Below are 48,908 nucleotides of genomic sequence, written 5' to 3' on the forward strand. Positions count from 1 at the left end.
TCCCCGATAGCTCAGTTGGTAGAGCAAATGACTGTTAATCATTGGGTCACAGGTTCGAGTCCTGTTCGGGGAGCCAATGCCGTCTGGCCCTGCATCGCCTGCTCCTAGACGTCTCTCTGCTTTCCTATCGTTTTTTCGCTGTCCCCGCGTCCTTCGATCGTGGCTGCTCGTGTCGTGGTGCCCCGCGTCTGCGCTGCCCGGTTCATGCCGGGGTTGCCCTGAGCCTGCCCCTTTCGGCATGGGTCTGGCGCCGTCGCGATCGCGGGGCAGCCCTGGACGTCAAGACGCCGGACCCTGGGGTCCGGCGTCGTCGTCATGGGCGAGCGGGTGAGTCCGCGCCTCAGTTGGGCTCTCAGTTAAGTTCCGCGTAGTGCCAGCCGTCCTCCAGCTGGCGATAGTCCAGCAGGATCTGGGCAGTTTCGAGGATCTGGGCGCGGTCGATCGGCTGCTCGTCGGTCTCGTCGCTCGCGGTCTCGTCCTCGTCGCGGGCGTCGGTCCAGTCCTCCAGCGGTTCCAGGCCCAGGGCGCGGCGCCGCTCGTTCTCCAGGGCCAGCTGCTCCGCTTCCTGTGCCTCGACCTCACGCTGTCGCTGTTCACGGTTGAGGCTGACGCTGGTGTGCTGCGCGCGAAGCTGGCGGGCGAGCTCGGAGCGCCGCTCGAGGTAGTGGAAGTTCGGCTGCTGCTCGGCGCGCTCGAGGTGGCGGGCGCGCAGCGTCTCCAGGTGCCGACGGGGCTCGCCGTAGGTGCGGTACTGCACCTCGCGCACCGTGTCCCAGGGCAGGGCGTTGTCGAGGCTGCTCTCGCCGATCAGCTCGGGGTCGATCAGGCTCGGGAAGTCGATGTCCGGTTCTACGCCGCGGTGCTGGGTGCTCTCGCCGGAGATGCGGTAGAACTTGGCGCGGGTCAGCTTGATCTCGCCGTGGCTGAGCTCGTTGAGGGTCTGTACCGTGCCCTTGCCGAAGGTGTCGGTGCCGACCACCAGGCCGCGGCCATAGTCCTGAATGGCGCCGGCGAAGATCTCCGAGGCCGAGGCCGAGAGGCGGTTGACCAGCACGGCCAGGGGGCCATCGTAGAGGGCGCCGCTCTCGGTATCGCCGTAGAGGCTGATGCGTCCGCGGGCGTCGCGGACCTGCACGGTGGGGCCGCGATCGATGAAGAGACCGATCAGCGAATTGGCCTCCTGCAGGGCGCCGCCGCCGTTGTTACGCAGGTCGAGCACGATCCCCTCGACACCCTCGGCCTGGAGGCGCTCGACCTCACGGGCCACGTCGCGGGTGGTGCTGCGGAAGTCTTCCTCGCCGGCCTGCCAGGCATCGAAGTCGACGTAGAAGGTCGGCACCTCGATCACGCCGAGACGATGCGTGCCATCCTGGCGCTCGACCTCGATCACTTCGCCCTGGGCGGCCTGATCCTCGAGGTCCACGGTGTCGCGGGTGATGTCGATCACCGTGGAGCGGGTCATGTCGACGGCCTGGGCGGGCACCACGTCGAGGCGCACCACCGAGCCCTTGGGGCCGCGGATCAGGTCGACCACGTCGTCGAGGCGCATGCCGACCACGTTGACGATCTCGCCGTCTTCCTGGCCCACGCCGATGATGCGGTCGGCGGGCTGGAGGGCGCCGTCGCGCTCGGCCGGGCCGCCGGCCACCAGGCTCGAGACCTTGATGAACTCGCCGTCGGCCTGCAGCAGGGCGCCGATGCCCTCCAGCGAGAGGCGCATCTGGATGTCGAAGGACTCGCCCTGTCGTGGCGACAGGTACTCGCTGTGCGGGTCGACGCTGCCGGTCACCGCGGCCATGAAGAGTCCGAAGACGTCGGCCGCATTGGTCTGGCGCAGGCGCGAGAGCTGTCCCTCGTAGCGCTGGCGCAGGGTGCTCGTTACCTGCTCGGGTTCCTGGTCGCTGATCGTCAGGCTGAGGGCGGCGTTGTTGAGGCGCTTCATCCACAGCTCGTCCAGGGCCGTCTCACTGGTGGCCCAAGGGCTGTCCTCGCGCTCCAGCTCCAGGCGCTGGTCGCTGTCGAAGCCGAAGTCGAGGCCCTCGTCGAGCCTCGCCAGCAGCCACTCGAGGCGCTGTTCGGCGCGCTCGTGGTAGCGCTGGTAGAGGTCAAAGGGGCGGGCCAGCTCGGCGTCGAGCAGCGCCTCGTCCATGCCGGTTCGAAGGTCGCTGAAGGCGGCCACGTCACGGTCGAGCAGGTAGGCACGCTGGCCATCGAGGACGTCCAGCAGGCGCTCGAAGGCCCGCCGCGACCAGGCGTCGTCGAGGCTCACGTCGGCGTAGTGGCCGTAGCGCAGCGACTCGGCCACTTCCGTGGCCGCCTGGCGCTGATCATCGCTCGGCTCGAAGCTGGCCAGGGCCGGCGGCGTGGCCAGCAGCAAGCCCAGCACCGCGGCTCGCCCAAGGGTGACTAACAGGCTCATCGATGAAGCACTCCCCGATTCGTGTACACTCACTCTTCATCCAGACCCCGACCCGGCCGTCGAGTTGCATGGACAGACGCGCCATTGTAGCAGCTTGGCCGTGTCGTCAAGACCCCCGAAACGCCCCGCGATAGAGGAATTCCATGTCCGAAGATGCCCGCCTCGAGCGTCTGCTCGACTTCCTGCATCGATCCCCCACGCCCTGGCACGCCACGGCCAACATGGCCGCGCGTCTCGAGGCCGCCGGCTTCCGGCGCCTCAATGAGACCGCCACCTGGCAGCTGTCGCCCGGCGAGCGGGTCTACGTGACCCGCAACGACTCCTCGATCATCGCCCTGCAGCTGCCTCACGAGCGGCTCGCGGCCCTGCGCCTGATCGGCGCCCATACCGACAGCCCCGGCCTGCGCCTCAAGCCCAACGCCGCCCAGTGTGCGGCGGGCTGGCTGCAGCTGGGCGTCGAGGTCTACGGCGGGGCGCTGCTGGCCCCCTGGTTCGACCGCGACCTGGGGCTCGCCGGGCGGGTCCATGTGCGCCATGGCGACGGCCGCATCGAGGGCGTACTACTCGACGTCGAGCGCGCGGTGGCGATCATCCCGAGCCTTGCCATCCACCTGGATCGCGAGGCCAACAGCGGCCGGGTCGTCAATGCCCAGACCGAGATGGCTCCGGTGTTGCTGCAGGATGGCGGCCGGCCCGACCTCGAGCGGCTGCTCGCGCAGTGGCTCGAGGAGCAGCACGGCCTGGCCGAGTTCGAGGTGCTCGACTTCGAGCTGGCGTTTCGCGACATGCAGGCACCGGCGCGGGTCGGCATCGAGGGCGAGCTGGTGGCGAGCGCCCGGCTCGACAACCTGTTCTCCTGCTTCGCCGGCTTGGAGGCGTTGCTTGAAAGCGATGGCCGCCAGGGCGCGGTGCTGGTGGCCAATGATCACGAGGAGGTCGGCAGCGCCAGCGCCTGCGGCGCCCAGGGGCCCTTCCTCGGTGACGTGCTGCGCCGGGTCAACGCCCAGCTCGGCGAGGCGGGGGAGGAGGGCTTCATCCGCCTGATTCAGGCCTCGCGACTGATCTCCTGCGACAACGCCCACGCCCTGCATCCCAACTTCCAGGACAAGCACGACGCCGCCCATGGCCCGGCGCTCAACGGCGGCCCGGTGATCAAGGTCAACGCCAGCCAGCGCTACGCCACCAACAGCGCGACCGCCGCGCTGTTCCGGGACCTGTGCCGCGAGGTCGACGTGCCGGTGCAGACCTTCGTGACCCGGGCCGACATGGGGTGCGGCAGCACCATCGGCCCGATCACCGCCACCGAGCTCGGGGTGCCGACCCTCGACGTGGGGGCGCCCCAGTGGGCCATGCACTCGATCCGCGAGACCGCCGGCGCCCGGGACGTGGCGTACCTGGTGCGGGCGCTGACCGCCTTCGTCAATCGCGCCGAGTTGCCCTGAAGGCTGGCGGGGCCGCTTCAGCGCGGTCTTGCCGACAATGACGGCGTCGGTGTCGCAGCGCATCCAACGAAAAAGCCCGCCTGGTGAGCCAGGCGGGCTTTTCGGTGTCTGTCTGGTGGCTACGCCCTGATTCGAACAGGGGACCCCATCATTATGAGTGATGTGCTCTAACCAGCTGAGCTACGTAGCCGAACAACGGGGGCGAAGTCTACGCTCCTGCCTCGCCCTCGTCAAGCCTCGGCGGCCCCATGAGCGCCCTTAAGGCGTTTGGGCGGCTCAGACGTTGAAGCGGAAGTGGATGACGTCGCCATCCTTGACGATGTACTCCTTGCCCTCCAGGCGCCACTTGCCGGCGTCCTTGGCGCCCTGCTCACCGCCCAGGGCGACGAAGTCGTCGTAGGCAATGACCTCGGCGCGGATGAAGCCCTTCTGGAAGTCGGTGTGGATCACGCCGGCCGCCTCCGGGGCGGTGGCGCCCACCTTCACCGTCCAGGCGCGGACCTCCTTCACCCCGGCGGTGAAGTAGGTCTGCAGGCCCAGCAGCCCATAGCCGGCGCGGATCACCCGATCGAGCCCCGGTTCTTCCATGCCCAGCTCGTCGAGGAACATGGCGCGCTCCTCGTCCTCGAGCTCGGCGATCTCGGCTTCGATCTGGTTGCAGACCGGCACCACCACGGCGTCCTCGGCGGCGGCGATCTCGCACACCTTGTCGAGGTAGGGGTTGTCCTCGAAGCCGTCGTCATTGACGTTGGCGATGTACATGGTGGGCTTGAGCGTCAGGAAGCCGAAGCCCTTGAGCTGCTGCTTGTCGTCATCGTCGAGACCGAAGCTTCTCAGCGGCTGGCCCTCGGCCAGGTGGGGCTGGATGCGCTCGAGGATCGCCTTGGTGGCGATGGCCTCCTTGTCACCGCCCTTGGCCACGCGGACCAGGCGTTGGATGGCGCGCTCGACGGTGTCGAGGTCGGCCAGCGCCAGCTCCATGTTGATGATCTCGATGTCCGCCTCGGGATCGACCTGGTTGGCCACGTGGATGACGTTGTCGTTGTCGAAGCAGCGCACCACGTGGGCGATGGCCTCGGTCTCGCGGATGTTGGCGAGGAACTTGTTGCCCAGGCCCTCGCCCTTGGAGGCACCGGCCACCAGGCCCGCGATGTCGACGAACTCCATGGTGGTGGGCAGCACCTTCTGAGGCTTGACGATCTCGGCCAGCTTGTCGAGGCGCGGGTCCGGCATCGGCACGATGCCGACGTTGGGCTCGATGGTGCAGAACGGGAAGTTCTCGGCGTCGATGCCCGACTTGGTCAGGGCATTGAAGAGGGTGGACTTGCCGACGTTGGGCAGGCCGACGATACCGCAGTTGAAACCCATGGGAGTGTCCTGGAAAGCGTGTTCGCGATTGGAAAGTGGCGAGTATTCTACGGAAGCGCGGAGCGCCAAGCTACAAGCGCCGAGCGGCCGAGCGGCCGAGCGGCCGAGCGGCCAAGCCGCCAAACGACGGGTCTTCGACGATGCGGGTCGGATTCGGCCCCGGGCAGTGTCGTTCCGGGCATGACTGCCCGTCGTCGGCCCCCTTGTAGCTCGGCGCTTTCAGCTCGGCGCTGTAAAACGGTGCAGCCGATTCATGGCCTTCGCCCAGTCGCCGTCGACGGCCTGGGGCAGGGTGGTCAGGCACTCGTCGATGGCGGCGTCGATGGCGCCACGCTCCGCCTTGCCGGGGCGCCCCAGCACGTAGTTCGTCACCTGGCGAGCCTCGCCGGGGTGGCCGATGCCGATGCGCAGGCGGTGGAAGGACTTGTCGTTGCCCAGGGCGCGGATGATGTCGCGCAGGCCGTTGTGACCGCCGTGGCCACCGCCGGTCTTGTAGCGCGCCGTGCCCGGCGGCATGTCGAGCTCGTCGTGAGCGACCAGCAGCTCATCGGGGGTGAGCTTGAAGAACTGGCAGAGCGCCGCCACGGACCCGCCGCTGCGGTTCATGAAGGTGGTGGGCTCGAGCAGGTGCAGCTCCCGGCCGTCGAGCCGGACCCGCGCATGTCGGCCCAGGAACTTGCGCTCGGGGCGCAGCTCGGCGCCCGCCGCTCTCGCCACGGCGTGCACCAGCCAGGCGCCGGCGTTGTGGCGGGTGGCCTCGTAGTCGGCGCCGGGGTTGCCCAGACCGATGATCGCTTTCAACTGGCTCATGCCGGTCTCCTCGCGTGCGGCGTGATGGCAAAAAAAATCAAGCGCCGGGGCGCTTGATTCCTGACGACGAGGCGGGCAAGTCGAGGATCCGACATGCCCGCCGGCCACGACCGATTACTCGGTGTCGCCTTCGCCCGCGGCTGCTTCGCCACCGGTCTCTTCTTCGCCTTCTTCCTCTGCGCCACCACGGACCTTGGCCTTGGTGATGCTCAGGACCGCGTTGTCATGGTCCTCGCCGTGGGTCAGGGCGACCAGGGTCACGCCGGCCGGCACCGTGAGGTCGGACAGGTGCAGGGTGGAGCCCAGCTCGACCGCGCTGATGTCGACTTCCAGGTACTCCGGCAGGTCCTTCGGCAGGCAGCTGATCTCGACCTCGGAGGCGAGCTGGTGCAGTTCGCCGTCCTTGTCCTTGATCGCCGCGCAGGCGTCTTCACCGATCACGTGCAGCGGCACGTTCAGGGTCAGCTCGTGGGTCGCATCGACGCGCAGGAAGTCGGCATGCGTCACCAGCGGCTTGAAGGGGTGGCGCTGCAGGTCACGCACCACGACCTGCTGGGCCTTGCCGTCCACCTGCAGGTTGATGATGGAGGAGAAGAACGCCTCATCTTCCAGCGCCTTGTAGAAGCTGGTCTTGTCGACGGCGATCGGCTGCGGCGCCTGCTCACCACCATAGATGATGGCCGGCACCTGGGCGTTGGCACGACGCAGGCGGCGGCTCGCACCTTTCCCCAGGTCGTTGCGAACGCTGGCATTGAGTGTGTAATCGGACATGAAATTGCCTCTTTCTGAAGGTAAGGAAAGCGCCGTGGCCCGCGACCAGACCGCGGCGTTTCCGGGAGCCCCGTGGGGCGCTGCTCCGACGCCTCGTTCCGCCGGGCCGTCCGCCGAGCACTGCTCGGCGACACGGTCTCAGTGGAACATGGCGCTGACGGATTCTTCGTTGCTGACCCGGCGGATCGCCTCGGCGATCAGCCCGGCCACGCTGAGCTGGCGGATGTTGCCGCTGCGACGCGCGGCCTCGCCGAGGGGGATGGTGTCGGTCACCACCACCTCGTCGAGCACCGAGCCTGAGATGTTGTCGACGGCGGGGCCGGACAGGATCGGGTGGGTGGCGTAGGCCACCACGCGACGGGCGCCGCGCTCCTTGAGGGCCTCGCCGGCCTTGCACAGGGTGCCGGCGGTATCGATCATGTCGTCCACCACCACGCAGGTGCGGTTCTCGATCTCGCCGATGATGTGCATCACCTGGGCCTGGTTGGCCGAGGGGCGGCGCTTGTCGATGATCGCCAGGTCGGCATTGAGCTGCTTGGCGATGGCGCGAGCGCGGACCACGCCGCCGACGTCGGGCGAGACGACGACGAGATCATCGTAGTTCTGGCGTTCGATGTCGTCGAGCAGGATCGGCGAGCCGTAGACGTTGTCCACCGGCACGTCGAAGAAACCCTGGATCTGATCGGCGTGCAGGTCCATGGTCATGACCCGGTCGACGCCGGCCTTGACCATCATGTCGGCGACGATCTTGGCGGAGATCGGTACGCGAGCGGAGCGCACGCGGCGGTCCTGACGGGCGTAGCCGAAGTAAGGAACCACGGCGGTGATCCGGGTGGCGGAGGCGCGGCGCAGCGCATCTACCATCAGGATCAGTTCCATCAGGTTGTCGTTGGTCGGTGCACAGGTGGGCTGCAGGACGAAGACATCCTTGCCGCGCACGTTCTCGTTGATCTCGACCGCGACTTCGCCGTCGCTGAACTGTCCCACCGTGGCGTTGCCCATGCGGGTATCCAGGCTCTCGGCGACTTTACGGGCGAGATCGGGATTGGCATTCCCGGCGAAAACCATCAATTTTGACACGCGCAGCCACCTTTGCTGTGTTGGGTCTTCAGGGGTTGGGGTCGACGGGGTCCGGTCGGAATGGCTGGGGCAGCAGGATTCGAACCTGCGCATGGCGATACCAAAAACCGCTGCCTTACCGCTTGGCTATGCCCCAGGATCAGCTCCGCGCCGGCATGTCGGACATGTCTCGACGCCCGGGGGCGGCGAGGGGCATCGACCCAGCGCAGCATGAAGAGGTGAGCGGTTCAGGCCGCGCGCCTTGATGGCGTGCCAGCCCTCGGGAACCTCGGCCAGGAGACGATCTGCCTGTGACTCGGTCTCGAGACGGGCAAAGACGCAGGCGCCGGTGCCGGTCAGCATGGCCGGTGCCCGGTGGGCCAGCCAGTCGAGTGCACGCGCCACCTCGGGATAGTGTCTCCGGACGGTGTCCTGGCAGTCATTGCGCCAGCTCGCCGCTCCCCCCTGCAGTGCGCGCGCCATGGTAATCGGGGGGGTATGGCGTGTCAATTCGGGCGCCCCGAACACGGCCGGGGTGGAGACCGTCACGCCGGGGTGGATGACCAGAAACCAGGGGGTGTCGAGGGTCACCGGCGTCAGGCGTTCACCGATGCCCTCGGCCCAAGCGGCGTGGCCGTGCACGAACACCGGGACGTCGGCGCCGAGGGCGAGACCCAGGCGGGCCAGCTCGGTGAGCTCGAGGCCAAGCCCCCAGAGGGCGTCGAGGCCGAGCAGGGCGGTGGCGGCATCCGAGCTGCCGCCGCCGAGCCCTCCGCCCATGGGCAGTCGCTTGTCGAGGTGGATGTCGGCGCCCAGGCGACGACCGGTCTCGGCCTGCAGCAGGCGCGCGGCGCGAAGGATCAGATTGTCCTCGGAAGCGACTCCGTCGAGACTCGGAGAAAGATGCAGCTCGCCGTCCGTGCGGCGGCGCAGGGTGAGGGTATCGCCGGCGTCGAGGAACTGGAACAGTGTCTGCAGCTCGTGGTAGCCGTCCGGCCGACGGCCGGTGATGTGCAGCAGGCGATTCAGCTTGGCCGGCGCGGGCAGCACCAGCGGCTCGGCCTGGGGCGCACAACAGGGCGCAGAGAGGGGCGAGGTGCGGGGCATGGCGTCACTCATCGAGGGTGGGGCGCCAGTCGGTGACCACCAGGGTCGCGCGCAGCGTGTCGTAGGTCATCACCATCCGCCGCGGCAGCCACAGACCGTCGACGCGTGTCCAGTCACGGTAGACGATCTCCCAGCCGTCCTGCTCGAGCCGTTGCGGAAAGCCCAGGGCGTCACGCTCCAGCCGATGGGCGCTCTGCGGGGAGGGCAGGCCGCGCACCCAGTCGGAGAGCGCGCTGACCGGCAGCGACCAGCCCAGCTGCTGGGTCATCAGCGCCTCTGGCGTCTCGGCCTCGAAGCGCCCCTCGGCGGTGGTCAGCGAGAAGCGCCCCTCGCGTCCTTCCAGGGTGCTGCGGCCGCTGCCGAAGGGGCCGCTGATCAGCAGGCGGTAGTAGTGGGGGTGTTGGCTCCAGTCCAGGTTGGCGCTGGTGGAGTCCTCCGGGGTGCGCAGGCCGACCTTGCCGGCCAGTAGCCAGGTGTCGAGCTCTTTGATGCGCTCTCGCTGCGCCGCCCACTGCCCGGCGGCGCGCTCGCCTTCGGGCGGCGCGGGGCGGGTGGCACAGCCGGCCAGCAGGGCGAGCATCAGCAGGGGGATCAGCAGTCGCGTGAGGTGCGTCATGGGGCGTTCCGTGATGGGAAATGACGTGGAAGTGGGAAGCCGCATGGTGGAGCGTTCGACGATGGTGGTCGGGCGCTCTGCCATGGGAAGCCGTTCCTCAGGGCGCGGCGTCCAGTTCGGGCCGGCGCCGCAGCAGGTCATCGATCAGCGGGCGCGTCTCGAAGCGCTCGCGGGCCTCCTCCAGCAGGACACGGGCCTGGGCCTTCTCGCCCAGCGCCCAGAGCACCTCGATCAGGTGGGCGGCGATCTCCTGGTCCTGCATCGCCGTCCAGGCGCGCCTGAGCCAGGGCAGGGCGCGGGCGGGCTCGCCTTGGCGATAGTGCACCCAGCCCAGGCTGTCGAGGATGGCCGGGTTGTCCGGCGCGAGTTCATAGGCGCGCTCGATCAGCGCCCGCGCCTCGCCCAAGCGGCCCTCGATATCGGCATCGGCGAGGGTATAGCCCAGCGCGTTGAGGGCGGTGGCGTTGTCCGGGTCATGGTCGATGATATGGCGCAGGTCGGCCTCCATGGCGGCCAGGTCGCCATCGGCGAAGGCGCGCATGGCGCGCTGGTAGCGCAGCCGCTCATCGTCGGGACGCTGCGCGAGTTCGCTGTCGAGCAGGGCGTCGGCCTGGTCCTCGAGGCCCGCCTCGTCGAGCAGCTCGACCTCCACGGCGGCCAGTTCACTCTGGTAGGCCTCGTGTCGCAGGCGCTCCAGGCGCAGGAAGCTCCGCGCATCGAGGCGTCGATCGGCCTCCATCAGCATCGTGGCCGCGTTCACTCTCGCCGGCAGGAACTGCTCGCCCTCCGGCACCTGACGGTAATAGAGGAGGGCGTTGCCGATCTCGCCGCGCTCCTCGGCGATGGCGCCGAGCAGCAGTAAGGCCATCGGCGGCACCTCATCGTCGCCGACCAGCGGCAGCAGCAGGCGGCGCGCCGGTGCCAGGTGCTCGCGGTCGAGAAACAGTCGTGCCAGGCCCAGGCGCAGCGAGGGATCGTCGCCGTGTTCGGCGAGGAGCGCCTCGATGGCGTCCTCGGCGGCCTCGACGCTACCGAGGGCGAGCTCGGCCCGGGCCAGCAGCAGCATCAGCCGGGGATCGCCGGGTGACACCGCAAGGCCCCGGTGGGCGTGCTCGCGCGCCGCGGTGTAGGCGTCGGCCTCGAGCGCGAGGCGCGCCCGCAGGCTCCACAGCTCGGGCCGTTCGGAGGCCTCCCGGGCGAGCCGTGTCAGGCGTCGATCGGCCGCCGCCGGCCGCCCCGCGGCCGCCTCCAGCAGGGCGGTGGCGAGCTCGGCGTCGACGCGCTTCGCGGCCGGCGCCGAGGCGCGCGCCAGGTGTGACCGCAGACGGTCGAGCAGCGGGGCCGGCTCGGCCCCGGCCTCGAGGGCGCCCTCCACGAGCCCGAGCAGCGCGTTGCTCGCGCCCTGCTCGCCGGCGTCCTGTTCGGCCACGGCTTGCTCGATCGCATCCAGGCGGTGCCCCAGGGCGGCGGCCCAGTCGCCGCGCTGGAGGGCGAGGCTCGCCAGTAGCCGCGAGGGGGCGTCGCTGCCCGGCGCCAGGCCCTGCCAGCGTTGCGCCGCCTCCTCGAGCAGCGCGGGATCCTCGCTGAAGCGGGCGGCCAGGGTGGCGCGCTCGGCGAGGGCGACGGAGTCGTAACGCTCGGCGGCCTCGAGGAAGCCCCGGGCGGCGCGGGTGTAGTCGCTGCGTTGGCCGGCAAGCTCCGCCTGCAGCAGGCCGGCGAGACCCGCGGCGTCCAGGCCGCGGGTGATCGGGGGCGCCCCGGTCAGCGGGTCGCGCATGGGGGCGGCGGCCGACGAGGCCCCCGGCAGCCCCTGGCAGCCGGCAAGCAGCAGGGCCAGCGTCAGGGGGGCCAGGGGGGCGTGGCGACAGAGTCGGAGGAGGGGTCCGCGGGGCATGCGCGTCTCGTGCTGAAGGCCGAGCCGCCAGCATAACGGCTCGACCCGCCCGGGCAAAGCGTGATCCCCGTCACGGCATGTCGGGGCGCCTCCGGCGGCAGGCCTGTGCTAGAATGCGGCGCTTCGAGGATGGGCGGTCCGCGCCGCCGGATATCACCATGTCGCCCTTGCCGGAACCACGACTCGCGAAGATGCCGAACGCATGACGCTTCTTGCCCTGGGAATCAACCACCGGACCGCCACCGTCGAGGTGCGCGAGCAGGTCGCCTTCTCGCCCGCTCAGCTGGAGTCGGCGCTGGCCGAACTGCGTGCCCTGCCGGAGGTGCGCGAGGCGGCGGTACTGTCCACCTGCAACCGCACCGAGCTCTATTGTGCCACCGGTTCCGGGGGCGAAGGCGAGATCCTCGACTGGCTGGGACGCTTCCACGGCCTCAAAGTAGAGGATCTCACCCGCTGCGCCTATCACTACCGCGAGAACGAGGCGGCGCGCCACCTGATGCGCGTGGCCGTGGGGCTGGACTCCATGGTGCTCGGCGAGCCGCAGATCCTGGGTCAGCTCAAGGACGCTTACCAGTCGGCCCGTCAGGCGCGCAGCCTGGGCGGCGAGCTCGAGTGCCTGTTCCAGAACGCCTTCGCCGTGGCCAAGCAGGTGCGCACCGAGACCGGCATCGGCCGCAACCCGGTGTCGGTGGCCTACGCGGCCGTGAACCTGGCCAGCCGTATCTTCGGCGACTTCAGCCGCTCCCGGGCGCTGCTGATCGGCGCCGGCGAGACCATCGAGCTGGTGGCGCGCCACCTCCATGAGGCCGGCGTGCGCCAGCTCACCGTGGCCAACCGTACCCGCGAGCGGGCCGAGCTGGTCTCCGGACCGCTGGGTGGCCAGGGGATCACCCTCGATGCGATCCCCGACGCCCTGGTCGAGGCCGACATCGTGATCTCCTCCACCGCCGCGCCGCTGCCGATCCTCGGCAAGGGCATGGTCGAGCGGGCGCTCAAGCAGCGTCGTCACCGCCCGGTCTTCATGGTCGACATCGCCGTGCCCCGGGACATCGAGCCGGAGGTGGGGGAGCTCAGCGACGTCTTCCTCTATACCGTCGACGACCTGCAGGAGGTCATCGAGGAGAATCGCCGCCATCGCCAAGTGGCGGCCGACCAGGCCGAGTCGCTGATCGAGCACGGCGTGGGCACCTGGCAGCACGAGCGCCGCATCCGCAGCGGCGGCGAGCTGATTCGCGACGTGCGCGCCCGCGGCCAGACCCTGCGCGAGCTCTCCGAGCAGCAGGCGCTGGCGCGCCTGGCCCGCGGCGAGGACCCCGAGGCGGTGATCCGCCGGCTGGCCCACCAGCTCACCAACCGCCTGCTGCACCGCCCCACCGTGGCGATGCGCGACGCAGCCTCCGAGGAGCAGCACGACCTGCTCCAGGCCGCCACGACCCTGCTGCTGGATGAATCCACCGACCACTCCCGATAGGATGCGCCGATGAAAGCCACCCTGCGCCAGCGCCTCGATGCCTTCATCGAGCGCTTCGAGGAGCTTGCCGCCCTGCTGGCCGAGCCCGAGGTGATCAGCGACCAGACCCGCTTTCGCGACTACTCGCGGGAATACGCCGAGCTCGAACCCCTGGTCGAGGCCTGGGGCGAGTACCTCGGCGTCGAGGCCGATATCGCCTCCGCCGAGCAGCTGCTCGGCGACGCCGACGCCGAGATGCGCGAGCTGGCCGAGCTCGAGCGTGACGAGGGGCGCGAGCGGCTCGAGGCCCTCGAGGTGCGGCTCAAGCAGCTGCTGGTGCCCAAGGACCCCGACGATCGCCGCAACGTCTTCCTCGAGATTCGTGCCGGCACCGGCGGCGACGAGGCGGCGCTGTTCGCCGGCGATCTCTTCCGCATGTACGCCCGCTACGCCGAGCAGCACGGCTGGAAGGTCGAGGTGGTCAGCGCCAGCCACGGTGAGCAGGGCGGCTACAAGGAGATCATCTCCCGGGTCAAGGGCGAGGGCGTCTATGCGCGCCTCAAGTTCGAGTCCGGCGCCCACCGGGTGCAGCGCGTGCCGGCCACCGAGTCCCAGGGCCGTATCCATACCTCGGCCTGCACCGTGGCGGTGATGCCGGAGGCCGACGAGGTCGGCGACATCGACATCGACCCCGGCGACCTGCGGGTGGATACCTTCCGCTCCAGCGGCGCCGGCGGCCAGCACGTCAACACCACCGACTCCGCCATCCGCATCACCCACCTGCCCAGCGGCGTGGTGGTGGAGTGCCAGGAGGAGCGCAGCCAGCACAAGAACCGGGCCAAGGCGATGTCGCTGCTGGCCGCCCGGCTGAAGCAGTCGGCCGTGGCCAGCCAGCGCCAGCAGCAGGCCGACGCGCGGCGCTCCCTGGTCGGCTCCGGCGATCGCAGCGAACGTATCCGCACCTACAACTTCCCCCAGGGCCGGGTCACCGACCACCGCATCAACCTGACGCTCTACAAGCTCAACGAGGTGGTCAGCGGCGGGCAGCTCGACGACGTGGTCGAGCCGCTGATCCACGAGTACCAGGCCGAGCAGCTGGCGGCCCTGCAGCAGGACGCCGGATGATCCTCGATCACCTGCTGGCGCGGGCCGCCGCCCGGCTCGCCGCCGCTGGGTCGCCGAGCGCGCGCCTCGACGCCGAGGTGCTGCTCTGCCACGCGCTGGGGGTGGATCGCACCTGGCTCTATACCTGGGGCGACCGCGAGGCGCCGACCGTCGAGCGCGCGCGCTTCGAGGCGCTGGTGGCGGCCCGCGCCCAGGGCCAGCCGATCGCCTACCTGACCGGCGAGCGGGAGTTCTGGGGCCTGGCGCTTGCCACCTCGCCGCATACGCTGATCCCCCGGCCGGACACCGAGTGCCTGGTGGAGGCGGCCCTGGCCCGTGCCGCGCGGACCGAGGGGCGCCTGCTGGATCTCGGCACTGGCACCGGCGCCATCGCCCTGGCCTTCGCCAGCGAGCGGCCCGGCTGGTCGGTGCTCGGGGTCGACATCCGCCCCGAGGCCGTGGACCTGGCGCGACACAACGCCGCGCGGCACGGTATCGCCAACGCCGCCTTTGGCGAGAGCGACTGGTTCGCCGTCCTGGTCGACGGTCAACGCTTCGACCTGATCGTCTCCAACCCGCCCTACATCGCCGCGGACGATCCGCACCTGGCCTGGGGCGACGTGCGCTTCGAGCCGCACAGCGCCCTGGTGGCGGCCGACGGCGGACTTTCCGACCTCTGCCACCTGGTGCGCGAGGCCGGACGCTACCTGCTTCCCGGCGGCTGGCTGATGCTCGAGCACGGCCGTGAGCAGGCCGAGAAGGTGCGCGGAGTGCTCGAAGCCGCGGGCTATGTCGAGGTCGACAGTCGCGTCGACCTGGGCGGTCATCCGCGAGTCAGCCAGGGGCGGCGAGTTGATGACGGGACTGGAGGCAAACGGCCGTGATGTGGTACATCTTTCAGCAGAAAAAAACGCCACGTCTCGTCGCCTTTGCATGCGTGAAGCCCACCGAGGCCCCCAAGGTGGGGTGTTTTTCAGGTGATCGTACTGTCGCGACGGCGTGAAAGCCCCATCCAGACCGGCCTGCCAACGACAATGAAAGCCAAGACCCGTTCGCTCGACCGCATCGACCTCAAGATCCTGCGCTGCCTGCAGGACAACGCCCGCATCTCCTACGTCGACCTGGCCTCCCAGGTCGGGCTCTCGACCACGCCCTGCCTGGAGCGCGTCAAGCGCCTGGAGCGCGCCGGTATCATTCGCGGCTACAAGGCGCTGCTCGATCCGCGAGCGCTCAAGGCCAACCTGCTGGTGTTCGTCGAGATCAGCCTGGAGACCCAGTCGCCGGCGGTGTTCGACGAGTTTCGCCGCGCCGTGGCCAAGCTGCCGCAGATCCAGGAGTGCCACCTGGTCTCGGGGCAGTTCGACTACATTCTCAAGTGCCGGATTCCGGAGATGTCCGCCTACCGCCAGCTGCTCGGCGACGTGGTGCTGACACTGCCCGGGGTGAAGGAGTCCAAGAGCTACGTGGTGATGGAGGAGGTCAAGGAGAGCTTCAGCCTCCATGTGCCCGACATCGAGGAGTTCGAGGAAAAGTGAGGCCCGCCATGGATGATCAATCCCTGCTGCGCTACAGCCGGCAGATCATGCTCGAACAGGTCGATATCGACGGCCAGGAGCGCCTACTGGCCGGTCACGCCCTGGTGATCGGCGCCGGCGGGCTAGGCTCGCCGGTGGCCCTCTACCTGGTGGCCGCGGGCCTGGGGAGGTTGACCCTGGCCGACGCCGATGCGGTGGAACTCTCCAACCTGCAGCGCCAGATCGCCCATGCCACCGCGGACATCGGGCGCAACAAGGCCGAGTCGGCCCGCGAGGCGGCGCTCGCCCTCAATCCCGGCTGCGTGGTCCAGGCGATCGACGACCATCTGGAGGGCGAGGCCCTGGCCCGGGCGGCCGCCGAGGCGGACGTGGTGCTCGACTGCACCGACCGCTTCTCCAGCCGCTACGCCATCAACGCCGCCTGCCGGGCGGCCGGCGTGCCGCTGGTATCGGGGGCGGCGATCCGCTTCTCCGGCCAGCTCGCGGTCTTCGACCCGCGCGACCCGGACGCCCCCTGCTATGCCTGCCTCTACCCGCCGGGCGTGGAGGGCGACGAGGAACTGCGCTGCGCCGAGAACGGCGTGATCGCGCCGCTGGTGGGGGTGATCGGCAGCTTCCAGGCGCTGGAGGCGCTCAAGCTCGTCAGCGGCGCCGGTACGCCCCATCGCGGTCTCTCCACCTTCGACGGCCTCACCGGCCAGTGGCGCAACTTCGGGGTGCCGCGCGATCCCGCCTGCCCGGTCTGCGCCGGGCGCTGAGCGCCACCGCCCGTGGTCCTCGCCATGGGCGATATGGTTCGAGTGGTGGTGATTACTTGACGTCACGCGCGCGTCGCCTCGCGCCTTTCCTCCGCGACTCCCGCGCTGAATCCTGCCTATTTTTCTATAAAAAACAGCTTTTTGTATTTTTATTGCGAGTCGTCTCGTTGGTCTTGCGTTAAATATCCTCGCTTTCAAGGTGTCAAATACTTGACAGCTATCGTGGTGCTGGTGCCACACTGGGCCTGCCGGGGCGATCCCTCCATGGATCGCCTCCACCAACAATAATTAGCGCACCGCGCACAACAGATAGGTTCTCGTATGACGATCCCGCCCCGGCCGGAGCATCCGGCGTCCTGGTATCGCGCCTCCATCGCCGTCGAGCTCGGCGACTGCCCTCTGCTTCATGGCGAACGACGCGCGGATGTCTGCGTGATCGGCGGCGGCATCACCGGCTGCTCGGCGGCCCTGCACCTGGCCGAGCGCGGCTACTCGGTGGTGCTGCTCGAGGCCGGGGCGATCGGACATGGTGCCTCCGGGCGCAGCGGCGGCCAGATCCTGCCGGGCCTGGGCACCGACATCGCCACCGTCGAGAAGGCCCTGGGCCGAGAGCGCGCCCGGGAGATCTGGGAGATGAGCCGCGAGGCGGTGCGCCTGACGGCCGCCCTGATCGAGCGTCACGACATTCCCTGCGAGCTGGCCTGGGGCTACCTGCACGCCGCGGTGAAGCCACGTCATGTCCATGAGCTCGAGGCCTTCCGCGAGCGCATGACTCGCGACTATGACTATTCGGCTCTCAGCCTCCTCGAGGGCGATGCCCTGCGCGAGCATGTGGTGAGCGATGCCTATCCGGCCGCCCTCTTCGACGCCGAGGGTGGCCACCTCCACCCGCTCAACTACACCCTGGGACTGGCCCGGGCGGCGCGCCTCGCCGGCGTGGCCATCCATGAGCACAGCGCCGCCGTCGAGATTCGCCGCGGCGAGCCGGCCACCGTCGTCACCGCCCAGGGGCGGGTGGTCGCCGACAGTGTGGTGCTCGGCACCAATGCCTACCAGGCGGGCCTGGTGCCGGAGCTCTCCGGGCGCATCATGCGCGCCGCCAACTACATGATCGCCACCGCGCCGCTCAGCGAGGCTCAGGCGGCCCGGGTGCTGCCGAAGAACGACGCCCTCTCGGACGCCAACTTCGTGCTCGACTACTACCGGCTCTCCGCCGATCGCCGCCTGATCTTCGGCGGCGAGGTCAGCTACGACGGCCGGGAGCCGCGCAACCTCACGACCCGCATGGATGACAAGATCGCGCGCATCTTCCCGGTGCTCGAGGGCGTGCCCATCGAGTATCGCTGGGGCGGTGACGTGGCGATCACCCTGGACCGGGCGCCGGACTTCGGCCGACTGGGCCGCAACGTCTACTACGCCCAGGGCTACTCCGGCCACGGCATGGCGCTGGCTGGGCTCGCCGGCCAGCTGCTGGCCGAGGCCATCGCCGGGCAGCGCGAGCGCTTCGACGCCTTCGCGGCCATGCCCCATCGCCGCTTTCCCGGGGGCCGCCTGCTGCGCAAGCCGCTGCTGGTGCTGGCCACCCACTACTATCAACTGCGGGACCGGCTGTAACCGGGCCATTGAGAACCGAGAGGGCACCCCATGAACGAGACCATCACGGCGGACGCCATCGCCTCCTCCCATCCCCGCACGGCCGAAGCGGCGGCAGAGGGCGAAGCGTCACGCCAGGCGTCGGCCATCGAGATGCAGGGCCTGCACAAGCGCTTCGGGCGCGCCACGGTGGCGCTGGACGGCGTCGACCTGACCATCGAAGCTGGCGAGTTCTTCACGCTGCTCGGCCCCTCGGGCTGCGGCAAGACCACGCTGCTGCGCATCCTCGCCGGCCTCGAGGAGGCCGACGATGGCCGCCTGGCCATCGGCGGCCGCGACATCACCGAGGTGCCGCCCCATCGGCGCAGCGTCAATACCGTCTTCCAGTCCTACGCGCTCTTCCCGCACCTCTCGGTTCGCGACAACCTGGCCTTCGGCCTGAAGATGCGCGGCATGGCCGCCGCGGCGCGCCATGCCAAGGTCGATGAGATCGCCGACTTCATCAAGCTCGGCGACCTCGTCGACCGGCGGGTGGACCAACTCTCCGGCGGCCAGCGCCAGCGCATCGCCCTGGCCCGTGCCCTGGTCTGCGAGCCCGACGTGCTGCTGCTCGACGAGCCGCTCTCGGCGCTCGATGCGGGGCTCAGGAGTCAGCTTCAGGTGGAGCTGCTGCGGGTCCAGAAGCGCCTCGGCATGACCTTCGTCTTCGTCACCCACGACCAGGACGAGGCCATGGTGATGTCGGATCGCATCGCCGTGCTCAACGGCGGCGTGATCCAGCAGGTCGGGCCGCCCCGCGAGGTCTACGAGCATCCGGCCAACGCCTTCGTGGCGCGCTTCATGGGCCATGACAATCTCTACCCGGTCACCGGCCGGCAGGGCAGCCGGCTCGCCACGGCGCTGGGGGAGCTCACCACCGCCGAGGCGGGGGAGGGCGAGCTGCTGCTGATCCGCCCCGAAACCCTGGACCTGCTGCCCGGCGAGGTGGCGGGCGACAACCACCTGCCGGCCGTGGTCGTCGAGCGCCTCTACCGCGGCAGTCATGCCGAGTATCGCCTGGAGGTCGGCGACACCACCCTGCAGGCGACCCTCAACAATCGCGGTCGGCATCTGCCCGAGGTGGGCGATCGGGTCACCATCACGGTGGCGCCGGACGACCTGATCACCCTGAGTGAGTGAGGAGACGAGCATGGCCTATACCGGCGTAATGCCGTCCGCCCGCAGCCGCGCCATGGTGCGCGAGGCGCGCCACCTGCTGTTTACCGTGGCCCCCGGGGCGGTCTGGATCGTGATCTTCCTGGTGCTGCCCGGCGCCTACCTGATGGGCGTGGCCTTCATGACCAACGGCCCCTACGGGCTGCCGGAGATGCCGCTGTCGCTGGAGTCGTTCAAGCGCCTGGCGGGCTTCGGTTTCCTGGGCTGGAGCCCCGGCAACCTCTATACCCTGCTGCGCTCGCTGTGGCAGACGGCCGTCTCCACGGGCCTCGTGGTGCTGGTGGCCTACCCGATCGCCTACTACATCACCACCTGTCGTGAGAAGTGGCGGCCGATCATGCTGCTGCTGGTGGTGGTGCCGAGCTGGACCAATCAGGTGATCCGCACCTTCGGCTGGATGAACCTGCTGGCCCCCGGCACGCCGCTCTCCGGCCTGGCCGAGGGCCTGGGCCTGATCGCTCCCAACATGGGGCTCTATCCGTCGAGCTTCGCGGTCACCCTGGGCCTGGTCTACAACTTCCTGCCCTTCATGGTGCTGCCGCTCTACGCCGCTTTCGAGAAACTCGATACCGCCCAGGTGGAGGCCGCCCAGGACCTCTTCGCCTCGCCGGTGCGCGCCTTCTGGCATGCGGTCTTCCCGCAGACCCTGCCGGGGCTCCTGGCCGGCATCGTGCTGGTGGCGATTCCCGCCTTCGGCATGTACGTGATCCCCGAGCTGCTGGGCGGGGGCAAGGGCATGATGCTTGGCAACCTGGTGGCCACCCAGTTCTCGGGTGGTGCCAACTGGCCGCTCGGCGCGGCCGGCGCGATCCTGATGCTGATCGCCACCTTCATCGGGCTGTTCGCCATGCGTCGCATCGGCAAGCGCCTGGGTGGCGGCGAGGAGGTGGTAATATGAGAAAGCGAACCTTGCAGCGTGGCCTGACCGCCTTCTGGTGGTTCACCCTGGCGTTTCTCTACCTGCCGCTGGCGGTGGTGGTGCTGTTCTCCTTCAATGCCGCCAACAGCGCCGCCAGCTTCACCGGCGTCTCGCTGCGCTGGTATCACCAGCTGATGGGCAACGAAGAGATCCTCTCGGCCTTCGCCAACAGCCTGGTGCTGGCGATCACCTCCTCGGTGATGGCGCTCGGCATCGGCTGTCTGATCGGCTACGGCATGTATCGCCATCGTCACCGCAAGCTCGGCTGGCTGATCGTGCTGATCTACTTGCCCATCGTGCTGCCCGACATCGTCTTCGGCATCTCCGAGATGGCCTTCTTCGTGCAGATCCATCGCCTCACCGGGCTGCTGCAACCCGGGCTCGGCACGATGATCATCGCTCACGTGACCTTCCAGATCCCGTTCGTGGCGTTGATCGTCTACTCACGCTTCGTGGGCCTCGACCCGACGCTCTTCGAGGCCGCCAAGGACCTCTACGCCTCGCCGTTGAAGCGGGTCGTCCACTTCATGCTGCCGACCATAAAGCCTGCGTTGATCTCGGCGTTCTTCCTCTCCTTTACGCTGTCGGTGGATGACTTCGTGATCAGTTTCTTCACCGCCGGCCCCGAGAGCGCGACCCTGCCGATCTACATCTGGGGCGCCATCAAGAAGGGGGTATCTCCCGAGATCAACGCCATCGCCACGCTGATGATCGGTGCGGTGGCCATCGCCGCCATCATGAGCCTGCTGTTCAGCCGCCGCCGGCCCGCCTGAGCCGGCGCACCTTCCCGCGGGAAACGAGGAGAGTCGACATGACCAACAACAAGAACATCCTGGCCCTATCCCTGGGCGGCCTGCTGCTCGCCGGCAGCGTCCAGGCCCAGGAGAACAAGCTCTATCTGTTCAACTGGACCGAGTACATGGACCCCGAGATCATCGCAGCCTTCGAGGAGCGCTACGACGTCGAGGTGGTGCAGAACTACTTCAACTCGCTGCCCGAGATGTTCGCCAAGCTCAACGCCGGCGGGGTCTCCCAGTACGACATCATCGTGCCCTCCAACTACTACGTGCCGCGGCTGATCCAGACCGGCCTGGTGCAGAAGCTCGATACCTCGAAGCTCGACAACCTCGACAACGTCATGGAGCAGTTCCAGGACCCGGCCTATGGCCCCGGCGCCGAGTACACGGCCCCCTACCAGTGGGGGACCACCGGGCTCGTCTACAACACCGAGACCTTCCCGGACGCGCCCAAGAGCTGGTCGCTGATGTTCGACCCCGAGGTCAATCCCGAGCATCCCTTCGCGCTGATGGGCGACGGCCAGGTCAGCATGGGCGGCGCCTGCGCCTACCTGGGCCACGGCTACGACTGCACCGACATGAACGCCTGGAAGGAGGCGGCGCGGCTGCTCATCGAGACCAAGGGCCGGGAGACCTTCAGCGGCTTCACCGACGGCACCCCCGCCCTGCAGCAGCTGGCGCGCGGCGTGACCCACGTCGGGCTCTCCTACAACGGCGACTATCTGTTCTTCAAGGAGGAGGACCCCGACACCTTCGCCACCCTCGACTTCATGATTCCCGACGAGGGCGCCGAGATGTGGGTGGACTCGATGCTCATCCCCGCCGAGGCGCCCAACCCGGACATGGCGCACAAGTTCATCGACTTCATCCTCGAGGCCGAGGTCGGTGCCCAGCTCTCCAACTACAACTACTACGCCAGCCCCAATGCCGCCGCCACGCCCTATCTCGACGAGGTGCTGACGAAGCCCCCCGTCCAGCCGAGCGAGGCCGACATGGAGCGACTGCGTTTCACCCCGAGCCTCGAGGGCGATGCCCTGCAGACCTTCCAGCAGCTGTGGTCCGAGGTCCAGTCGCGCTGAGCGAAGGGTCCCCGGCATCGGGCCGGGGGCTCGCCATCCTGAGCAAGGAAGATCCCATGAGTAACCGACAGGAGCAGCCGCTCCTCAACGACTGGTTCCAGAACCACGGTATCACCGAGGTCGAGTGCCTTGTCTCCGACCTGACGGGCATCCTCAAGGGCAAGATCATGCCCGCCGCCAAGTACTTGAAGGGCGGTCGCCCGCGGCTGCCCGACTCGATCTTCATCCAGACCGTCACCGGCGGCTATCCCGATGACGAGGACATCCGCTTCTGGAACCCCGCCGAGCGCGACATGGAGCTGGTGCCCGATCCGAGCGCCATCTACCCGGTGCCCTGGGCCGAGGATCCCACCGCGCAGATCATCCACGACTGCTTCTACCTGACCGGCGAGCCGGTGGAGCTGGCGCCGCGCTACGTGCTCAAGCGCGTGCTGGATCTCTACGCGGCCCGCGGCTGGACGCCGGTGGTGGCGCCGGAGGTGGAGTTCTACCTGGTCAAGACCAACACCGACTCCGATTATCCCCTGGAGCCGCCGATCGGCCGCACCGGGCGCCAGGAGAGCAGCCGCCAGTCGTTCTCCATCGACGCGGTCAACGAGTTCGACCCGCTGTTCGAGGAGATGTATGACTACTGCGACGCCATGAACCTCGACCTGGATACACTGATCCACGAGGAGGGCGCCGGCCAGATGGAGGTCAACTTCCAGCACGGCGATCCGCTCGCCCTGGCCGACCAGGTGGTGATGTTCAAGCGCACCCTGCGCGAGACGGCGCTGCGCCACGGCATGTACGCCACCTTCATGGCCAAGCCCATGGCGGGTGAGCCGGGCAGCTCGATGCATATCCACCAGAGCCTGCTCGACAGCAAGGAGGGTCACAACGTCTTTGCCGACGAGGACGGGCAGCCCAGCCGCCTCTTCCACGCCTTCATCGGCGGTCAGCAACGCTACCTGCCCTCGGTGATGCCGCTGCTGGCCCCTAACGTCAACTCCTATCGCCGGTTGATGCGCACCGAGTCCAGCGGCTCGGCGCCGATCAACGTCGAGTGGGGCATGGACAACCGCACCGTGGGGCTGCGCGTACCGGTCTCCCCCCCCGAGGCGACCCGGGTGGAGAACCGCCTGGCCGGAGCCGATGCCAATCCCTACCTGGTGATGGCGGCTTCGCTGGCCTGCGGCTATCTGGGCATGCTGGGCCGGCTCGAGCCGCGGCCGCCGATGATCGGCTCCGCCTGGTCCGGCGGCAACAAGCTGCCCGACGACATCGGCCCGGCGCTGGACCTGCTCCACGATTGCCAGCCGCTAGCCGACATCCTCGGCGAGCGTTTCGTCAACAGTTACCTGGCGGTCAAGCGCGCCGAGCACCGCGCCTACTTCCAGGTCATCAGCTCCTGGGAACGCGAGCACCTGCTGCTGCGGGTCTAGGCGAGAGCACTCTGAGCAGATTCGCCGAGAACGCCGGGGCTTCCCCGGCGTTCTCGTGTGTTGATTATTTAATACCATAAAAATTGCCATTGCGGCTTTTATGCTCGTATCATGGCCAAAATGGTTGAATAAAACATCCACTCTGGAGGCTTTCATGAGCGACTCTCCCGCCACCGATCACGTGGCATCCTGGTACGCCGCCTCGGCCAATCCCGCCCCGGCGCGTCCGGCCCTCGAGGGTGAGATCGCGTGCGACGTGTGCGTGGTGGGCGCCGGCTTCACCGGTATCTCCGCGGCCCTGCACCTGGCCGAGCAGGGCCATCGGGTGGTGGTGCTGGAGGCGGCCCGAGTCGGCTTCGGCGCCTCCGGGCGTAACGGCGGCCAGATCGTCAACAGCTACAGCCGCGACATGGACGTGATCGAGGCGAAGTATGGCGAACAGACCGCGCGGGCGCTGGGCGACATGGCCTTCGAGGGCAACCGCATCATTCGCGAGCGCATCGCGCGCTACGGCATCGACTGCGACCTGCGCGACGGCAACCTCTTCGCCGCCTGCAACCAGAAGCAGCTCAAGGGGCTTGTCGAGCACAAGGCGCTCTGGGAGCGCTACGGCCACCGCGAGCTCGAGCTGCTGGAAGGGGAGGCGGTCAAGCGCGAGGTGACCTCCGAGCGCTACGTGGGTGCGCTGGTCGACCACTCCGGCGGCCACCTGCATCCGCTCAACCTGGTGCTGGGCCAGGCCGCCGCGGTGGAGTCCCTGGGCGGCGTGATCTATGAGCACACCCCGGTGACGGCCGTCGAGCACGGCCAGCCGGTACGCCTCTCTACGCCCCGCGGCGCGGTGCGTGCCGAGCGGGTGGTCATGGCCGGCAACGCTTACCATCAGGGCATTATGCCGGCGCTGGAGGGCAAGTCGATGCCCTGCGGCACCCAGATCATCACCACCGAGCCACTGGGCGAGGCGCGGGCCCGGGCGCTGCTGCCCAACGACCTCGCCGTCGAGGACTGCAACTACCTGCTCGACTACTACCGGCTGACCGCCGACCATCGCCTGATCTATGGCGGGGGCGTCAACTACGGCGGCCAGGATCCGGCCGACATCGAGGCGGTGATCCGTCCCAAGATGGAGAAGACCTTCCCGGGCCTCTCGGACGTGCGGGTCGACTATGCCTGGAGCGGCACCTTCCTGATGACGCTCAACCGGCTGCCGCAGTTCGGGGTGCTCAACGACAACGTCTACTACGCCCAGGGCTATTCCGGCCATGGCGTGACCTGCACCCACCTGGCCGGGCGCCTGATCGCCGAGGCGATGACCGGTCGCGAGGCACGCTTCGATGCCTTCGCCGACCTGCCGCACCTGCCGTTCCCCGGCGGGCGGATGCTGCGGGTGCCGCTCTCCGCCGTCGGTGCCTGGTACTACCAGGTGCGTGATCGCCTAGGCGTCTGAGCCGGGGCTGATCGAGAGGCATCGACGGCGCCGAGGGGCGCCGCTCACCGATCGACGTCGGCTGAGCGGGCGAGGCCGCTCAGGTGAACTTGCGAAAGAAATGGGTCATGTCGAACAGCTCGTCCAGGCGCTCGTAGCGCTCCCGCGCCTCGGGCCAGCGCTCCTCCTGGACGGCGGCGATCATGGTCTCCAGCAGCATCATGGTCGAGACGTTGGAATCCCATCCCGAGGGAATCTCGACCCAGCAGTGGAAGGTGAAGTCGGCCAGCGACGAGATCGGCGAGCCCCACTGATCGGTGAACAGCACGATGGCCACCCCGCGCTGCTTCACCATCTCCGCCAGGCGCAGCAGGTTGGTCTCGTAGCGCCGTATATCGAAGATCAGCAGGGTGTCGCCCGGTTGCATGTCGAGCACGTAGTGCGGCCAGGTGCCCGAGGACGAGGTCAGGTGGGTGACGCCGGGGCGCACCGCCTGGAAGTGCGTGAAGGCATAGTCGCCCAGCGCCTGGGTGATGCGCCCGCCGACGATGTAGAGGCGCCGCTCGGCATCGGCCAGCAGGCGGGTCGCCCCATCGAACCTCGCCGTCTCGATATGCGAGAAGGTCAGCTGCAGGTTGGTGGTGACCGCCTGGGCGAAACGGTTCAGCAGGTGGGTCTCCGGCGCCTCGGCCGACCAGTTGTCGCGTCGCTGCGTGGGCCCGACGCCCTTCGCCTCCAGCTCGCCCAACAGCGCCTTGTGAAACTCCGGATAGCCCTTGAATCCCAGCTTCTTGACCATCCGTGCCACGGTGGGAGAGGAGACCCCCGCATTGCTCGCCACGATGGTGATCGAGGCCAGCCCCGCCGCGGGATAGTTGTCGAGCAGCGCATCGGCGAACTTGCGCTCCGACGGCGTCAGCGCCGGATAGTGCTGGCGGATCAGTGCGCGCACGCTGGCGCTGGAATCGAGGTTCGTCAAGGCGCTTCCTTCCCGGTATGCCCTGCGGTTGCGCCTGCCACCAGGCAACGATGCGCGTGGCGAAGCAGCGTTGACACGGGCTCTGAAGAAATATTGACACACTGACTTTCACGCGTCTATATCTTTACAGGAGCGTGGAGGAGCCCAGATGTCAAGCGCAAGCGAAGCGTCCTACCCAAGCGTCGAGATCCACCATCGGCACGGCCAAGGCGCCGTGGTCATCCTGTGCGAGCATGCCTCGCATCACATCCCCGCCTGCTATCGGGCCCTCGGCCTCGCCCCCGCGCATCGGCGCAGTCACGCCGCCTGGGACCCCGGCGCCCGCGGCGTGGCCGTGTCGCTCTCCAAGCGGCTGGATGCCCCGCTGGTGGCGAGTCGCATCTCGCGGCTGGTCTATGACTGCAATCGTCCCCCCGAGGCGGAAAGCGCCATGCCGGCGCGCGTGGAGGTGATCGACGTGCCGGGCAATCGCGGCCTCGACGCGGCGCAGCGCGCCGCCCGGGTCGAGTCCGTCTACCGCCCCTTCTGCGACGCCGTGACGGAGGTGCTGGCCGAGCGGCGGGCGCGCGCCATTCCCACCGTGCTGATCACCATCCACAGCTTCACGCCGCGCTTTCACGGCGAGCGCCGCGAGGTCGAGATCGGCATCCTCCACGATGCCGACCGACGCCTGGCCGATGCGATGCTGGCCCAGGCACATCGCCTGGGCCAGCGGTGCATTCGGCGCAACGATCCCTACGGGCCCGAGGACGGCGTCACCCACTCCCTCGAGCTTCACGGCATCGGCCAGGGCCTTGCCAACGTGATGATCGAGGTGCGTAACGACCTGCTGACCACCCCCGAGGATCAGCGGGGTATCGCCGAGGAACTCTGTCGGCTGATCCATCCTGCGCTGGCCACCCTCGGTGTCGCATCGAGCCCCGGGGAGGGCGCGGCCGATGCCTAAGATCCTCCTGCGCTATATCGGCGCCATCGATGCCATGAACCGTGCCATCGGGCGCATGGCGATGTACCTGATCTTCGTGTTGATCGGCGTGCTGCTGTGGTCGTCGGCCTCCAAGGTGTTCCTGACGCCCTCGATGTGGACCCTGGAGACCGCGCAGTTCGTTATGGTGGCCTATTTCGTGCTGGGCGGCCCCTACTCGATCCAGCTGGGCTCCAACGTGCGCATGGATCTCTTCTACGGCGAGTGGAGCCCGAGGACCAAGGCCTGGGTCGATGCCATCACGGTGTTCTTCCTGCTCTTCTATCTCGGCGTGCTGCTCTATGGCGGGCTGGTATCGACGGCCTACTCCTTCGGCTACTTCGGCGATGAACCCTTTCGTTTCTTCCTCGACCTCATTGGCACCTTCGTGACCCAGGGGCCGTCGGCGGCGGGCGAGACGCTGGGCTTCCTGGAGCGCAGCCCGACGGCGTGGCGGCCGTGGCTGTGGCCGATCAAGTCCATTCTGTGCCTCGGGGTCTTCCTGATGATCCTTCAAGCCCTTGCCGAGTTCTTCCGGGATATCGGTCGCCTGCGCGGGGTGATCGACTGATGCCCTATGAGATGATCGCCATCGTGATGTTCGGCTCGATGATGCTGATGCTGTTCACCGGCCAGCGCGTGTTCGGCGCGATCGGCTTCGTCGGTGCCCTGGCGGGGGTGCTGCTGTGGGGCACCGGCGGGGTCGACATCCCGTTCTCCTCGGCGATGAAGCTGATGAAGTGGTACCCCCTGCTGACCCTGCCGATGTTCATCTTCATGGGCTACGTGCTCTCGGAGAGCCGCATCGCCGACGACCTCTACCGGATGTTCCACGTCTGGATGGGGCCGGTGCGGGGCGGGCTCGCCATCGGCACGATCGGGCTGATGGTGCTGATCTCGGCCATGAACGGGCTGTCGGTGGCCGGCATGGCCATCGGCGCCACCATCGCCCTGCCCGAGCTGCTGCGTCGCGGCTACGACAAGATCATGGTCACCGGCGTCATCCAGGCGGGGTCGAGCCTGGGGATCCTGGTGCCGCCCTCGGTGGTGCTGGTGCTCTACGCGATGATCGCCCGCCAGCCGGTGGGGCAGCTGTGGCTGGCCGGCGTGCTGCCGGGGCTGATGATGGCGATGCTCTTCATCATCTACATCTACGTGCGCTGTCGCCTGCAGCCGTCCCTGGGGCCCGCGCTGCCCGAGGCGGAGCGCGACGTCTCCTGGACCGAGAAGCTGCGCCTGCTGCGGGCGGGGCTGCTGCCGCTGGTGATCTTCGCGGTGATGATGGTGCCCTTCGTCAAGGGCTGGACCTCGCTGGTCGAGAGCTCGGCCGTCGGAGCGATGACCGCGCTGCTGGCCGCCACCCTCAAGGGGCGCATGACGCGTCGGGTGTTCGAGGTCTCGGTGCGACAGACCCTGGCCATCTCCTGCATGTTCATGTGGATCATCCTGGCGGCGCTGGCCTTCGGCGCCATCTTCGATGGCCTGGGCGCGGTCAAGGCCATCGAGGACCTGTTCACCGAGCGCCTGGGGCTCTCACCCTGGATGATCCTGATCCTGATGCAGCTCAGCTTCATCGTCATGGGCACCTTCCTCGACGACACCGCCATGCTGGTGATCGTGGCGCCGCTCTACGTGCCGCTGGTCGAGGCGATGGGCTTCGACCTGATCTGGTACGGCGTGCTCTACACCATCACCACCCAGATCGCCTACATGACGCCGCCGTTCGGCTACAACCTCTTCCTGATGCGCGCCATGGCACCGCCCCAGATCGGGCTGCGCGACATCTACCGGTCGATCCTGCCCTTCGTGCTGGTGATGACCTTCGCCCTCAGCCTGGTGATGCTCTTTCCGCAGATCGCCCTCTGGCTTCCGGGCTACATTTATGGGCACTGAGGCAGGGAAAGCGACGGCCGCCGTCGGCGACCCCAACGCCAGCCACAACAACAAGAGCCTCGACAGGGGCCGCATCCACGCACCATCCGGTATCACCACCAGGAGAGCGACACAATGACAACAAGACGCAAGTTTCTGATCACTGCCGCGGCCGGTGCGGCCATCGCACCACTGGCATCAAGGGTCATGGCCCAGTCGTCGTCCGAGCCCACCATCAAGTGGCGCATGCAGACCTATGCCGGCGCGGCCCTGGCCGAACACGTCGCCAAGCCGGCCATCGACCTGTTCAACCGCATCGCCGGGGATCGCATGCAGATCGAGCTCTACTATGCCGATCAGCTGGTACCGACGGGCGAGCTCTTCCGGGCGATGCAGCGGGGCACCATCGATGCCGTGCAGTCGGACGACGACTCCATGGCCTCGCCCACCGAGGTCACCGTCTTCGGCGGCTACTTCCCCTTCGGCTCGCGCTATAGCCTCGACGTGCCGGTGCTCTTCCACCAGTACGGGCTCAAGGAGATCTGGGAGGAGGAGTACGCCAAGGTCGGCGTCAAGCACGTCAGCGCCGGGGCCTGGGATCCGTGCCACTTCGTCACCAAGGAGCCGATCCGCAGCCTCCAGGACCTCGAGGGCAAGCGCATCTTCACCTTCCCCACCGCGGGGCGCTTCCTATCGCAGTTCGGTGTGGTGCCGGTGACCCTGCCCTGGGAGGACATCGAGGTGGCCGTGCAGACCGGTGAGCTCGACGGCATCGCCTGGTCGGGCATCACCGAGGACTACACGGTGGGCTGGGCCGACGTCACCAACTACTTCCTGACCAACAACATCTCGGGCGCCTGGATCGGCCACTTCTTCGTCAACATGGAGCGCTGGAACGAGCTGCCGGAGGACCTCAAACTGCTGTTCGAGGTGTGCTGCGAACAGTCCCACTACTATCGCCAGCACTGGTACTGGGGCGGCGAGGCCCGGCTGCGCGTGCACGGCGAGAAGCTCGAGCTGACCACGATCCCCGATGCCGAGTGGGACCAAGTGGAGGAGGCGGCCCAGGAGTTCTGGGACGAGATCGCCGCGCAATCCGAGACCAAGGCTCGGGTGGTCGAGATCTTCAAGCAGTACAACGCCGACATGCGCAAGGCCGGCCGCCCCTATCGCTACGGCGAGGCGTGAGTCGCTCCCATGCTCCGGCCGCGGTCGGGGCATGCCATTCAGGGAGGGGGCCCGACCGAGCGCGGGCCCTGTGGTGGTGATCAGTGAGGAAGTTCGGACATGACCAATGCGCAGGCTATGGACGCCCTCGAGGCCCTGAGGGGCCAGGTGGAGAGTGGCGAGGTCGACACTGTGCTCGTGTGCATCGTCGACATGCAGGGAAGGCTGATGGGCAAGCGGCTCCACGCGCGTCACTTCGTGGAGCACGGCTGGGAGGAGACGCACTGCTGCAACTACCTGCTGGCCACCGACCTCGAGATGGAAACCCCCGACGGCTACGCCAGCACCTCCTGGCGGGCGGGGTACGGCGACTACATCATGAAACCGGACCTGGCCACGCTGCGGCCCGTGCCCTGGCTCGAGGGCACGGTCATGACGCTCTGCGACGTGCTGGACCATCATACCCATGAGCCGGTGGCTCACGCGCCGCGCGCCATCCTCAAACATCAACTCGAGCGGCTCGAGCGGATGGGGTTCGAGGCGATCATGGCCACCGAACTGGAGTTCTTCCTGTTCGAGAAGCCCCTCGACGAGATCCGCAAGGAGGGGTTTCGCGACCTGCAGCCGATCAGCGGCTACAACGAGGACTACCACCTCTTCCAGACCACCAAGGAAGAGCACGTGCTGCGTCCGCTGCGCAATCACCTCTATGCGGCGGGGATCCCCGTAGAGGGCACCAAGGGGGAGGCCGGGTCGGGACAGGAGGAGCTCAACATCCGCTACGCCGAGGCCCTCGATACCGCGGATTACCACACCATCGCCAAGCACGCGACCAAGGAGATCGCCTGGCAGCAGGGGCGCGCAGTGACCTTCCTGCCGAAGTGGCACCACGACCATTCCGGCAGCTCCACCCATATTCACCAGTCGCTGTGGCAGCAGGGCGTGCCTGCTTTCTTCGACGACGGCGCGGCGCGGGGCATGTCGGCGCTGATGCAGCACTACCTGGCCGGGCTGTTGAAGTACGCGCCCGACTTCACCTACTTCCTGGCGCCCTACATCAACAGCTACAAGCGCTTCCAGAAGGGCTCCTTCGCTCCCACGCGCACGGTCTGGTCGGTGGACAATCGCACCGCAGGCTTTCGCCTCTGCGCGGAGGGCTCCCGGGCGGTGCGCATCGAGTGTCGCATCGGCGGCTCGGATCTCAATCCCTACCTCGCCATGGCCGGACAGCTGGCCGCCGGCATCAAGGGTATCGAGGAGCGACTGCCGCTGCCCCCGCCCGCCGAGGGCGATACCTACGAGGGGGAATCGGGGTTGATTCCGCAGACCCTGCGCGATGCCCGGGACGCCCTCGCCGCGTCGACCATGCTGCGTGAGGCCATGGGCGACGAGGTGATCGATCACTATGCCCGGGCCGCCGAGGTGGAGCTGGAAGACTTCGCCCGCGTGGTCACCGACTACGAGGTGGCGCGCGGCTTCGAGCGCTCATGATGCGGCGGCGAGCAGGTACCAACAGGAGAGGACGATGGGTCATACGCTGAGATGTATCTCGCCGATCGACGGGTCGGTATTTGCCGAGCGCGACGCGCTCTCGAGCGAGGCCGCCCGAGAGGCGGCCGACCGGGCGCGCGCGGCGCAGCCCGACTGGGCCGCTAGGCCCCTCAAGGAGCGCATCGACCTGGTGCGGGCCGGCATCGCCGCGCTGGGGGCGATGAACGACGAGGTGGTGCCGGAGCTGGCGCGGATGATGGGCCGCCCGGTGCGCTACGGCGGCGAGTTCGGCGGCGTCGAGGAGCGCGGTGGCCACATGGCGGCCATCGCCGAAGAGGCGCTGGCCGATATCGCGGTCGGCGAGGACGCCGCGGTCAAGCGCTACATCAAGCGCCTTCCCCACGGCGTGGTGCTGGTGGTAGCGCCCTGGAACTACCCCTACATGACAGCGATCAACAGCGTGGCGCCGGCGCTGATCGCCGGCAACAGCGTGCTGCTCAAGCACGCCACCCAGACCCTGCTGGTCGGCGAGCGCATGGCGCGCGCCTTCGCCTCGGCCGGCGTGCCCGAGGCGGTGTTCCAGAACGTCTTCCTGGACCATGACACCACCTCACGGCTGATCGCCGAGCGCGCCTTCGACTTCGTCAACTTCACCGGCTCCGTGGGCGGCGGGCGTGCCATGGAGCAGGCGGCGGCCGGCACCTTCACCGGGCTGGGCCTGGAGCTTGGCGGCAAGGATCCGGGCTATGTCATGGAGGATGCCGACCTCGAGGCCGCCGTCGCGACCCTGATCGATGCCGCGATGTTCAACTCTGGGCAGTGCTGCTGTGGTATCGAGCGGATCTACGTGCACGAGCGCCTTTATGACGCCTTCGTCGCGCGGGCCGTGGCGATGGTCGAGGCCTACACTCTGGGCGATCCGCTGGACGCCACGACGGATATCGGGCCGATGGCCAACATCCGCGTCGCCCGGGAGGTGCGGGCCCAGATCGACGAGGCCCTGGCCGCCGGGGCGAGGGCCCATATCGCTCGCAAGCCCGCCGACGACGGCGGCGCCTACCTGACCCCGCAGATCCTCACCGAGGTGACCCACGACATGCGCGTGATGCGCGATGAGAGCTTCGGTCCGGTGGTCGGCATCATGCGGGTGAGCGGCGACGAGGAGGCGATCCGGCTGATGAACGACAGCCGCTTCGGCCTGACGGCGAGCCTCTGGACCGCCGATATCGAGCGTGCCCAGCGCGTCGGCGACCGAATCGAGACCGGCACCGTGTTCATGAATCGCGCCGACTATCTAGACCCGGGCCTGTGCTGGAACGGCTGCAAGGAGACGGGGCGCGGCGGCAGCCTCTCGGTGATCGGCTATCACAACCTCACGCGGCCCAAGTCCTACTATTTAAAGAAAACAACAAGTTAAAGAAAACAACAAGTTAAAGAAAACAACAACCTGCTGAAGAAGGTGACGACATGACGCTGACCGGCAACTGGACCTATCCCACCGCCATCCGCTTCGGCGCGGGGCGGCTCAAGGAGCTGCCCGAGGCCTGTGCCGAGGCGGGCATCTCGCGGCCGCTGCTGGTGACCGATCGGGGCCTGGCCGACCTGCCGATCACCGCCGCCGCGCTCGACATCCTCGAGGCCGCGGGCCTGGGCCGGGGGCTTTTCGCCGAGGTCGACCCCAACCCGAACGAGCAGAACCTGGCGGCGGGTGTCGCGGCCTTCCGGGCGGGCGGCCATGACGGGGTGATCGCCTTCGGCGGCGGTTCGGGGCTGGATCTCGGCAAGATGGTGGCCTTCATGTCCGGCCAGACGCGCCCGGTGTGGGACTTCGAGGATATCAGCGACTGGTGGACCCGGGCCGATGCCGAGGCGATCGCCCCAATCGTGGCGGTGCCCACCACCGCCGGGACCGGCTCGGAGGTGGGGCGGGCCAGCGTCATCACCAACTCCGACACCCACGAGAAGAAGATCATCTTCCACCCCCGGGTGCTGCCCAGGGTAGTGCTCTGCGATCCCGAGCTGACGGCGGGCATGCCCCGGGCGATCACCGCCGGTACCGGGCTCGATGCCTTCGCCCACTGCGTCGAGGCCTTCTCGAGCCCGCACTACCATCCGATGAGCCAGGGCATCGCCCTGGAGGGCATGCGGCTGGTCAAGGAGTACCTGCCGCGCGCCTACGCCGACGGTGCCGACCTCGAGGCGCGTGCGCACATGATGAGCGCGGCGATGATGGGCTCCACCGCCTTCCAGAAGGGGCTGGGGGCCATCCATGCGATGAGTCACCCCATCGGGGCGGTGTTCAACGCCCATCACGGCACCACCAACGCAATCTGCATGCCGGCGGTGCTCGCCTTCAACGCCGAGGCGATCCGCGAGCGTTTCGACAGCGCGGCCGCCTACCTGGGCATCGAGGGGGGCTTCGAGGGGTTCCGGGCCTTCGTGCAGGAACTCAACGACCGCATGGGCATCCCGCGCACCCTCGCCGAGATCGGCGCCACCCCCGAGCGCATCGACGAGCTGGCCGAGATGGCCATCCAGGATCCCAGCTGCGGTGGCAACCCGGTGGCGCTGACCGTCGAGGACCTCAGGTCGCTGTTCCACCGCTGTATGTGATCACCGGGAGGCGGGCGTCCGCCTCCCGGTTCTGTGCCCGGAACAGCCGCTCGGCACGGCCGCTCAGATCCGTCGCTCAGAACAGCCCGGTGATCTCGCCGTGGTCATCGATGTCGAGGTGCGCGGCGGCCGGGTCGCGGCCGAGGCCCGGCATGGTGCGCATGTCGCCGCACAGCGCATAGACGAAGCCCGCGCCGGCGGAGAGGCGCACCTCGCGCACCGGCAGGGTCCAGCCGGTGGGGGCGCCGCGCAGGGTCGGGTCCGACGACAGCGACAGGTGAGTCTTGGCGATGCACACCGGCAGATGGCCCTGGGCCTGCTGCTGGTAGAGGTCGAGCTGGCGGCGGGCCTCGGGGCTGAAGGTGACATCGGCGGCGCCGTAGAGGCGGGTGGCGATGCGCTCGATCTTGGCGTCCAGGGGCATCTCGTCGGGATAGAGCAGGCGAAAGTCGCTGCCCTGTTCGGCGGCCTCCTCCACGGCCTGGGCCAGCTCCAGCGCGCCGATGCCCCCGTCGCGCACGTGGGTCGAGACGGCGGCCCGCACCCCGGCGGCCTCGGCGATGTCGCGAATCGCGGCGTGCTCGCTGGCATGGTCGGAGGGGAAGGCGTTGATCGCCACCACCGGGGTGACGCCGTGGGCGCGCAGGTTGTCGATCTGCTTGACGAGGTTGGCGCCGCCCGCATGCACGTCCTCGGGGCTCTCCGCCAGCATCGCCGTGGGCAGCGGCCGGCCGGGCGTCACGGCGTAGCGCCCGGAGTGGAACTTCAGGGCCCGCACCGTGACTACCAGCACCGCGGCATCCGGCGTCATGCCCGAGGCCCGGCACTTGATGTTGAAGAAGCGCTCCGCCCCCATGTCGGCCCCGAAGCCCGCCTCGGTGACGAGATAGTCGCCGCCGTGCAGGCCGATGCGATCGGCGACGATCGAGGAGTTGCCATGGGCGATGTTGCCGAACGGGCCGGCATGGATCAGCGCCGGCGCATGCTCGAGGGTCTGTAGCAGGTTGGGCTTGATCGCCTCCTTGAGCAGCGCGGTCATGGCCCCCGCCGCGCCGATCGCCTCGGCCGTGACCGGCTCCCCGTCGTAAGTCGTGCCGACCCGGATCCGCCCCAGGCGGCGCCTCAGGTCCTGGAGCGATGTCGCCAGGGCGAGTATCGCCATGACCTCGGAGGCCGCGGTGATTTCGAAGCCGCCCTGGCGGGGGATGCCGTCGGCGGGCGGGCCGAGTCCGGTGACGATATGGCGCAGCGCGCGGTCGTTGATGTCCATCACCCGCGGCCAGGTGACGGTCTGTGGGTTCAGGTCGCTGCCCAGGCGATGATAGAGATGGTTGTCGATCATCGCCGCCAGCAGGTTGTGGGCGGCGGAGACCGCGTGGATGTCGCCGGTCAGGTGCAGGTTGATGCGCTCCATGGGCACCACCTGGCTGTAGCCCCCGCCGGCGGCGCCGCCCTTGATGCCAAGCGTGGGACCCAGCGAGGGCTGGCGCAGGGTGACGGTGGCGCCGTGGCCGAGCTGCTGGAGGCCCTGGACGAGGCCGATGGCGGTGGTGGTCTTGCCCTCGCCGAGGGGCGTGGGAGTGATCGCCGAGACCACCACATAGCGTGCCCGGGGGCGCTCGGCCAGCGCGTCGGCGGCGGCGAGGTCCAGCTTGGCGATGCCCCGCCCATAGGGCTCCACCGCCTCGCCGGGCACGCCGAGGCGGTGGGCGATCTCCTCGATGGGCCACAGTCGGGCGTCCCGGGCGATCGCCAGGTTGCTGGGAGGGCAGGCTCGCGCCTGGCCGAGGTCGTGCGGTTGGCTCGTCATCGCCGCGTCTCCTGGGTCATCCACCTGGGTCATCCACCGGGGCGTCGATAGCCTCAGTCGTCGATAGCCACAGTATTCGCGCCCGCCCGGTCATGGGCTTGCCCGTCGGCGCCGGTGGGCTTGGTCGCAGCGACACGCCGAGGCCGGGTCAGGGGCCTCGCCGGGCGGGGCGCGGCGTCGCGAGCAAAGGGCGGGTCGCCGATGAGCAAGTCGCGGCGCTGTTGCGCGGACGAGAATCTGACTAGAGTCCAGGTAGGCGGCCACGGTGAGGAGGGCGAGCGATGGATCCCATCTATGCTCCGAACAAGGAGCACTACGACATCGGCTTCGTCCTGCTGCCAGGGTTCTCCTTGATCGCCTTCTCCTCGGCGCTGGAGCCCCTGCGCATGGCCAACCACCTCGCCGACCGGCAGCTCTATACCTGGCACCTGGTGAGTCGCGATGGCTGTCCCGTGCGCAGCAGCAGCGGCCTGGAGATGGCGGTGGACTGTGCCATGGAGGAGGAGCTGTCGCTGGACCTGGTGCTGGTGTGCGCCGGCGTGGACGTCCAGCACTACTGTGATCGCGATACCCTCGGCTGGCTACGCCGATTGGCCCGGCGTCGCATCCCGCTGGGCGGAGTCTGCACCGGCGGCTACGTGCTTGCCCAGGCCGGGATCCTGGATGGCTACAGCTGTACCCTGCACTGGGAACACATCTCGAGCATTCACGAGGCGCTGCTGTTTCCCGCCGTGACCTTCACCCCGCAGCTGTTCGTCATCGATCGCGACCGCTATACCTGCTCCGGGGGAATCGCGCCCCTGGACATGATGCTGACCCTGATCGGCCGGCAGCAGGGCCTGGCGCTGGCCGAGGCGATCGCCGAGGAGTTCATCCACGAGCGGATCCGCGAGGTGGGCGACCGCCAGCGCACCCCGCTGCGGGTGCGCCTCGGTCGCACCCATCCCAAGCTCGAGGAGCTGGCGACGCTGATGGAGGCGAACCTGCAGGAGCCGCTCTGCCTGGACGAGCTGGCCCGCTATGCCGACCTCTCGCGTCGCCAGGTGGAGCGACTCTTCCAGCGCTACGTGGGCTGTCCGCCGCTGAAGTACTACATGGAGCTGCGCCTCGTGCGCGCGCGGCTGCTGCTGCGCCAGACTCATATGCCGATCACCGACGTGGCCCTGGCGTGCGGCTTCATTTCGCCGCCGCACTTCACCAAGTGCTATCACGACCGCTTCGGCCACTCGCCGAGCCGCGAGCGCGTGCGGCGCAGCGCTCGCGAGGGCGGCACGGCATCGGGCGAGGTGCGCCCGGATGCGCCGCGGGTCGAGGAGGTCTGAGGTTTTCGAGGGGCGACGGCGTTTCCGGGGAGCGTCGCTCCCCGGCGGGGCCCGTCAGCCTCTGGGCCGCAGGTTCTCCGGGTCATACAGGGCGCGATAGCCGACCGCCTCGACGTTCAGCGGATAGTGCTCGCCGAAGTACTCCATGCTCAGCACCTGGCCCACCCGGGCGTGGGAGACCGGCAGGTAGCCCAGGGCGATGATCTTCCCCACCGACGGGCCATAGGCGATGCTCGTCACGTAGGAGCGGCGTCCCAGGGCATCCACCAGCACCTCGCCGCTCTCCGGATCGAGGATCGGCGAATGGCCGACCGGGTAGCGGGCCACACCCCGGGCATCGTGGTGCGCCGTCATGGTCAGGGTGCAGAGGTAGGCCGGCTGCTGATGGCGCTCGCGCTGGGCCAGGTAGGCGCCCTTGCCATGGAACTCCAGTGGCTTGACCTTGGGGCGCGCCAGGCCCGCCTCGACCAGGTTGTACTCGGTCAGCAGGTCGACATTCTGCAGCCGCAGGCTCTTCTCGAGGCGCCGGCTGTTGGCGTAGGTCTCGATGCCCACTGGGGTCACGCCCTGCTCGAACAGCAGGTCCCAGAGGGTCAGCCCGTAGCTGAACGGCAGGTAGAGTTCCCAGCCCAGCTCGCCGACGTAGGAGATGCGAAAGGCCCAGATTGGCAAGCCCCGCACCCGGATCGCCCGCGCCGTGGCGAAGGGGAAGGCGTCGTCCTCCAGCGCCGTGGGGTCGTCAGCGAGCGCCTGCAGGGTGCGCCGCGCCTCCGGGCCCCAGAGCCCCAGGGTGGCCAGGGAGTCGGTACGATCCTCGACGTGCAGGCGCGTCAGCTGCCGGGCCTCGGCCATCCGGGTCATCCACATGAGGTCGCGATGGCCGGTGTCGCCGCCGCACATCACCCGGAAGCCGTCCGCGGCGAGGCGCACGATGGTCAGGTCGGAATGCACGCCGCCGGCCTCATCGAGAAAGTGGGTGTAGATCCCCTTGCCGAGCGGCGTCTCGCCCCCCACCCGCGCCACCGAGAGATACTCCAGCAGTGCCTCGGCGTCGGGGCCGGTGACGTCGAAGATGGCGAAGTGGGAGAGGTTGATCATGCCCACGCCATCACTCAGGGCGAGATGCTCGGCGTTGGAGACGCGCCAGAAGTGGCGGGCGTCCCACTCGTCCGGCCGCTCGGGCACGCGGTCGCCATAGCGTTCCAGTAGCGCCTCATTGGCGGCATAGCCGTGGGCGCGCTCCCAGCCCACTACTTCCATGAAGTGGCCCCCGAGGGCCTCCTCCCGGGGCCAGAAGGGGCTGCGGCGCAGGTTGCGGCCCGTCGCGAAGGGCTCGCGAGGGTGCACCGGCGGGTCGTAGATCTTTTGGGCGATCTCCCGGCAGCGCCCGACGACGTGATGCGGCGTCTTCTGCACCGGGTAGAAGCGGGCGATGTCGATGCCGTGGGGGTCGAGGGTCGGGCGGCCATGGGTGAGCCAGTCGGCCAGCACCTTGCCCATGCCGGGGCCGTCCTTGACCCATACCGCCTCGCACAGCCACAGGCCGCGCGTCTCCGGCGACTCACCGACCAGCGAGCCGCCGTCCGTGGTGACCGAGAGCAGGCCGTTGAAGGAGTGCTTCTCGTCCCAGCCCAGCTCGCCGAGCACCGGGGTCAGCTCGATGGCCCGCTCGAAGGCGGCCATCACCTGGTCGATCTCCAGGTCGCGCATGGAGGGCGAGAGCCGGGCCTGCTCGCGCTCGAGGATGTCGGTGGGGGCGACCAGGCGCGGCGCGGTGGCCTCGTAGTAGCCCCATTCGAGCTGCCCGCCCTCGGTGCTCTGGGGGTCGCCGGTGTCGCGCAGGTAGGCTGAGTTGCCCTGGTCGCGCAGCAGCGGATAGCCGATCTCGAGCCCGGTGCCGGCGAAGGTGTCGAAGGGGCCGAAGAACATCAGCGGGTGCTCCACCGGCATCAGCGGCAGGCTGACACCGGCCATCGCCGCGGGGATCGGACCCCAGATCCCCGAGGTGACGATCACCACCGGGGTGGCGATGTAGCCCCGGGCAGTCATGACGCCGCGCACTCGACCATCCTCGACGTCGATGTCGATGGCCGGGGTGTCGGCGAAGGCCTGGAGGTGGCCGGAGGCCACCGCCTCCTCGATCAGCTCGCCGGCGACCCCCTGCGAGCGGGGCACCACCAGTCCGGCGTCCGGGTCCCAGAGGCCGCCCAGCACCAGCGACCGCTCGACCAGCGGGAAGCGCTCGACGACCTCGTCCGGGCCGATGAGCCGCGCGTTGGTGCCGAAGGCCTTGCCCGAGGCGACCTTGCGCGCCAGCTCGGCCATGCGCGCCTCGTCGCCGACCCGGGCGATCTCTATCCCCCCCACCCGCTGGTAGTGCCCCCGGCGCTCGTAGAACTCCCGGCTGTAGGTGGTGGTGAAGCACGACATCTTGTCGTGGGCGGTCATGTAGCAGAAGTCCGAGGCGTGGGAGGTCGAGCCGATGTCCGAGGGAATGGCGGACTTCTCGAGCCCCACCAGGTTCGTCCAGCCCAGTTCGATCAGGTGGTGGGCCACCGAGGCGCCGACGATGCCGCCCTGGCCGATGATCACCGCGTCTGCCTGCTTGGGTAGTGTTGACATGGCCGCTCTCCGATGCCGATGCGCTCGCCGCTTCTGGCTTCACCATAAGACAGGCCGGCGCCGCCCGTTTGCTCTGGCCGACCGGTTCTTGTCCCGCGGCGACCATCGGCGGCGCCGCGCGGCGGGCGGTGCCGGACGAATGGTACGCGGTGTCGCTGGGACCAAAGTGGCGGTCGCCGCTGGTGCCATGGGAGCGGGCGCGCGGGACTAGCTTCGAGGGCATGACCGGCCTTTCGGCATTCGCCTCGAGGCCGCTTGGCAGGGCCTCGCATCAGCACAGGAGAGACGATCATGTCCCAGGTCATCGAACGCATCGACCACACTCAGACGACCCCGGAGATCCTGCTCTATCCGCGGATCCGCAAGTCGCCGTTCTTCTATGCCTCGCGGCGCCACGGGGTGCGCAAGTACAGCGTCTACAACCATCACTACCATCCGCGCCTCTACACCGATCCCGTCGACGAGTACTGGGCGCTGGTGGAGGGCGTCACCCTCTGGGACGTGGGCGTGGAGCGCCAGATCGAGATCTCGGGCCCCGACGCCTTCACCTTCACCCAGCGGCTGGTGCCGCGGGACATGCGCCAGTGTCAGGTCGGTCAGTGCAAGTACGTCTTCGTCACCGCAGATGACGGCGGCATCATCAACGACCCGGTACTGCTGCGCATCGAGGAGAACCGCTTCTGGCTGTCGCTGGCCGACAGCGACGTGCTGCTGTGGTGCCAGGGGCTCGCCTATCACTCTGGCCTGGACGTCACCATCCGCGAGGTGGACGTGGCACCGGTGCAGGTCCAGGGGCCGAATGCCAAGCCGGTGATGGTGGACCTGTTCGGCGAGCGGGTGCTGGAGATTCCCTACTACCACCTCATGGAGGCGGAGCTCGACGGCATGTCGGTGGTCGTCTCGCGGACCGGCTATTCCGGCGAGATCGGCTACGAGATCTACCTGCGCGAGGCGACCCGCTACGGCGAGGCCCTCTGGCAGCGCGTCTTCGAGGCGGGGCGGCCCCACGGCATGCAGGTGATCGGCCCCTGCCATATCCGCCGCATCGAGGGCGGAATCCTCGCCTTCGGCTGCGACATCTGGTACGACACCAACCCCTTCGAGGTGGGCATGGGCTACGACTGGATGGTCGATCTGCGCGGCGACGACGACTTCATCGGACGCGCGGCCCTGGAGCGCATCAAGGCCGAGGGCGTCTCGCGGCGGCTGGTGGGTGTGGAGATCGACGGTCCGAGCATCGGCTATTTCACCGACGGCTCGATGATCGACGTCTTCCCCGTCCACGACAGCAGCGGCTCCTTGATCGGCAAGGTGACCTCGGCCACCCGCTCGCCGCGCCAGGAGCGCAACATCGGCTACGCCATGGTGCCGATCTCGCATGCCGAGCTCGGCACGCCGCTGCGCATCGAAGCCAATACCGGCATGCAAGAGGCGGTGGTGGTGACCAAGCCGTTCCACGATCCGCGCAAGGACATACCCAAGGGCTGACCCATGAACGATCTGTGCAGCGCGATGCCCCCGGAGCAGCGGCTCCGGGGGTGCCTGGCCCTGGCTCGCTCTCGCTACGAGCTGCTGCCCCTGGCCGATCTGCAAGAGGCGGCCCACCGGCTGCCCCCCGGGGCCTGGGTCACCGTGACCTGCTCGCCGCGCCACGGCATCGAGCGCACTCTCGAAGCGGCGGAGAGGCTGTCCCGTGACGGCTTCTGCGTGGTGCCCCATCTCGCCGCGCGCCTGGTTCGCGACCATGACCACCTGGAGGCGATCGCGGCGCGTCTCTCGGCCGCCGGCATCGACGATGCCTTCGTGGTGGGCGGCGATGCCCCCCGGCCGGCGGGCGACTATGCCAATGGCCTGGCCCTGCTGGAGGCCCTGTCGCAGCTTCCCGGCCGGCCGGCACGGCTCGGCGTGCCGGCCTACCCGGAGGGACACCGGCAGCTCGACGGCGCCCTGTTGCAGCGCGACCTCGAGGCCAAGGCGAGGATCGCCGACTACGCCGTCACCCAGATGTGCTTCGAGTCGGCACCGCTGCTCGACTGGCTGCGCCGTCAGCGCGCCGGAGGCCTGGCGCTGCCGGTCTACGCGGGCATTCCCGGGGTGATCGCCCATGCCCGGCTGCTGTCGGTGGCCCTGCGCATCGGCCTGGGGCCCTCGACCCGGGCGCTGGGGCGCCAGCGGGGGCTGCTCGGGCGGTTGCTGCGGCCGGCCGTGTACCGCCCCGAGGGGCTGATGCGCGGGCTGTGGCCGTCGCTGGAGGAGCCCGGCGGGTTCGCCGGCCTGCATGTCTACTCCTTCAACCAGGTCAGCGCGACTCGCGCCTGGCTGGAGGCGCTGTGTGCGAGTTACTGCGCCGGCCAGGCGTTGGAGCCTGCGCTGTCGTCGTCTGCCGACAGCGGAGCAGAGATTGTGAAACCTGCGGCGAGGTGCTGAAGCCCGGGAAGGCGGCACCGTATACTGGGTGCGATCGGCGAGTGATGCAGGAGGCGTCATCGCCATCGCACCCTTTTTTCGTCACGCATCTCCCGGTGACCGTGACAGCCAAGAGGCGCAGCCGCGTCTTCCAGGAGGTGAAAGATGAGCAAGTCGATCGTGGTGGGCTCCACCCTGGCCGTGCTGGGGCTGGGCGGTATCGCCCTCGGTGCCTGGCAGGTCCAGGACGCGCAACGCGGGCCCGAATACGCCCAGATCACCAGCGTCGAGACCCTGACGCGCACCGTGGAGACGCCCCGCGAGGTCTGCGAGCAGGTGGTCGTGGAGTTGCCGCCCCAGGAGGCCCCGGCGGGACAGGGCGCCAGCCGTGATCCCCACCGCGTGCTGGGCACCGCCGCCGGCGCCATCGTTGGCGGCCTGCTCGGCAATCAGATCGGCGGTGGCAGCGGCAAGAAGATCGCCACCGTGGCCGGGGCCATCGGCGGCGGCCTGGCCGGCCGCGAGGTCCAGGAGCGAGTGGAGGCGCGCCAGCACGCCCAGGCGGCGCCGTCCCAGCCGCTTACCACCACCCGTCAGGAGTGCCGCACCGTGGTCGATACCCATCAGCAGACCGAGGGCTATGAGGTCACCTGGCGCCACGGCGAGCGGGTCGAGACCACGCGCCTGGAGCGTCGCCCCGAGGGCGATCGGGTGCTGCTCGAGGAGGGGCGTCCCCAGTGGGAGGCCGTCTCCGAGAAGGACGTCGCCTCCGAGGAAGCCTGAACGCTTGAAAGCATCACCCACGACAGCGCCCCGGCCAATCTCTGGCCGGGGCGCTGTCGTTGTGGACGGGCGAGGACGCCGGGTCAGTATCTCGACTCGGCCGCTTCAGGTCAGCAGGAAGCCCAGCGCCAGGAAGCCCAGCGCGGTGACGCCGGCCCCGATCAGGGCGTAGGGGAACTGGGTGAGGGCGTGCTGCATGGGCTGGCAGCCGCTGCCCTGGGAGGAGAGCACCGAGGAGTCCGAGAAGAAGCAGGCGTGGCTGCCGAAGCTCGACGCGGAGAGCAGCGCACCGACGACCAGCGGCATCGGGGCGCCCATGCTCTGGGCGATGGGCACCACGATGGGGATCGAGATCACGAACACCCCCCAGGAGGAGCCGGTGGCGAAGACCACCACGGCCATGGAGAGGAACACGATGGCCGGCAGCAGGGCGACCGTCAGGTGGGGCGTCAGGGCATCGATCATGAAGGCGGTCATGCCCAGCTGGTCATTGATCTCGCGCAGCACGAAGCCCACCGCGACGATGGCCAGCGGCAGCATCATGGTGCGAAAGCCGTCCATGATGGCGTCCATCAGGGTGGCGAAGGTAGCCAGGCGCTGGATCAGGTAGAGCAGGATGGTGAACATGATCGCCACGATCACCCCCTTGAGCAGGTCGATCTCGAACCAGGCGCTGGCGCCGATCAGCACCGCCATCGGGGCCAGGAAGTTGATCACGCCGACCCACGGCCGGGTCGTGGGCACGTCGTCCTCGCCGAGGGCGACATCCGGCGCGTCGTCGGGGATCGGCTGGCCGCTCCTGGCGCGCGCCTCGGCGGCCTTCATCGGCCCGATGTCCGGCATGATGCCGATGGCCACCAGCAGTACCAGGCCCATGGCCACCCAGCCGTAGAGCATGAAGGGGATCGACTGGATGTAGAGCCACATGCCCGCGCTCTTGGTCGCGGCGTTGGTCTCGAGCAGCTCGGCGAAGTAGACCGCCCAGGTGGAGAGCGGCACCAGGATGCAGATCGGCGCCGCCGTGGAGTCGACGATGTAGGCGAGCTTCTCGCGGGAGACGCCGAAACGGTCGGTGAGGCGTTTCATGGCCGCCGAGGTGGCCAGGGCGTTGAGGTAGTCGTCGATGAAGATCAGCACGCCCAGCGCGGCGGTGCTCAGCAGCGACTGGCGGCGCGTCTTGACCAGGCGGGTCATGAAGTGACTGAAGCTCAGGGTACAGCCCGACTTCTCCAGCATGGCGATGAAGCCGCCCATCAGCCCGCAGACCAGGATCAGCCAGGCAATGGTCTCGTCCATCATCACCGCGAGCGAGATGTCGGCCAGCTCGCCGACGAAGTCCTGGGGCTGGAGCATGATCAGCCCGGAGATCGCGCCGATCGCCAGGGCCTCGAGGGTGCGGTGGGTGGCGATGGCCACCACCAGCACGATCAGCGAGGGTACCAGGCTGATCCAGCCGAAATCCGTGCCGGGCTGGTGGGTCAGCGTCAGGCCGACCACCGTGGCGAGCACGGCCAGCATCAGCAGCAGGGTGCGGCCCGTGCCGCGTCGCGCGGGCAGCGAGGGGGCGAAGGGGTGGGTGGACTGGCTCATGGACGACCTCCATCGCGCAACGGTGCGGCGCCGGGCGTATCGGGGAGGGTGGATCGGTCGGCATGGGCCGGGACAAGGGGGATTGTGATTGTCATTGCGTGGCTCCCTTGGTGGCTGTGAGGGTGAGGGGGTATCGGACCGGCACGGGGCGTCCCGGACGACCGCCGGCGGGATCACCGGGGGCATCGATCATGGGGTCGCTCTTGGGACTCTCAGAGGCCGACGGGGCGCCGGGGTTCAGACGTGGCGCAGGTACCAGTCGTATTCCAGCTTGCTCACCGCCTGCATGGCCCGGTCGCGCTCGGCGCGGCGATTGGCCAGGAAAACGTGGAGGAAGTCGCGTCCGAGGGCCTCGGCGAGGACCTCGCTCTCCTCCAGCAGGGCCAGCGCCTGGTACCAGCTGTTGGTCAGGCTGGGCGCCACCTGGTCGTAGGCGTTGCCGCTGATCGCCGGGGGCGGCGTGGCCTGATGCTGCAGGCCATGGTCGATGGCGGCCAGCAGCGTCGCCATCAGCAGGTAGGGATTGACGTCCGCGCCGGCCACCCGGTGTTCGAGGCGCCGCGCCGCGTTGGGGCCAGAGGGAATGCGCACCGCCACCGAGCGGTTGTCGTAGCCCCAGGTCGGAGCCATGGGCACGTAGAGGCCCGGCTGGAAGCGGCGGAAGGCGTTGAGATTGGGGGCGAACAGCGCCATGGAGGCGGGCATCAACGCCAGCAACCCGGCCACGGCCTGCTTGAGCCGAGGCGTGCCCAGCGGGTCCTCATTCTCGGCCGCGAAGACGTTGCGTCCCGCCTCGTCGAGTAGGCTGATGTGGACATGGGTGCCGCTGCCGGCCTCCTCGCCATAGGGCTTGGCCATGAAGGTGGCCTCGAAGCCATGCCGCAGTGCCACGCCCTTGATCAGCCGCTTGAGCAGCACGGCGCTGTCGCAGGCCGCCAGGGCATCGTCGCAGTGGATCAGGTTGATCTCGAACTGCCCCGGGGCGCACTCCTTGAGGGCGGTATCCAGCGGCAGGCCCTGGATGCGCGCCGCCGAGTGGATCTCCTCGAGGAAGTCCGCGTATTCGTCGAGCTCGCTGATCGAGTAGAGTTGGCTGTGGCTGGCGCGCTCGCCGCTGGCCGGTGAGCAGGGGGGCTGGGTCATGCCCAGCTCGTCGCGCTGGCGGTCGACCAGGTAGAACTCTAGCTCCACGGCGACCACCGGCGTCAGGCCCGCCTGGTGGAAGCGCTCGAGCACGCGGGACAGCACCTGGCGAGGATCGGCGAAGAAGGGGGTGTCGTCGACCTCGACCATGGTCATCAGCAGTTGGGCCTGGCGGCCATTGCGCAGCCAGGGGCTCGGCATCAGCGTGCCAGGGACGGGGCGGCAGACCCGATCGCCGTCGCCGCTGGAGAGCCCCAGCCCGGTCTCCTCGATGGTGTTGCCGAGGATGTCCAGGGCGAATACCGAGGCGGGCAGGTTGACCCCGTCGCGATAGGCTTTCTCCAGATTCTCGCGCGGGATGCGCTTGCCGCGCTGCACGCCGTTGAGGTCGCTGATCAGCAGGTCGATGCTGGCAATGTCGGGGTGACGTTCCAGGAAGTCACGGGCTTCGTCGACGGGAAGGGGCGGCATGATGACACCTGTTTCCTTGGATGTTGGCGTTGTGGTCATCTTTGGCCGAACCGCTATGTGTTGTCAAATAATTTACGTTATTGGCGGAGCTGCTGGCGGTCGTCCTTCGTGGTTGTTCATAAAAATCCCTTTAATATCATTAGTTAAGTTTTGTATTGCCCGCGACAGGCATTGCGCGGGTTGGCAAGATTAATCAACCGCGCTATGTTGAGCAAAGCATAACAACCCCGACGCTGAACCTTTCAAGGAGGCTGCCATGCAGACTCGACCCCTGGTGGGGGTGATCGCCTGTCGCCGCGAGGTGGAGGGCCACCCCGCGCACATGGTGACCGACAAGTATCTCTCCGCCCTGCGGGAGTATGGCCTCGAACCGGTCGTGTTGCCGGTCTGGGAATCCGTCGTGGGGGCGGACATCAAGCCCCTTCTGGCGCGCCTGGATGGCCTGGTGCTGACCGGCAGCTACACCAACGTGGTGCCGCAGCGCTACGGCGCCGAACGCGAACCGGAGAACACCCGGGACGATCCGAGCCGTGACGCCGCGGCCATGGCCTGGGTGCCGGTGGCCCTGGACCTTGGCGTGCCGCTGCTGGGCATCTGCCGAGGCTTTCAGGAGCTCAACGTGGCCTTCGGCGGCAGCCTCTACCAGGCGGTACAGAAGCAGCCCGGCAGGCTCGATCACCGTGAGCCGGCCGGCGATCGCGAGACCCAGTACGCCCCCAGCCACGACCTGGAGATCCTCCCGGGCGGTCGGCTGGCGGCCCTCCACCCCGAGCGCCATACCCGGGTGAACTCCCTGCACCAGCAGGGCATCGAGCGACTCGGCGCGGGCCTCACCGCCGAGGCCGTGGCGCCGGATGGCCTGATCGAGGCGATCTCGGTCACCGACGCCCCAGCCTTCACCCTGGCGGTGCAGTGGCACCCCGAGTGGCGTCCCCGCGAGCATTCGCTCTACGACGCCCTGTTCACCGCCTTCGCCCAGGCCTGCAAGCAGCGCCAGGCCAGCCCCTCGTCACTGCCGGCCTGAGGGCCCGCGACAACGGAGAATCATCATGCAGACTCAAGCGTGTCAGGCCCTGGATCGGGCCCATCACCTTCACCCTTTCACCGACTTCAAGGCGCTGGGCCAGGAGGGGTGTCGCGTCATCACCCGTGCCGAGGGCGTCTATATCCACGACAGCGAGGGGCATCGCATCCTCGATGGCATGGCCGGCTTGTGGTGCGTGAACCTCGGCTATGGGCGCCGCGAGCTGGTCGAGGCGGCGGCGGAGCAGATGGCCGAGCTGCCCTACTACAACACCTTCTTCAAGACGACCCACCCGCCGGTCGCCCGCCTCGCCGAGAAGCTCTGCGACCTGGCGCCGGCCCACATCAACCACGTGTTCTTCACCGGCTCCGGGTCCGAGGCCAACGACACCGTGCTGCGCATGGTGCGTCGCTACTGGGCGCTCGAGGGCAAGCCCGAGAAGCAGTGGATCATCGGCCGCGAGAACGGCTATCACGGCTCCACGGTGGCGGGCTTGAGCCTCGGCGGCATGGCGCCGATGCACGGCCAGGGCGGTCCCTGCGTGCCCGGCATCACCCATGTGCGCCAGCCCTACTGGTTCGGGGAAGGGCAGGATCAGTCGCCGGAGGCCTTCGGGCGCGCCTGCGCCGCGGCGCTGGAGGAGAAGATCCTCGAGCTCGGCGAGGAGAAGGTCGCGGCCTTCATCGCCGAGCCCGTGCAGGGGGCCGGCGGCGCCATCATGCCGCCGGCCAGCTACTGGCCGGCGGTCAAGGCGGTGCTGGCCAGGTACGACATCCTGCTGGTCGCCGACGAGGTGATCTGCGGCTTCGGGCGCCTCGGGGAGTGGTTCGGCAGCCAGCACTTCGGCCTCGAGCCGGACCTGATGCCGATCGCCAAGGGGCTGTCGTCGGGCTATCTGCCGATCGGCGGCGTGCTGGTGGGCGATCGCGTGGCGGACACGCTGATCGAGGCGGGGGGCGAGTTCTTCCACGGCTTCACCTATTCCGGGCACCCGACCTGCGCCGCCGTGGCGCTCAAGAACCTGGAACTGCTGGAGGCCGAGGGAGTCGTCGAGCGGGTCCGCGACGACCTGGGTCCCTACCTGGCCGAGCGCTGGGCCGAGCTTGGCGACCATCCCGTGGTCGGCGAGGCGCGCTCGCTGGGCCTGATGGGCGCGCTGGAGCTGATCGATCCGGCCACCGGCGAGCGCTTCGACAAGGCCCTGTCGGCCGGCAACCTGTGCCGCGACATCTGCTTTGCCACCGGGCTGGTGATGCGCTCGGTGGGCGATACCATGATCATCGCTCCGCCGCTGGTGATCACCCGCGACGAGATCGACGAACTGGTGCGCCTGGCGCGCCAGGCCCTGGACGAGACCGCCCGCCGCCTGGCCGATCGGCGTGCCGCGGCGCCGTCCACCGTCCTTAATGCAGAGGAGATTCGCGCATGAGCCCCACACGTCATCCGACGACCCGCGAGGAGTGGCAGGCGCTGGCCGCCGAGCTGACCGTCGAGCAAGGCCTCGAGACCCGCGCCTATATCGACGATGCCTTCGTCGACGCCGCCGATGGCGCGACCCTGACCACCGTGAATCCGGCCACCGGCGAGGCGCTCGCCGAGGTGGCGAGCTGCGACGCCGCCGATGCCGAGGTCGCCGTGGCGGCCGCCCGGGCCGCCGTCGACGGCGGCGCCTGGTCGCGCCTCGCCCCGGGCAGGCGCAAGGCCGTGCTGCTCAAGCTGGCCGACCTGATGGCGGCGCACAAACACGAGCTGGCACTGCTCGACACCCTGGACATGGGCAAGCCGGTTACCAGCGCGCTGGGTGACCTGGCCGGCGCCATCGGCTGCCTGCGCTACCAGGCCGAGTGCATCGACAAGCTCTACGG

General features: G+C 68.6%; 40 protein-coding genes and 3 tRNA genes. 28 read left to right on the forward strand and 15 right to left on the reverse strand.

Going from position 1 to position 48,908, the window contains the following annotated elements; all coding sequences use genetic code 11:
• A tRNA-Asn gene (locus FEI13_RS15830) sits at positions 1-76 on the forward strand.
• A 276-nt stretch (positions 77-352) separates the two neighbouring features.
• On the opposite strand, the gene FEI13_RS15835 is transcribed toward FEI13_RS15830, so the two are convergent.
• Positions 353-2,419, reverse strand: coding sequence for a carboxy terminal-processing peptidase (locus tag FEI13_RS15835; RefSeq protein ID WP_138182489.1), 2,067 nt, complete (start codon positions 2,417-2,419; stop codon positions 353-355).
• A gap of 143 nt (positions 2,420-2,562) precedes the next feature.
• On the opposite strand from FEI13_RS15835, the gene FEI13_RS15840 reads away from it, so the two are divergent.
• Positions 2,563-3,861 carry a M18 family aminopeptidase gene (locus tag FEI13_RS15840; protein ID WP_138182490.1) on the forward strand — a complete coding sequence of 433 codons (1,299 nt, stop codon included), beginning with the start codon at positions 2,563-2,565 and terminating at the stop codon, positions 3,859-3,861.
• Between the two features lie 113 nt (positions 3,862-3,974).
• Here the strand turns inward: FEI13_RS15840 and FEI13_RS15845 are convergent.
• The 9 genes from FEI13_RS15845 to FEI13_RS15885 form a co-directional block, all read right to left on the reverse strand.
• Positions 3,975-4,051, reverse strand: a tRNA-Met gene (locus FEI13_RS15845).
• An 86-nt stretch (positions 4,052-4,137) separates the two neighbouring features.
• Entirely contained in the window at positions 4,138-5,229 is a 1,092-nt protein-coding gene (ychF, locus tag FEI13_RS15850; RefSeq protein ID WP_138182491.1) for a redox-regulated ATPase YchF, read from the reverse strand.
• A 219-nt stretch (positions 5,230-5,448) separates the two neighbouring features.
• The gene (gene pth, locus FEI13_RS15855) at positions 5,449-6,039 is read right to left on the reverse strand and encodes an aminoacyl-tRNA hydrolase (protein WP_138182492.1); all 591 of its coding nucleotides are present in this window, start codon (positions 6,037-6,039) and stop codon (positions 5,449-5,451) included.
• Between the two features lie 114 nt (positions 6,040-6,153).
• Positions 6,154-6,810: a 50S ribosomal protein L25/general stress protein Ctc gene (locus FEI13_RS15860; protein ID WP_138182493.1), complete on the reverse strand. Its 657-nt coding sequence runs from the start codon at positions 6,808-6,810 to the stop codon at positions 6,154-6,156.
• 138 nt (positions 6,811-6,948) lie between these two features.
• On the reverse strand, positions 6,949-7,890 hold the full coding sequence (locus FEI13_RS15865; RefSeq protein WP_166462145.1) for a ribose-phosphate pyrophosphokinase: 942 nt from the start codon (positions 7,888-7,890) through the stop codon (positions 6,949-6,951).
• Positions 7,891-7,951: 61 nt separating this feature from the next.
• Positions 7,952-8,026, reverse strand: a tRNA-Gln gene (locus FEI13_RS15870).
• Positions 8,017-8,976, reverse strand: coding sequence for a 4-(cytidine 5'-diphospho)-2-C-methyl-D-erythritol kinase (ispE, locus tag FEI13_RS15875; RefSeq protein WP_138182494.1), 960 nt, complete (start codon positions 8,974-8,976; stop codon positions 8,017-8,019). The genes FEI13_RS15870 and ispE overlap by 10 nt, the downstream gene beginning before the upstream one ends.
• A 4-nt stretch (positions 8,977-8,980) precedes the next feature.
• The gene (lolB, locus tag FEI13_RS15880) at positions 8,981-9,592 is read right to left on the reverse strand and encodes a lipoprotein insertase outer membrane protein LolB (protein ID WP_138182526.1); all 612 of its coding nucleotides are present in this window, start codon (positions 9,590-9,592) and stop codon (positions 8,981-8,983) included.
• Positions 9,593-9,689: 97 nt separating this feature from the next.
• Entirely contained in the window at positions 9,690-11,486 is a 1,797-nt protein-coding gene (locus FEI13_RS15885) for a tetratricopeptide repeat protein (RefSeq protein WP_138182495.1), read from the reverse strand.
• A 202-nt stretch (positions 11,487-11,688) separates the two neighbouring features.
• On the opposite strand from FEI13_RS15885, the gene hemA reads away from it, so the two are divergent.
• The 12 genes from hemA (at position 11,689) to FEI13_RS15945 (ending at position 24,807) form a co-directional block, all read left to right on the forward strand.
• Positions 11,689-12,957, forward strand: a complete 1,269-nt coding sequence (hemA, locus tag FEI13_RS15890; RefSeq protein ID WP_138182496.1) for a glutamyl-tRNA reductase — start codon at positions 11,689-11,691, stop codon at positions 12,955-12,957.
• Positions 12,958-12,966: 9 nt separating this feature from the next.
• Positions 12,967-14,061: a peptide chain release factor 1 gene (gene prfA / locus FEI13_RS15895; protein ID WP_138182497.1), complete on the forward strand. Its 1,095-nt coding sequence runs from the start codon at positions 12,967-12,969 to the stop codon at positions 14,059-14,061.
• Positions 14,058-14,924 (forward strand): peptide chain release factor N(5)-glutamine methyltransferase, encoded by an 867-nt coding sequence (gene prmC, locus FEI13_RS15900; protein ID WP_138182498.1) that lies wholly within the window; start codon positions 14,058-14,060, stop codon positions 14,922-14,924. The genes prfA and prmC overlap by 4 nt, the downstream gene beginning before the upstream one ends.
• Positions 14,925-15,074: 150 nt before the next feature.
• On the forward strand, positions 15,075-15,575 hold the full coding sequence (locus FEI13_RS15905; RefSeq protein WP_089845959.1) for an Lrp/AsnC ligand binding domain-containing protein: 501 nt from the start codon (positions 15,075-15,077) through the stop codon (positions 15,573-15,575).
• Positions 15,576-15,583: 8 nt separating this feature from the next.
• Positions 15,584-16,333, forward strand: coding sequence for a HesA/MoeB/ThiF family protein (locus FEI13_RS15910; protein WP_138182499.1), 750 nt, complete (start codon positions 15,584-15,586; stop codon positions 16,331-16,333).
• 321 nt (positions 16,334-16,654) lie between these two features.
• Positions 16,655-17,947 (forward strand): NAD(P)/FAD-dependent oxidoreductase, encoded by a 1,293-nt coding sequence (locus FEI13_RS15915; RefSeq protein ID WP_138182500.1) that lies wholly within the window; start codon positions 16,655-16,657, stop codon positions 17,945-17,947.
• A 30-nt stretch (positions 17,948-17,977) separates the two neighbouring features.
• The gene (locus tag FEI13_RS15920; RefSeq protein ID WP_138182501.1) at positions 17,978-19,105 is read left to right on the forward strand and encodes an ABC transporter ATP-binding protein; all 1,128 of its coding nucleotides are present in this window, start codon (positions 17,978-17,980) and stop codon (positions 19,103-19,105) included.
• A 10-nt stretch (positions 19,106-19,115) separates the two neighbouring features.
• Entirely contained in the window at positions 19,116-20,039 is a 924-nt protein-coding gene (locus tag FEI13_RS15925) for an ABC transporter permease (protein ID WP_138182502.1), read from the forward strand.
• Positions 20,036-20,833, forward strand: coding sequence for an ABC transporter permease (locus FEI13_RS15930; protein WP_138182503.1), 798 nt, complete (start codon positions 20,036-20,038; stop codon positions 20,831-20,833). The genes FEI13_RS15925 and FEI13_RS15930 overlap by 4 nt, the downstream gene beginning before the upstream one ends.
• 38 nt (positions 20,834-20,871) lie before the next feature.
• Positions 20,872-21,936 carry an ABC transporter substrate-binding protein gene (locus FEI13_RS15935; RefSeq protein WP_138182504.1) on the forward strand — a complete coding sequence of 355 codons (1,065 nt, stop codon included), beginning with the start codon at positions 20,872-20,874 and terminating at the stop codon, positions 21,934-21,936.
• Between the two features lie 56 nt (positions 21,937-21,992).
• Positions 21,993-23,360, forward strand: coding sequence for a glutamine synthetase family protein (locus FEI13_RS15940; protein ID WP_138182505.1), 1,368 nt, complete (start codon positions 21,993-21,995; stop codon positions 23,358-23,360).
• Positions 23,361-23,514: 154 nt separating this feature from the next.
• Entirely contained in the window at positions 23,515-24,807 is a 1,293-nt protein-coding gene (locus FEI13_RS15945) for an NAD(P)/FAD-dependent oxidoreductase (RefSeq protein ID WP_138182506.1), read from the forward strand.
• A 79-nt stretch (positions 24,808-24,886) separates the two neighbouring features.
• Here the strand turns inward: FEI13_RS15945 and FEI13_RS15950 are convergent, their stop codons facing one another.
• On the reverse strand, positions 24,887-25,765 hold the full coding sequence (locus FEI13_RS15950) for a MurR/RpiR family transcriptional regulator (protein WP_138182507.1): 879 nt from the start codon (positions 25,763-25,765) through the stop codon (positions 24,887-24,889).
• 148 nt (positions 25,766-25,913) lie between these two features.
• Here FEI13_RS15950 and FEI13_RS15955 point away from each other — a divergent pair, with 148 nt between their 5' ends.
• From FEI13_RS15955 to FEI13_RS15985, 7 genes are all read left to right on the forward strand, one after another.
• Positions 25,914-26,711, forward strand: coding sequence for an N-formylglutamate amidohydrolase (locus FEI13_RS15955; protein ID WP_138182508.1), 798 nt, complete (start codon positions 25,914-25,916; stop codon positions 26,709-26,711).
• Positions 26,704-27,300, forward strand: a complete 597-nt coding sequence (locus FEI13_RS15960; RefSeq protein WP_138182509.1) for a TRAP transporter small permease subunit — start codon at positions 26,704-26,706, stop codon at positions 27,298-27,300. Before FEI13_RS15955 ends, FEI13_RS15960 begins: the two co-directional genes overlap by 8 nt.
• On the forward strand, positions 27,300-28,622 hold the full coding sequence (locus FEI13_RS15965; RefSeq protein ID WP_138182510.1) for a TRAP transporter large permease: 1,323 nt from the start codon (positions 27,300-27,302) through the stop codon (positions 28,620-28,622). The genes FEI13_RS15960 and FEI13_RS15965 overlap by 1 nt, the downstream gene beginning before the upstream one ends.
• A gap of 114 nt (positions 28,623-28,736) precedes the next feature.
• On the forward strand, positions 28,737-29,789 hold the full coding sequence (locus FEI13_RS15970) for a TRAP transporter substrate-binding protein (protein WP_138182511.1): 1,053 nt from the start codon (positions 28,737-28,739) through the stop codon (positions 29,787-29,789).
• 99 nt (positions 29,790-29,888) lie between these two features.
• Positions 29,889-31,259 carry a glutamine synthetase family protein gene (locus tag FEI13_RS15975; RefSeq protein WP_204758407.1) on the forward strand — a complete coding sequence of 457 codons (1,371 nt, stop codon included), beginning with the start codon at positions 29,889-29,891 and terminating at the stop codon, positions 31,257-31,259.
• 34 nt (positions 31,260-31,293) lie between these two features.
• A complete protein-coding gene (locus tag FEI13_RS15980) occupies positions 31,294-32,676 on the forward strand; it encodes an aldehyde dehydrogenase family protein (RefSeq protein WP_138182512.1) in 1,383 nt (460 codons plus the stop codon).
• Between the two features lie 50 nt (positions 32,677-32,726).
• The gene (locus tag FEI13_RS15985; RefSeq protein WP_138182513.1) at positions 32,727-33,872 is read left to right on the forward strand and encodes an iron-containing alcohol dehydrogenase; all 1,146 of its coding nucleotides are present in this window, start codon (positions 32,727-32,729) and stop codon (positions 33,870-33,872) included.
• A gap of 76 nt (positions 33,873-33,948) precedes the next feature.
• Here the strand turns inward: FEI13_RS15985 and FEI13_RS15990 are convergent, their stop codons facing one another.
• Positions 33,949-35,682 (reverse strand): formate--tetrahydrofolate ligase, encoded by a 1,734-nt coding sequence (locus FEI13_RS15990; protein WP_138182514.1) that lies wholly within the window; start codon positions 35,680-35,682, stop codon positions 33,949-33,951.
• 281 nt (positions 35,683-35,963) lie between these two features.
• On the opposite strand from FEI13_RS15990, the gene FEI13_RS15995 reads away from it, so the two are divergent.
• Positions 35,964-37,004, forward strand: coding sequence for a GlxA family transcriptional regulator (locus FEI13_RS15995; protein ID WP_138182515.1), 1,041 nt, complete (start codon positions 35,964-35,966; stop codon positions 37,002-37,004).
• Positions 37,005-37,058: 54 nt separating this feature from the next.
• Here the strand turns inward: FEI13_RS15995 and FEI13_RS16000 are convergent, their stop codons facing one another.
• Positions 37,059-39,626: a GcvT family protein gene (locus tag FEI13_RS16000; protein WP_138182516.1), complete on the reverse strand. Its 2,568-nt coding sequence runs from the start codon at positions 39,624-39,626 to the stop codon at positions 37,059-37,061.
• Positions 39,627-39,917: 291 nt separating this feature from the next.
• Between FEI13_RS16000 and FEI13_RS16005 the strand changes: the two genes are divergently transcribed.
• From FEI13_RS16005 to FEI13_RS16015, 3 genes are all read left to right on the forward strand, one after another.
• Complete coding sequence (locus tag FEI13_RS16005; RefSeq protein WP_138182517.1) at positions 39,918-41,114, forward strand: glycine cleavage T C-terminal barrel domain-containing protein; 1,197 nt, start codon at positions 39,918-39,920, stop codon at positions 41,112-41,114.
• 3 nt (positions 41,115-41,117) lie between these two features.
• A complete protein-coding gene (locus FEI13_RS16010; protein WP_138182518.1) occupies positions 41,118-42,053 on the forward strand; it encodes a methylenetetrahydrofolate reductase in 936 nt (311 codons plus the stop codon).
• Between the two features lie 144 nt (positions 42,054-42,197).
• Positions 42,198-42,815, forward strand: coding sequence for a glycine zipper 2TM domain-containing protein (locus tag FEI13_RS16015; RefSeq protein WP_138182519.1), 618 nt, complete (start codon positions 42,198-42,200; stop codon positions 42,813-42,815).
• Between the two features lie 105 nt (positions 42,816-42,920).
• Here the strand turns inward: FEI13_RS16015 and FEI13_RS16020 are convergent, their stop codons facing one another.
• Positions 42,921-44,405, reverse strand: coding sequence for a Na+/H+ antiporter NhaC family protein (locus FEI13_RS16020; protein ID WP_138182520.1), 1,485 nt, complete (start codon positions 44,403-44,405; stop codon positions 42,921-42,923).
• A gap of 237 nt (positions 44,406-44,642) precedes the next feature.
• Positions 44,643-46,019: a glutamine synthetase family protein gene (locus FEI13_RS16025; protein WP_138182521.1), complete on the reverse strand. Its 1,377-nt coding sequence runs from the start codon at positions 46,017-46,019 to the stop codon at positions 44,643-44,645.
• A 256-nt stretch (positions 46,020-46,275) separates the two neighbouring features.
• Between FEI13_RS16025 and FEI13_RS16030 the strand changes: the two genes are divergently transcribed.
• The 3 genes from FEI13_RS16030 to FEI13_RS16040 all read left to right on the forward strand — a co-directional run.
• Entirely contained in the window at positions 46,276-47,043 is a 768-nt protein-coding gene (locus tag FEI13_RS16030; RefSeq protein ID WP_138182522.1) for a gamma-glutamyl-gamma-aminobutyrate hydrolase family protein, read from the forward strand.
• A gap of 25 nt (positions 47,044-47,068) precedes the next feature.
• Entirely contained in the window at positions 47,069-48,472 is a 1,404-nt protein-coding gene (locus FEI13_RS16035) for an aspartate aminotransferase family protein (protein WP_138182523.1), read from the forward strand.
• A partial coding sequence (locus FEI13_RS16040) for an aldehyde dehydrogenase family protein (protein ID WP_138182524.1) occupies positions 48,469-48,908 on the forward strand: 440 nt, incomplete at its 3' end. The genes FEI13_RS16035 and FEI13_RS16040, both read left to right, overlap by 4 nt.

Origin of the sequence: Halomonas urmiana (assembly GCF_005780185.1) — a bacterium.
GTDB classification, from domain to species: domain Bacteria; phylum Pseudomonadota; class Gammaproteobacteria; order Pseudomonadales; family Halomonadaceae; genus Halomonas; species Halomonas urmiana.

Coding starts and splice junctions, on each gene's coding strand:
- FEI13_RS16025 (WP_138182521.1), bottom strand. CDS start 46,019: ATGCCGCCCCTTCCCGTCGACGAAGCCCGTGACTTCCTGGAACGTCAC.
- FEI13_RS16020 (WP_138182520.1), bottom strand. CDS start 44,405: ATGAGCCAGTCCACCCACCCCTTCGCCCCCTCGCTGCCCGCGCGACGC.
- hemA (WP_138182496.1), top strand. CDS start 11,689: ATGACGCTTCTTGCCCTGGGAATCAACCACCGGACCGCCACCGTCGAG.
- FEI13_RS15915 (WP_138182500.1), top strand. CDS start 16,655: ATGACGATCCCGCCCCGGCCGGAGCATCCGGCGTCCTGGTATCGCGCC.
- FEI13_RS15835 (WP_138182489.1), bottom strand. CDS start 2,419: ATGAGCCTGTTAGTCACCCTTGGGCGAGCCGCGGTGCTGGGCTTGCTG.
- FEI13_RS16005 (WP_138182517.1), top strand. CDS start 39,918: ATGTCCCAGGTCATCGAACGCATCGACCACACTCAGACGACCCCGGAG.
- FEI13_RS16010 (WP_138182518.1), top strand. CDS start 41,118: ATGAACGATCTGTGCAGCGCGATGCCCCCGGAGCAGCGGCTCCGGGGG.
- FEI13_RS15925 (WP_138182502.1), top strand. CDS start 19,116: ATGGCCTATACCGGCGTAATGCCGTCCGCCCGCAGCCGCGCCATGGTG.
- FEI13_RS15960 (WP_138182509.1), top strand. CDS start 26,704: ATGCCTAAGATCCTCCTGCGCTATATCGGCGCCATCGATGCCATGAAC.
- FEI13_RS15905 (WP_089845959.1), top strand. CDS start 15,075: ATGAAAGCCAAGACCCGTTCGCTCGACCGCATCGACCTCAAGATCCTG.
- FEI13_RS15945 (WP_138182506.1), top strand. CDS start 23,515: ATGAGCGACTCTCCCGCCACCGATCACGTGGCATCCTGGTACGCCGCC.
- FEI13_RS15940 (WP_138182505.1), top strand. CDS start 21,993: ATGAGTAACCGACAGGAGCAGCCGCTCCTCAACGACTGGTTCCAGAAC.
- FEI13_RS15930 (WP_138182503.1), top strand. CDS start 20,036: ATGAGAAAGCGAACCTTGCAGCGTGGCCTGACCGCCTTCTGGTGGTTC.
- FEI13_RS16030 (WP_138182522.1), top strand. CDS start 46,276: ATGCAGACTCGACCCCTGGTGGGGGTGATCGCCTGTCGCCGCGAGGTG.
- pth (WP_138182492.1), bottom strand. CDS start 6,039: ATGAGCCAGTTGAAAGCGATCATCGGTCTGGGCAACCCCGGCGCCGAC.
- FEI13_RS15985 (WP_138182513.1), top strand. CDS start 32,727: ATGACGCTGACCGGCAACTGGACCTATCCCACCGCCATCCGCTTCGGC.
- FEI13_RS16015 (WP_138182519.1), top strand. CDS start 42,198: ATGAGCAAGTCGATCGTGGTGGGCTCCACCCTGGCCGTGCTGGGGCTG.
- FEI13_RS15995 (WP_138182515.1), top strand. CDS start 35,964: ATGGATCCCATCTATGCTCCGAACAAGGAGCACTACGACATCGGCTTC.
- FEI13_RS15955 (WP_138182508.1), top strand. CDS start 25,914: ATGTCAAGCGCAAGCGAAGCGTCCTACCCAAGCGTCGAGATCCACCAT.
- FEI13_RS15935 (WP_138182504.1), top strand. CDS start 20,872: ATGACCAACAACAAGAACATCCTGGCCCTATCCCTGGGCGGCCTGCTG.
- ychF (WP_138182491.1), bottom strand. CDS start 5,229: ATGGGTTTCAACTGCGGTATCGTCGGCCTGCCCAACGTCGGCAAGTCC.
- FEI13_RS15860 (WP_138182493.1), bottom strand. CDS start 6,810: ATGTCCGATTACACACTCAATGCCAGCGTTCGCAACGACCTGGGGAAA.
- FEI13_RS15990 (WP_138182514.1), bottom strand. CDS start 35,682: ATGACGAGCCAACCGCACGACCTCGGCCAGGCGCGAGCCTGCCCTCCC.
- FEI13_RS15980 (WP_138182512.1), top strand. CDS start 31,294: ATGGGTCATACGCTGAGATGTATCTCGCCGATCGACGGGTCGGTATTT.
- FEI13_RS15840 (WP_138182490.1), top strand. CDS start 2,563: ATGTCCGAAGATGCCCGCCTCGAGCGTCTGCTCGACTTCCTGCATCGA.
- FEI13_RS15910 (WP_138182499.1), top strand. CDS start 15,584: ATGGATGATCAATCCCTGCTGCGCTACAGCCGGCAGATCATGCTCGAA.
- FEI13_RS15920 (WP_138182501.1), top strand. CDS start 17,978: ATGAACGAGACCATCACGGCGGACGCCATCGCCTCCTCCCATCCCCGC.
- FEI13_RS15885 (WP_138182495.1), bottom strand. CDS start 11,486: ATGCCCCGCGGACCCCTCCTCCGACTCTGTCGCCACGCCCCCCTGGCC.
- ispE (WP_138182494.1), bottom strand. CDS start 8,976: ATGCCCCGCACCTCGCCCCTCTCTGCGCCCTGTTGTGCGCCCCAGGCC.
- FEI13_RS15975 (WP_204758407.1), top strand. CDS start 29,889: ATGACCAATGCGCAGGCTATGGACGCCCTCGAGGCCCTGAGGGGCCAG.
- prfA (WP_138182497.1), top strand. CDS start 12,967: ATGAAAGCCACCCTGCGCCAGCGCCTCGATGCCTTCATCGAGCGCTTC.
- FEI13_RS16000 (WP_138182516.1), bottom strand. CDS start 39,626: ATGTCAACACTACCCAAGCAGGCAGACGCGGTGATCATCGGCCAGGGC.
- FEI13_RS15970 (WP_138182511.1), top strand. CDS start 28,737: ATGACAACAAGACGCAAGTTTCTGATCACTGCCGCGGCCGGTGCGGCC.
- prmC (WP_138182498.1), top strand. CDS start 14,058: ATGATCCTCGATCACCTGCTGGCGCGGGCCGCCGCCCGGCTCGCCGCC.
- FEI13_RS15965 (WP_138182510.1), top strand. CDS start 27,300: ATGCCCTATGAGATGATCGCCATCGTGATGTTCGGCTCGATGATGCTG.
- FEI13_RS16035 (WP_138182523.1), top strand. CDS start 47,069: ATGCAGACTCAAGCGTGTCAGGCCCTGGATCGGGCCCATCACCTTCAC.
- lolB (WP_138182526.1), bottom strand. CDS start 9,592: ATGACGCACCTCACGCGACTGCTGATCCCCCTGCTGATGCTCGCCCTG.